Raw genomic sequence first — 54,868 nt, 5'->3', positions numbered from 1 at the left:
GAAGTCATGGGCATCGACCCCGACCTCGGCCTCGCCTTCGCGAAGAGCCAGATGGCCGCCGGCGGCACCTTGCCGACCAAGGGCAACGTCTTCATCAGCGTGAAGGAAGCCGACAAGCAAAACGTCGCCCGCATCGCCAAAGGCTACGCCGACCTCGGCTTCACCCTGTATGCCACCCCCGGCACCGGCCAAGTCATCACCGACGCCGGCATCCCCGTGAACATCCTCCCCAAACTCGCCAGCGGCCAACGCCCCAACGTCATCGACCTCATGAAAAACAAGGACATGGCGATGGTCATCAACACCCCTAGCGGCAAAAACACCCGCGAGGATGAAGTAAAGATCCGCACTGCGACGATGCAAAACCGCATCCCCATCATGACCACGCTCCGTGGTGCTGACGCGGCCTTGAAGGCGATCAAGTCACTGCAAGGCAGCGAAGTGCAGGTGCGGGCTTTGCAGGAGTATCATTCGTAGCATTTGCTAAATTCCGAACACCAAGCTCGTTTCACGGCGGAGTATGAAAGCGATCAAATTTTCATGTCCCAACTGCGGGCAACATATTTCAGTCACCGAGCGGAAGTTCGGAATGGCGGGACAGTGTCCAACATGCCAACAAGACATGGTTATCCCTAGTTTGCGCAAATCTCGCAGAGCCGTGATCGGCATTGCCATACCCGCACTTGCGCTGCTGCTTGTCGCCGCTGGAATTTCTGTGACGATGAGCTCTGCTAGTGCGGGTGCTGAGATTCGCCCTTTGGTCGGAACTGGCAAACCTTTCAGGCCAAAAGCATCTGGTATAGGTATCGTGCAATTGAATGGGAGGGGCATGACATGGCAGGATATGGTCACCGAGAGTTCACTGGATGAAATTGTCGGGGTGATAGAATCCAGAGGGAACCTTGTGGAACGTCAAATCTATGCAGGCATGTCGCCTTGGGTAGCTACTCTGGATCGACTTGCGACGACTCGCTGTGTTGCTGGAGGAGTTATTGTGGCAAAACGTGCTGCATCTTGGAACCTTGATAGTGCCTTTCATCGTTTGTCAGCGCCCAAGCTAGACCCTGCATGGGAGTTGCTAACCGAGCCGATCTCGGAAAGCGAACTCATTCCTGACGGGACATTTTCTGACCGCAGATCGTCACTTGCTACGATGACTGTTATTGCGCGTGTGCCCGATTCATTGCCAACAGGCAGTGTCTTGTTGTCTCTCGCTTGTGAGCCGGTGGGGGTGAAAAGAAAACCAGATTTCATCTCCCCTCCAAGTTTTCAACTTGTTATTGAGGATGCGCCTCATCCAGATAGAGAGACGCTCCTTTCGTTTTTTGGATGTGTGATATTGGAGCCAGCAATGACGAAAAAAGATGGGGAGTCATTCCCAGATCAACATCGTTTGAGAGAGGGCAAGATAGCGTTGCAAGCGGCTATTTTATTGCCCCGATTAAATAAAGAAATGGATGGTGGTCTCCAAACTCTAGGCCGTGAAATTCTCAACCACCCTGCTTACAAAGATGCTGTTATTTTTCTCCAAAAACGCGAGGCAAGACTCAGTGGCCATACAGACCGAAAGAAAAGCGAATGATTCACCCGCCATGAAAGCTTTGTCATGTCCTATTCCGATAAGTAAACGTGCTTTTCTATCTTCATTTACGTCGATTGCGAGATTTGGCGTTCTTTGCAGTCTGCTTTCCATTGCAAGACTGTCAGCTCAATCTGTCCAAGGGGGATCAACTTTACCTATTCCAAGTGGAACTTCCGTGAGTGTCGCTGAATGGTCACGCGATGGGCGTTACCTCGCAACGGCGCTCAAACCGGAAGCCAGTGTCATAGTTTGGTCCATTCAGTCGAGTGTAGAAGCGTCTGGCAAGGTCGCGACAAAAGTGGAACAACGTTTTCGTTGGGGGCCGATGAAAGAGGCACCCAGTGCATTGGCTTTTTCGCCTGATGGCACAAAGTTGGCCATGTGCCTGTTCACTGGGCATCTCGTGATACTGGATGCCACTTTCAAAACAAGCAGCGCACTGTCCAGCACGGCTACTGGAGTGGAGAATGTGAGGTTTATTGAGTTTTCTCACGACGGCAATCTGCTCGTCGTCGGTGGATCGAAAACCGTGTTCTTCAACACCAAAGACAACTCGGTTGCACATCAAATTGCGTCCCAAGTCTCAACCGGCTGTTTTTCTCAAGCTGACGGCATTTTTCTAGCAGTCCCCGATTCGTTCAAAAGGGAGGGTCTTGTCTCATGCCGATTCCCGTCGCTGGAAAGCAAGATTCTACCGGTTCAAGACATAAGCAGCACTTCCTCGGTGGCTATTTCGCCGAATGGAAGCCAGGCGGTGTGCGATGATATATTTGGCAACCTTCAATTTTCCAATTTAGGCAAAACTGCTTTTCAGAAACTCACAGTCGCAAACGGCCAAGGCACCCCTTTCTATAGTCCTGAATGGTTTGATGACGTGTCTGTTCTATGTGTCAGCTACAACCGTAGTCCGAACACTGTCGGTTTTGGTTTATGGCATGTGCAACTGGCCGAAAAAAACATTTCTCGGTTCACAACTCTCTTTTCTTCGGTGCCGACAACTGGGCGCTTTCCGAGTATTTCATGCAAAATAACTGTGCAGCCTGGCAAGGGTGACCGCCTGTTGTTTGCCACGGCTTACTCGGCGGGCCTTGCAGATAAGCATCTGCTGTTTCACACGTTCTTACTTCAAGACTATTCAGAGATGCTAAAGCGGTTCAAGCTCAGCCCAATCGGCAAATAGCTTCCCAGCGAAAACAGGTGAAAAGAAATTGGAAATTGGAACATTAATCCCGCCAATCCTTCGCATCTCCCCTTTTACCACCAAATCCCCGCAAAGTAGAAGCAGCAAAATAAACTGTTTGTCCGTGTTTGTCCCTTTATCAGCATGAACAGTTCATCAGACAAATGAAATTCAGGCATATCATGATTCATGAGGTTTTACCCGTGTTGTTCGGGGTCATCGTTATTTCTTTCGCTGTGTTGATGGCTGGCAAGAAACTTGACAAACCTCAGCGGGCAACCAGGCCGCCTCTAGCCGAGGATGGTCAGACAACGCGTGCAGGTTCTGCTCCATCCAAGAATCCGATTTCTCCGCCTCCTGAAAATCAACCATCCAAGCCGATGGAGGAACGGCCAATTCAATCGAACGTGGGAACCAAAGCTGCCACCTCACCGCCTGTCCCTGGTTTGAATCCTTTAAACTTTAGACAGGTAAGCTTAGAGGATGCTTTATCCCAAGACCTTATAACAATGACCTGTCGTGGGGCGGGACTTCAAAAGTTATCGTTGATTCTCGCTCTTCAAACAGCGGAGCCGTTGGTTGTGGTGATCGCCGCAGGGAGCATCTTTGAGTCCAAAGACCCGCAGACTCAAAACATGCTCGTTCCCTCTGAGAATCGCCTTCCTCTAATAGAAAAGGGAAATAGTCGAATAGAAAGGGGAGATAGTCGGTCCTTTCTTGTGGATGCGCGGTGCATGAACATGGCACTTGATACCCCAGGCTATAGTAATGAATTCAGTGTCAAAAAAACTCGTGTTTCTGGTGATTTGGATAGGCTAATCCGATCGGCGGAGTTCACCAAATTGAGTCCAAGAGTTGAACAGTTCGCCATCTGGACGATTACAGATAATCCGAACCCGGGCGGTTACACTCCAATAATAGAAAATCGAGGCACGAACACAACCGGTATACCCCTTCCGCCACTAGCAAGTGGCGCTGGGCGGCGGCAAGGCACGGGCACGGGGCCTGATGAAGACGAGATTTTCGAGATTCGGCGCGTGTTCTCAAGCTGTGGTATTGAAGTGCAAAGATACCGAGCTCTTCAATCCGAGGTAAAAGCGATTATTCCAATGAACACATGGGCGATTATTCCAATGCGCACATGGACCGATCGGAGCGGCCGCAAGCTGGAGGCGGAACTGCTTGAAATATCGCCTAAAGTTGATGAAAAGGAGCGCTATCGAGGGATTTTTCGCCGTCCTGATGGAACAACTTTCATCTATGCTATTGGAGACCTCATTGAATCGGATGTCCAGCTTGTGAAGGGTGCCTTGGATAAAAATCCCTCGCTGCTACCAAAAACTGGCAAGTAGGGGTGAAGGAGAAACGAGTGGAAACGGGGCGAGGGTGAAAAAATCGACGACCCACCTCCTCGTCACCTTCCGCTTCGCCGATTCGCTGCCGCGTGAACTCCTCGTGCAAACGGGGTCAGGCAAAAAATTGACAAAACACCCGCTTCGTCACCTTCCGCCTCGCCGATTCGCTGCCGCGTGAACTCCTCGATGACTGGCTTCGCGTTCATCCTTCGCTGAAGCATTGTTGCCCAAGCCCGCGAGGCCTTCCTCGCCGCGAATCCGCCGCCTTGGGACGACATCACCCAAGCCTGCCACCACGCCCCGTTCTCCGACAAGCTCGACGAACCACTCGACGCCGCGCACGGCTCCTGCGCCTTGCGTGATCTACGCATCGCCCGGCACTCAATCGTTCCGATACTGAGCCGTGTAGTTGCCCTTCTTGTCGATGATGCCGAACTCCACGAGATCACGTTTGATCTTCGCAGGCGTCTCACGCTCCATCATGGCCATCGCATACCGGAACCACTCATCGGTAATATAACCGGGATACGGCGTAGATGGCCTCTTGGGCAGCGCCTGATGAGCCGCTACCGAAGTGCGTTTGCGAAGTGGTTTGGTCGCAGGCATGGCTAATGGGTCCAACGGGGTTTGAAGTAGCCCAAGATGCACGAGGGATCGCGCACGGCAATCTGGATGTGGGACTTTTCCCGGATGTCGGAGCCTTCAAAGACGGGCGTCCCCTCCTGAAAGACGCCACGAACGGTTTGGAACTCGATGCCGAACAACTTCGTCAGCCACGGCAGGCCGTAATTGATCACATCGCAATCCAGCCTGTGCATGAACCTCTCATTGGCGGGGAAGGGCTTGGGTGCGACACAGACATAGTTGCGATGAGCCGCCTGAAGCATGGCCGTGCAGCGTGTGTCCAGCAGATCAAAGCAGTTTCCCAACTGAATGACGGCTCCGAGCACGGACGGCTTCTTGATCCGCTTCCTCTTTTTCAATTCATTGGCCCAGGCAATGGCGCGATCTGGCCCAAACTCCCAGAAGTAGATGCCTGTGCCCAGCCAGTCGTAGTCATTCTCACTGGGCTCCAAGGTTTCGCCCGTCTTCAACACTCGATTCACCAACGATTCATCGCAGCCGTGGTAGGCGATGATGGTGCGTTGGTAGTCAAGATGTCGCATGACTTGGATTCTGGCGAGTGATGTCAATTTGCCAAGCGCGGATCAGCGTGAGCTCCAGAAGCATTCCCCGCAAGGCAGAAACAGCAGGGACACCCTCAGCAGGTCCAGGCTGTGGCAGTGGAGTGCTTGGGCTTCGCAGGCTTGCTCAGAAGTGCGTATGCTCCGTAAGGCTTGTCCGAAGGAGTGCCTGGTGGAGTTCATCCGCCTCGTGGAGCGCGGGGTAAATGCGCTCATTATCACGGGTGCCGAATCTCTGGATCGCCCTCGCGATGCAGGTGTTGGAAGTCGGAGAGATTCAGCGTGAGGAGAAAATCGGCCTTGCCCTTCCTTGCCGCGACAAGGTGCATGTAATCATAGACGGCACCGCCACGAACACCGTGGGCACGGGCCTTGTCGAGCGCATCAGTGACTTCCTCTGCATTGAGGACGACCATGGCTGCACGGGCGACGATTTGTTCCCGGATCAAACGAGCGGCAAGATCCGCATCCACCCGGAAGCCAAGCGCCCCTCCCGTGAGCGTGGCAAAGGTCTCGCTCAACGCATGAACATGAACCACCATCGTATCGGTCCCGTTCAGCACCGCTGCGCTGGCCGCGTGGTGATCCTCACTCGGCAGCAGAGCCGCGATGAGCACGGAGGAGTCGCACAACACTCTCATCAGCGGCTGAGCTTGGCGATCCGGTCTTGACGGTCTGACTTGATGGCCGCGACGATTTTTTCTGCTGAAGGCGGCTTCACACCCGCAGGGAACAGCAGCGTTCCATCCGGCGACAGTTCGGTGATCACGGGGACATCGATTTCCTGGTCATTGAGCAACTCAATACGCCCTGGAGTCACTTCCACCTTCATCTCAACGCCCGGTTGCATGCCCAGCACGCGAAGAATCTGTGCGGGCAGAAGGAGCCTCCCCGCATTGTCTAATGTCAGTGTCGCAGTCATGGGACGGATTTTGCCATCCAGAGCCGCCAACTGCAAGCCCGCCCTCCAAGTCCTCGAAAGCCCGTCCGCATTCGCTGGCGACAACGGCAACCCAAACTTGATGGGCTTACGGCACTAAAGATCCCAGGGTGCAGGCTCGTATGGCAATGAATGCCGCGTTCTCGGCCACCGATGAAATTTCCACGCATGTCTCTCTCCCGGATCCTCGCTCTGCCTGTCTTGTTTCTTGTCTCCACGGTTTCTGCCCAAAATGGAGGCTCAGGGGTGGAGGTGCCGCCTTCGCTGGTGCCGGCGGAGCTGGTGCCTGACACGCGGCCTTTGTCACCTGAGGAGGAATTGAAAAGCTTCCAGGTGGCACCGGGCTACCGGGTGGAACTGGCGGCGAGTGAGCCGCTGGTGGGCGATCCGATCTTGGTGCAGTTTGGTCCGGATGGTCGGCTGTGGGTGGTGGAGATGCGGGGTTACATGCCGGACATTCACGGCAACCGCGAGGATGAGCCGGTGGGCCGGATCGTGATCCTCACCGACACCGACGGCGACGGGCGGTTTGATCAAAGCAAGGTCTTCCTCGATCAACTGATCATGCCCCGCACGGTCCTGCCAATCGGCGATGGCGCGCTGGTGGGCGCGCCGCCGATGCTGTGGTATTGCCCGGACAAAAATGGCGATGGCAAGGCGGATGAAAAGATCGTGGTGGCGCAGGATGCGGGTGCCCAAACCATCCCAGGCCGCCCCGAACTGGCGAACCCGGAACATGGTGCGAACTCGCCGCTCTGGGGCCTGGACAACTGGATCTACTTTGCGGAATACGCGGCGCGTTTTCGCTGGCGTGGCGCGGGCAATTTCGACCGCAGCATCTCCTCCATGCGCGGTCAGTATGGGCTCAGCCAGGATGACTTCGGCCGTCTCTATTACAACTTCAACTCAGGCCACCTGCAGGGCGACATGTGGCCCTCCCATTACCGTCTGCGCAATCCGCACTTTGCGAAGTCGGGAGGCCGCATCAGCCCGCCGGTGAACCAGGCCGTGTGGCCGATCCGTGTGACGCCCGGCACGAACCGCGCCTACATCCCGGAGAACATGGCGGGTCACAAGATCAAGAATTTCACCGCCGCGTGCTCACCGTGGATTTATCGAGGCGATCTCTTCCCGGCAGATGCTCTGGGCAATGCCTTCGCCTGCGAGCCGGCGCTGCATCTCGTGAAGCGGGACATTCTCACCCTCGAAAAAGGCAAGCTCGTGGCGCGTGAGGCCTACCAGCAGCGTGAGTTTCTTGCCTCCACGGATGAGCGCTTCCGTCCGGTCGGCATGACCACGGGACCCGATGGGGCGCTTTACGTCGTCGATTTTTACCGGGGCATCATCCAGCACCGCATCTCCCTCAGTCCCTACCTGGAAAAGTACATCGAGGAGCACGATCTGGTGGATCCACGCGGCCTGGGCCGAATCTGGCGCATCGTGCCTGAAAAGGCGACGACACGTCCCGCACCGAATCTGACGAAGCTTGGCAGTGCCAAACTCGTCCCCATCCTCGCTCACGCCAACTCCTGGCACCGTGAAATCGCCCAGCGCCTGCTCGTTGAACGTGCAGAGGCAGCGGTCGTCCCCGCGCTGGAAGCTCTTACTCGTGGAGATGTCGCGCTTGGACGCCTGCATGCCTTGTGGACGCTCGATGGCATGGGCAAGAGCACTTGGCCGGTGATCGAGAAAGCGCTCGCGGATGCTGATGCCCGCGTGCGCAACAGTGCGGTGCGCATCGCTGAAGGTTTCTTTGCTGGCGAAGGACGCAACGCTGCGATGACGAGGCTCATCGCCCTCTCCGCCACGGAAGCGGACTCGCAGGTGCAGACTCAAATCGCCCTCACGCTGGGCGAGTGCAACGACTCGGCGGCCGATCAGGCGATTGCGGCGATGGCCAGCCGCGTGCCCGATCATCCCTATTTGCCCGAGGCCATCCTCAGCGGGGTCAAAGGCCGCGAACTGGAACTGCTGGAGCATTGCCTTGCCACGGGAAGCGGCAAGACGCTAATCCCCAGCCTGGCGGGCTGTGTGGCCAGCGAACGCGATCCAAACCGTGTCGCACGGTTCCTGGCACTCGCGGAAAAGGCCGGTGCCACGCCTCGCAAAACGCTGCTCGCCGGCTTCACCGCCAATGCGGCGGATTTCACACGCCGGAAGGTGAAGCTCGATGCCAGACCTGCTTTTCTCGACACTCCCGGCACTGAAAAGGTGGCGGACATGCTGACCTGGCCGGGCAAGCCAGCGCCCGCAGGCTTCAAGCCGCCGCGCCCGCTGACGGCTGAGGAGCAGAGCCGTTTTGACATGGGCAAGGCGCTGTACTCCGGCATCTGCGCGGGCTGCCATCAGCCCAGTGGTTCAGGCCTTGAGGGCATCGCCCCGCCGCTGATTGATTCCGAATGGGTCACAGGCTCGCCCGAACGCCTGAGCCGCATCGTCCTCCACGGCGTGCGCGGCTACATCACGGTCAAAAAGCGGCGTTACCAGCTCGACATGCCTCCGCTGGGCGCCTTGGGCGATGAACCTCTGGCGGCCATTCTCACTTATCTCCGGCGTGAGTGGGAGCATGGCGCGGAGCCCATCTCACAGGACTTTCTCAAAGCGGTCCGCGAAAAGGAAGCACGACGCACCGATTCATGGACAGAACAGGAGCTACTCAAGATTCCGTGATCGAGCGTCTCGCCGCCATCCACCTTTCGGCGTTCTCAAAACAACAGGCCTCGTAGCCACATCAAGCGACTCCGAGGCCGTGACTTGCTGACAGGAGCAAGGCACGCTCACGCCAGCGCCTCTTTGCAATACTGCACGCACTTTGCCACTTCCTTCACGGCGTCGGAGCCTTCGGGGATTTTGTATTCCAGCTCGATCTCGGCGGGGAAGGTCCACTTCTCCTTTTTCATCAACTGCAGCACTTCCTTGATCGGTGTCTGGCCCTGGCCCCAAGGCACGTTGCCGCCGTCGGCGGTGCGGTCCTTGAGGTGCAGGTTCGTGATGCGCGCGTGATACTTCTCCAGCACGGGGATCGGCGACTTGCCCTGCGTGCCGGCGACGTAGTGGCCGATGTCGAGGTTGAAGCCGATGTATTGGCCGAGATCCAGGATGGAATCGAACTTGTCCATCTCCGGCAGGTTGTTCGTGTGGTTGTGGAAGCCGACCCAGATCTGGTGCTTGTCCGCAAACGGCGCGACACGCGCGGCGAGGACGGCATTGCGCTCCGTGGTCACAGCCGCGCAGCCGAGCGCTTTCGCCACGAGGAAATTGAACTCGATCTCCTCGTTCGACTGCCCGAAGCCCATCTTGTGGATGTGAATGTTCACGCCCGCGTCGTTGAACATCTTCCGCATCTCCACGCACTTGGCGATCTGCTGCTCACGCTCCGCATCGGTAATTTTGCCGCTCTTGATGCCTGCGAAAAGCTGCGTCGGTCCGCCCATGAGCTCGGTTTCGCTGATGCCGCAGTCGAGCAACGCCTTCAGCGTTTCCTCCGCCGTCTTCGCCATGCTGCGATAGCTATACGTGATGCAGCCAATGCGCACACCGTTGAACACCGAGTTCGGTTTCTCCGCGGCCAAGCCGGGACGTGGAAGCGAAAAACCCGTGGCAGCAGCGAGCGTGGTGCCGAGAAAATGGCGACGAGAGAGCGAGTGAGTAGTCATGCGCAGGTGGAACGCCAAAGCGCGGCGTCTTTTGCCGGAATCGCTGAGAAATCATCGGCGTTGAGGCGGAATGCATTTTGAGGTTGAAACGTGAGGGCCTCGCCCCACGATTTCTGCACTCCAAACATCCTCACCATGGCCACCTACGTTTACGAAACCATCCCCGCGAACCCGGAAGAGCAGCCGCGCCGCTTCGAGGTGCAGCAGAAGATGAGTGATCCGGCATTGAAGACCGATCCGCAGACCGGCGAACCCGTCCGGCGCATCATTACGGGCGGCAGCGGCCTCGTGACTCACGGTGCGAGCATCCTGTCGATGAAGACGCGGGGACGGTGAGGCAGTTCTTTTCAGCGTGCGTGCTCGACAGGCGGCCTTCCAGCGGCCAAATCGTCTCTCCTTCGAGATGAACGAACATCCTCTGCCCAAGCTTCGCAACCAGCTCCTCAGCCTGCACAAGATCCTCATGCTCGCGGAGCGCGCGATGTATGAAAAGGAGGGCAACGTCATCCAGTCGCCGAATCACTTGCTGCAACTGCTGATGACCGATGAGCGCTTCGCATGGCTGCGTGAGCTGTCACAGCTCATCGTGGTGATTGATGAGGCGATGGAAGAAAAACCGCCCATGACCCGCGAGCGCGCCGATGCGCTGGTGCAAGAGGCAAAGCTGCTGCTGCAAGGCGGGCAGAAGGAGGGCAGTTTCGCCACGCGCTACGCCGCCCTGATGCAGCGCGTGCCCCCCATCGCCACAGCGAATGCGGAGATCTGCAAAAACTTCGCGTCGGCATCCTGAGCAGACAGTCGGTCGGTTGGGGCACGATGTTCGCAAGAGATGGCGATTGATCGGTTACGGTCTCAAGCTAACGAACGCCCATGACCCTCACGCTTCCCAAGTGGTTCGATCTTCACACGCACTTCCGCCAAGGCCCGGCGATGGCCTCGTATGTCAAAGCCCACCTCGACATGGGTTGCGCAGGCGCTCTGGCGATGCCGAACACGCAGCCACCAGTGTCACGCGTGAATGGTCCAGCGCAAAGCGATGGCTGGAGCATCGAAAGCTACTCGGCGGAGCTGCGAGCGGCAGGCGCGGACGCATTCGAGCAGCTCATCGTTCCTCTTTACCTCACGCGACAGACCACGGCGGAGATGATCCGTGATGGCGCGGCCTCCGGAGGGCTGCGGGCCTGCAAATACTACCCCCCGCATGGCACCACGAATGCCGAGCACGGACTGCCGATGATCGATCTCATCGGCGGTGAGGTGCTGCGGGCGATGGAGGAGTGCGGCGTGGTGCTCTGCATCCATGGCGAGCAGCATGCGCTGAGCGGTCCGGACTACTTGGACGCGCATCAGAATGCGGAGACGCACTTTTACCGCGAACGCATGCCACGCCTGCTCGCCGCGCATCCGCGTCTGCGCATCGTGTGCGAGCACATCACCACGCGCACGGCGGCGGAGTTCGTCGCAGCCGCGCCGGGGCATGTGGGCGCTACGATCACGCCGCAGCACCTGCTCTACACCATCGGACATCTGATCCAGGGGCTGAAATACCATCTCTACTGCCTGCCAGTGGTGAAATTCGAGGACGACCGCATGGCCCTGAGACAGGCGGCGATGGAGGAAGGCCAGCGCAAATTCTTCGCAGGCACGGACAGCGCCCCCCACACGACCAAGGCCACCACCTGCGGTTGCGCGGCCGGTTGCTTCACCGGTGGCTGCGCCCCGCAGCTTTACGCGATGGCTTTTGAGCAGGCGGGCATCGATCTGGCCTCTGCAGACGGCCAGGAGGCCTTCAAACGTTTTCTCTGCCTCAACGGACCTGAGTTCTACGGTTTCCCGGCCTCGCAACAGCAGTTCCAGATGGAGAAATCATCGTCGCAGGCCGCCGTGCTCGAAACACCAGCCGGTCCGGTCACTCCCCTGCCCGTCGGTTTGAACCTGGAGCTGATATGGCGGATCGCCGGCTGAAAACCACGCGGTCTCATTTTTCCGGCGATGCGGTCAGCTTTACGGCGCGCAGCTTCATCCACGCGCCCGACTCAGCCTGCCCCACGGGGTCGATCCGCAGACGAAGCATGCCGCCACGATACTTCGGATGCGCGCCGAGATGAATGACATGCCGGTGAAACTCGCCATCTCCCACGATGGGGAACGCGATCAGGCCTTCGCCTGAAAAGCCCCGCCCTTCATGCGGCTGCCACATGATCGTGGCCTGTTTTTGCATCGTGTGAAAAGCGGCTTCGATCACGAGATACGGCGCAGCCTCGGCCTGCCAGAAGGCTTGCGGGCTCACGAGCTGCGGATCGTCCTGCTCGAATCGCGGGTGCAGGTGATCCTTCACCGGCCAGCCGCTGTCTGTGACGTTTTGGTAGTGCCAGCCCTGCCGATCCTGCTCAAAACGCCACACGGGCGGATGCGTCGGCTTCCAATGAGCGGCCCTCGCACGGATCTCATCGAGCGATCCCAGCACGAGCTCGTAACGAAACTCATAGGCGATGTTGTGGTCGAGAATCTCCTGCCCCTGCCCGGCGAGATAGCCCGTGCTGTTGCCATGCGTGTCATTCGGCCCAGGCTGACCCGCAAATCCGCCGCTGAAATGCACACGACCAGGCGTGATCAGGCCCAGCCCGTAGTCTTTCTCATCCACCAACGCCGCCCAGCCTTCCGTTCCTGGCCAGAACGACCACGGGTGTTTTCCCTGTGGCTTCGGCACCGGAGTCACCGCATCATTCGAGAAAGGTTTCGCGCCCTGATAGCTCACCACGCGATGAAACGACGCGTTCGCATACACTGCGGGCAGTTCCTGCAGACGCGCTGGATACTGCGTGTGATCGGAACGTGTGTTCGTGATACGCGCACGCGCCTTCACCACAGGGCCATCGAGCTCCAGCCAGGAATCAAAGGTGCATTCACCCGGCACGTTGTTGAGCGGCCACTGCAACGGGATGCAGGCCACGTGCAGTAGCTTGCCATCGTTCTCATGCGCAATGATTCGGCTGGCGTTCTTGAAATCATCGCCTGTCTGAATCGGATTCCAGCCAATGTGCCTCCAATGCTCCGCCGGCTTCTGCCCGTTCGCTTCAAACGGCACCGGGCCGGAGAAAAACGAGAGCTGCACCTGCCGGCCGAGGTCGAAGTTGTTGATCACATTCGCGCCATCCTTTTTTTCCGCGAGAAAGGTGATCGCACCACCGAGATCGAGATCGACGCCGAGCTTGATGCGGTCGTTCTCCAGCCAGCTCATGCGCTCCGCATGCAGCAGATTCGAACACAGGCTCAGGGCGAGAAATGGGAGGACAAGACGCATCGCTGGATGATGCAATCGAGCCACCCATCCACGCAAACGCTTTCGCCTGCGGACGATCACGCGCTTGCCGCGATGCGACGTCCATCGTAGTTGCCGCATGCCCGACATCCAGCCCATCGCCACGTTGCGCACCTGCTACACCGACAAATTCGGAGTGCCGCGCCAGTCGGGCCTTGTTCCGGCGGCATGGGGCGTGATCGAGTTCGAGCCCGCCTTCCGACGCGTGGAAGCGGTGCGCGGCATTGAGGAATTCAGCCACCTGTGGCTCATCACCCGCTTTCACCTGGTCGAGCAGGAGCCGGTGTCGCTCACGGTGCGGCCGCCGAAGCTCGGCGGAAATGAAAAGCGCGGTGTGTATGCCACGCGCTCGCCCTTTCGGCCGAACCGGCTGACTTTGAGTGTGGTGAAGCTGGATCGCGTGGAACTCGAAGGCGACCAATCTCCGCGCCTCTTCGTTTCCGGTGTCGATCTGGTCGATGGCACGCCCGTTTTCGACATCAAGCCTTACGTGCGCTACGCCGATTCGGTGCCAGACGCCCGCAGCAGCTTCGCCCACGTGCCGCCGCCGCCGGTTCCGGTGGTGTGGGAATGTGAAGGCGCTGTTCCTGACGACGTGAAGCTCATCATCGACCAATCGCTGGCCCAGCAGCCGCAACCGGCCTATCACGACGAATCCGACCGTCTCTACGCGACCGAAATCGCCGGCTGGCGCGTGAAATGGATCGCTCGTGAGGATGGCGCGCGTGTGCGGAGTTGCGAACTCGTCGGGTAACGGCCATCTCGGCGCATGCACACCACTGAACTCGCCATCCGCGCCGCCCGTGAAACCGCGCTCGCGCACGGCATCACGCCAGACCGCTGCGACATTCTGCAAAACGGCAGCACGCTCGTGTTGCGGCTCACTGACACGCTCGTCGCGCGAGTCGTGCAGGATCGCGATGGCCCACGACAGGGCACGGATTGGTTTGCGCGTGAAAACGCCATCGCGCTGCATCTCACGCAAAACGGCGCGCCGGTCATTCCGCTGCATTCCGGCCTCCCGCCCGGTCCACACGAGCATCTCGGCTATCCGATCAATTTTTGGGAATTCGTCACGCGCATCGATTTGGAGCCAGATCCTCGCGAAATCGGCCTCACACTGCGAAAATGCCACGAAGTGATGAAAACCTTCCCGCAGCCGCTTCCGCGGCTCGCGATCATTTCGGAGAGCGTGGCCATTTTGAACGATCGCAGCCTGTTTGAGGCCTCCACGCAGGAAATGCTGCGCCAACACCTGCAAACCTCGCTCGAAGTGCTCGCCGCGTATCCGCAGCAGCCGCTGCATGGCGATGCGCATGCCGGAAACCTCATGAACACGACGCGTGGGCTGCTTTGGACCGATTGGGAGGACACTTTTGCAGGGCCGGTGGAGTGGGATGTGGCCTCGATCATCTGGAACGCGCTGATCCTCGATGAAGACCACGCCACCGTGTCCGCGATCCGCGAGGCTTACGGCCCCGTGGATGAAATCGCGCTGCAACAGTGCCTCGTGGCCCGCGCAGCCGTCATCACAGCCTGGTATCCGTTTTTGTATCCGAATCCGAACGCGGATCGGCAGGACAAACTGCGCCGACGCATCGAATGGCTCGCTGCGCGCTGATTCAAGCCGCGATCAACGGATGCGTGCGCTTCACGAGCGGGAATTCGACGCGTTTGCCTTCGATTCCGGCCTGAAACACGCCATGCGCCATCTCGATGGCTTTCATCGCGCGTTCGCCGGAGCCCAGCGGCTCGCGATTCTCTGCAATCGCCTGCAACCAATCGCGCACGACACGTCGATGGGAAGCATCGTAGCCGCTGAGGCCTTCAAAGGTGACTTCATTTTCACCACCCCAGTCCTGCCAGTTTTCCACGCGCGTGGTGGCGCTTCGATTCGGCTCCTTCAGCAACGAAATGCCGGGCGCGAAGCCCGAATTCAGCCGCACGATGCCTTTCGTGCCGATGATCTCCATCCCGAACGGCCCCGCGGCCTTTTCCAAGCCCACGCGACTGCGAAAGGTGACGTTCACGCCCGATTCCATCGCGAAATGAGCGAAGATGTCGTCACCAACGACCGGCCCGACTTTGTCGGAAGGCGATTCCTTCGCCGCAGCAAGCGTCGCGGGCTTTCCTTGGTGCTGTATGCACGCCTGACACCACTTCACATCGCCCGCGAAGAGCCGCGCGAGGTCAAAGACATGCAAACCGAGCACCATCATGTCCTGACCGCCGGCGCGGTCGCCCATTTTGCCGACGGTGTGGATTTCGAGGAGGTCGCCGATGAGTCCCTCACGCAGCGCTTTCTCCAATCGCCGCACTGCGGGAGCCATGCGTGTGACATGCGCCACGGCGACGCGCAGATGGTTCTTCTTCGCGAGGCCCACGATGTCATCCGCCTCCGCCAAGGTGATGGTGAAGGGCTTTTCGAGATACAAATGCGCATCAGACTCCAGCGCGGCCATCGCCATCGCATGATGTTCCGTGGCCCAGCGCGGCCCGATGGCCACGAGCTCCGGTTTTTCCTTCGCCAGCATCTCGCGATAGTCCGCATAGCCCTTCGCGGCACCACTCGCGGCCTGCGCTTTCGCGCGTCCGCCTTCATGCGGGTCTGCCACCGCTGCGACGCTGACATCGCTCATGTTTTGAAACACGCGCTCGATGCCGTGGCCGTAATCGCCCGCGCCGGTGTGGCCGATGATGGCGGCTTTACGCGTTGATGCGGCCTGCGCGGCATGTGTGACAGCAAATCCGGCACTGGTGAGCAACAAACGCCGACGCGTGAGGAGGGAAGGATTCATGGCGATGAATCCATACGCGTCAGGCCTCACGATTCCTGCCTCTGCCGCAGCGTGCGCAGATACGCGTTGTTGGGCACCGGCTTCACGGGGCGCTCGGGGGTGGCGATCATGGTGCGGACGCGCGTTTCGCTGCTGGCGATGAGGTCGTGGATGATTTCGGCCTCGGGGAGGTTTTTCCAGTATTTCATCGGCATCTCGGATTGCATGGCCTGCACTTTGAGTCGCGCGGGATTGAAGATGCTGCGGTAGTAGGTGCGCCAGAGGTCGTCGTGGGCATCGGCGGCGGGGGCGTCGTGGCGACTCATGCCGGGGATGAAGGTGAGTTTTTCGCCATCCCAGCTCACGCACTCGTCCGGGGTCAAAATCGACCAGTCCATGCTGGCGAAGCGTTTTTCGAAAAACGGCGCGGCGAGCCGTGTGATGCGATACTCGGGCTCAAACCACGCGACGAACTGCTCGCGGCCGTTTTGTTCGTTCACGCCGACGAGGCGGAAGCGCACGAAGGCGTGCATCTTGTGAATGTCGCGGCTAACGGCCTTCGCCCACGCGTTGCACGGATGCATGTCGCGGTCGGATGGCATGCCGAGGAGGTGTTTTTCACCGCCGAGCGTCAAACGATGCAAAAGGCGATACAGGATGGCAAAACGGCGCTCATCGGTGTGAGCGCAAACATTGGCGGCGAGCCGCAAAAAGTCGGCGGGGACCTTCACGGCGCTGTTTGGAGCGGTTTGATACGCTGAAGGCTCTTCGGCCAGCAAACTGGCGGTTTGCGAGGCGTCCACCCAATCGACGTTTTCCGGTGCCACGCCATGCCGCAGCAGCTCTCGAGCCTTGGAGCGCCAGGCTTCGAAGGTGGGGTGGATTTGGGCGGTGTGGGTCATGCGGGACCTCTTGAGTGATTCACGCAGAAGATTTCATGCCTCGCATGGCTTGCTCCTCGGAATCCAGAATGACCTCCCACAGATTCAGGGAGGCCCACAGATTGAATTATGAAGATAATCTGCTGGCCTTCCTGAATCTGTGGGAGATCACGGTTCATGATGATGGTTTGCATGTGTCAAATCTGACCGCTGAGTGCCATCGCGGCATCCGCAGGCGTCGTCGGAGGTGGAGCGTTGAAGTTGAGTTCGAGCTGGCGGGGGCCGGGGAGGAAGTGTTGGCGGAGGTTGGTGCTTTCGAGCAGGGCGATGCGCGGGCGGTGATCGGCGGCGAGGATGAAGGGCATGACCTTTTTGAGGTTCACGCGCATGCGCTGGAGATCGGCGAGGGTGAGGCGTGACCAGCGTCGCGCGGCGAGGATGCGGGCGACATTCACGGTGCCGAGGCCGGGGATGCGCCAGAGCAGCTCTTGTGGGGCGCGATTGATGTCCACGGGGAAGACGGCGCGGTTTCGCAAGGCCCAGGCGAGTTTCGGATCGAGGTCGAGATCGAGGTTCGGCTCTTCTTTGGGCAGCAACTCGCCGACATCGAAGCCGTAGAAGCGCAGGAGCCAGTCGGCCTGATACAAACGATGCTCGCGCACGAGCGGCGGCGGCTTGATGGGCAGCAGCACGCTGGGCTCCGGGATGGGGCTGAAGCCGCTGTAGTAAACGCGACGCAAGCGCACATCGCGATACAGTTCATCGGCGCGATGCAGCACGAGCGCGTCGCTGCTGTCGTCCGCGCCGACGATCATCTGCGTGCTCTGGCCGGTGGCAAAGGGGGGCGCTTTGACGCGTGGGCGGTTCACGATTTGTCGCGCGGCTTTTTTGGCCTCCACGCTTTCGTCGATGCGCTGGCGGATGCCATGCATGGCCTGCTTCGTGTTCGTGAGATTCTTTTCCGGCGCGAGGCGGTCGAGGCTCTGCTGCGAGGGCAGCTCGATGTTGATGCTGATGCGGTCGGCGTAGCGTCCGGCCTTGTCGATGAGCGCCTGCGAGGCCTCGGGGATGGTTTTGAGATGGATGTAGCCGCGGAAGTGATGCACCTCGCGGAGCTGCCGCGCGACCTCGATGACCTGCTCCATGGTGTGGTCCGCGCTGCGCACGATGCCGCTGCTGAGGAAGAGGCCCTCGATGTAGTTGCGCTTGTAGAAGTCGAGCGTGAGCTGCACGACCTCCTCGGGTGTGAAGCGTGCCCGCTGCACATTGCTGGAGCGGCGGTTGATGCAGTAATGGCAGTCGTAGAGGCAGGCGTTGGTGAGCAGCACCTTCAGCAGCGACACGCAGCGCCCGTCCGGCGTGTAGCTGTGGCAGATGCCCATGCCGCCCGTGGAGCCGATGCCCTTCCCATCTCGCGAGTCCTTCCGTGCCGCGCCGGAGCTGGCGCAGGACGCGTCATACTTCGCCGCGTCGGCCAGGATTTCGAGTTTGCGCGTCAGGCCCATGAGTTCGTCCGAACAGTGCCTGAAATACGCCGTTCGTCATGCCTGGAGCGCAGGTTTTTCCCTCACTTCGCGGCGGTCAGTCCGGGCACGAGCTTCGGATCATACTTCGCACCCTTCGACACCTGGATCAGCGTCATTCGCACCTTCGTCGGGAAGAACTTCTCGGGATCGGGTCGCTTGTGGGCGTGGAGATTTTTGTCGTCTTTGAGGACGAGGTGCATCTCCTTGATGCCCTGATTCCAGAGGATGTCGTTGGTCTGCCAGAACGTCGTCATGTCGAGATCCTTCTCGATCACGCCTGTCTTTGAATATGGCCCCGTGCCGATGCAGCCGTAGCCGTGGTTTTGGCCTTTGTAGGGGATGTAGCACACGCTCCACGACGTGGGCTGGTCGCCCGCCGGTTTTTCGAGCACTTCGAGGCGCAGATGCACCGTGCCATTGCGGTAATCGACCGGCGCCGTCCAATCCTTCGGACGCTGCGGATTCAGGCGGTCGTCTTTGAGGTAGTAGTGCGACTGGCTGGGCTTCGAGTTCAGCGCGTCCTCCTGCGTGAAGGTGAATGTCACATCAAAGAGCACAAACTGCTCCGCGTGCGCGGCGGTGGTGATCAAAGCAAGCGCGAGGAAGGAGAGGAAACGGTGGAGCATGGGTGGGCAGGTTGAGTTAAAGCGTTGATTGAAGGTGGAATGGTCAGACAGGCTGGCGAGTGACACGGATACTTTGAAGACGCAGTTCCTGGACATCAAATGTCTGAAGAGCCTCGCTTTGCTCCTCTCCAGTCGTCGGATGCAAAATCATGAGCCGGCTTGTTCTGCCCGCGTGGAGCTTTTGCGCGAGCTGGCCGTAGCAGATGAGCTGGCGCAGGTCATCAATGCGCGGCCAGTTTTGCGCATCGGGGAGTTTGTATTTCGCATCGCCGACCCAGAGGTCGTTTTGATCCAGCCAGAAAAAGTCGGCGTCTTGGGCGATGCGCCTCTCGGGTGCCACGAGCAGCGTGCCGAGGCGTTTCTGCGGATCGATGCGCTGCTGGAAGGTCTTTTCGAGCCAGCGCAGGCAGTAGTCCTCAAACAACCGGTTCATGTTGATGAGGAAAACGAAGCTGCCGCTGCTGCCAGCGTGGATCTCACGGCCCTGGCCGGTCAAAACGGCCAGCGCGAGGTCATGACATGGCCGCCAGCGCATGTTCAGCCGCGACCAACGGATGCCTGACGCGGCTGCGACGGCCTGGAAAGGCTGCACGGACTCGACTTCATCCAGCATCGCGAGTGCGTCGCGCAGGTCCGCAGCGGCACCGCGGAGGCGCACGCGCTCCAAGAGCACCTCGGTGGCACAGCGCAGCAGGCGGGCAAGCGAGGTGTCCGGCGTGAACTCATCCCATGAGCACGCGATCACATCCGGACGGCCAAAATGAACCGTGGACTGACGTGCAAAGTCGATGCGACCGCGCACCAGGCGCAAATCATCGCTCATCCCGATGTATTCCTGCGGCAGACCGAGACTGAGCTGATCACGCAGTCGCCACGCAAAGAGCCACGCCAGCAAATCGCAGATGGAGTCGGGTGAATCCTCCACCCCGGCCTCGCCAGCGTCAATGAGGCCTTCGTGGCCGGACTCTTCGAGCAGCCACAGCAGGTTTTTCATCACCGTGCCTGCGCGTTGATCCGTCACCTGCGCATCCTTCACGAGTCCGGCATCGAGTTTCGGATAAATCTCCACGCAGACTCCGCCGGCCTCGATCACGCCTACATGCTGCTGCGCCTGCAAGATGCAGCCATCCGCGCCTTCGAAGCTCAAAGGCGGCTGCGGCAGCCCATGCGCCTCCTGCCAGGCCGTGGCAGCATCCAGCACCGCCTGCCGCGTGTCGTGACTCCAGCGCACGCTCACACGTTGATGCTCACAAAGGCGCAAAGGCTCGGAAGTCACGATTCAGTGAGATTGGCTTTCAAAACGGCCCAGCAGTCCAACTTGGGTGTTCCTGGTGGTTCTTCATCCGTGAACCAGCGCCAGCGGTTCCGCTGGTATTTGGACTCCACCGTTGCCTTCAGTTCCCTCAAGAAGCCTTGGTTGTCGTTTCGTTTCTCCTCACCGAGCACGAAGCGTGCGCCGTCGATGTCATTGAAAAAGTACTCTTGGAGCAGCGGCACCACTTTCCGGCGAAACACCCGGTTAAAGCCTTCCGCATCCTTCACGCTCATGAAGAAGGCATGGCCGATGCGGTGATCCCGATCCTTTCGCAGCTCGATCCGCTCATTCAGGCGGTTGAGCACGGCTTTCATCTCATCCGACAGACCGCCACAAACGCTGAAATCCGGTGCCAGCTCCTCAAAATCAAAACGCCGCCGCAGCGCCACATCCAGCAGAGCCAGTGATTTGTCCGCCGTGTTCATGGTGCCGAGGATGTAAAGATTCGGCGGCACCGCGAAAAGCTCACGCGAGGATGGCAAAGTCACCCGCAGCGCATTCTCCGCACCCTCTCGCTTGTCCTCCTCGATGAGCGTGATCAGCTCCCCAAAGATTCGGCTGATGTTCCCGCGATTGATCTCGTCGATGATGAGGACGTGGGATTCGTGCTTTGGATTGCCTTCCGTTGAAGCTGCCTTTGCATAAGGATCGTCTTGTGCTGCATCTTTTGGCATCCCTTGAGCTTTACGCCAATCGCCAGCCTGCCTTCCTGCTGTATTTGGGTTTATACCTGCCAAGACGGCTTCTTTAACAATTTCCTTCCATAACGGCACTCGTCCGAGACTCGCTAAAAGGTTATCAGCGATCTTCCATACCCTTCCCGTTTCAGAGTCATCGCTTTTTGGTCTTCGCAGGTATTCATCCTCTGAGGGCGCAACACCCGCTCCTTGATTGAATGGTGAACACGCAAGACGAGCATCAAGTGCAATTTCTTTGAAAACGCCGTCTCGCACCTCAAACTTGGCCTGTCCATCTTCACCCATCACCGGCCTGATTCCCTCGATAAAATCCTCGTAGCTGAACGACTGATGAAAAGTCGCGAAGCGGATGCGTCCCTCTGCACAAGCTTTGTCATAAGTGGCTTTGGCCTCCTTCATATTTTCGATTTTTCGTCCCACAATGATTTCGGCAGCACGGCGGATGACCTCGTAGGTCTTGCCAGTGCCGGGTGGGCCGTAGAGGATTTGGTTCAGGGGTGGGAGCATGAGATCGGTGGCGGGCGGCTGAGGTGCTGACTCTACTGCTTGTGAGATAGTATTCGTGGCTCTGGGTGTTTTTGTTTTCTCCGGGTCGCATTCACTGCACCAAACGGGACTTGGGCATCCTGGGTGGAAGGGGCGGTTGGCTTTCACCCATTCGATCAATGGTTCCAACTCTTGGTCGCACAGTTTCCAATAAGAAGCGGTCAGATTGGGTTTAGGAAGCCACCAGTTTAGTGTGGGGCACGTTCCACGGTGAAACTTCAGCAGGTCGCTGGCCTTCCGGGTTTGAGAGGGGACATTGATAATATAGCCATCTGGGTTCTGCCGAACCCATTCCCGGTAACCATCGTCGTCATTTTGAAAGAGGTGCATGTGCTATCCTCATAAAACACGTTCCACACCGCTTTCGAGCGGGTTTTTCACCGCCGCCCGTGATTGAAATCGACTGGCTTCTTGACGGTCTTCGCGCCGAGGTTGCCTTCGATGGTGCCGCGGGCGCAGGTGGGATCGACGACGATGGTGGCGGGCTTGTTTTGGAAGGTGTTGCCGGTGAAGACGAGGTCGTGGCCGTTCGGGGCGAAGGTGACGGCTTCCTCGGGGCAGTGGTCGCCGAGTTGGAAAATGTTGTCCTTCACGATGATGGGGCCGTAGGTCGCGTCAGGCTCGTAAAGGGTGAAGTAAAGCTCGGGGAACTGGCCGGGCTGCCCGGTGCGGTAGGCGATGCGGCCGAGGCGCGGGTTGGGATCGTTCTTGGTGGTGTTGTTGATGAAGACGTTGCCTGTCATGATGAAGTTCACCGGCTGGTTGATCCACGCGCCGCGTCCGCCGTTGCGGAAGGTGTTGCCGGTCATGGTGACATCCGTGCAGCTCTTCTCGACGCTGATGACTCGGCTACCGTTGGTGCCATCGACGAGATTGCCGGTGATGGTGGCGTTTTGGCAGAACTCGGCCAAAAAGAACGCGCCCATGCGGCTGCCGAGGATGTGATTGTTCGCGAAGACGATGTTTTTGCAGCGCTGGATGTGCATCGTGTCGCCAATGGCGCTGAGCTGGCAGCCGATGACGCGCACATCGCGAGCGCCGACGATATCAAAGGCTCCTTTGCCCGGTCCGCTGCCGGTGGGGGCATAGGCGCCGAGGTAGGCGGCATTGACGAGAAACACGAGCGCTCCTCCGCCTTCGTTTTCGAACTTGATCGGTGGACCCGCGAGCGTGTCCGCGATGCGGATGTAGCCCGGGGTGGATTCGATCACAAAGTATTGCCGACCACGGACGACGTTCCTGGGCAGGTCCTTCCCCATGAAGGTGATGGTGTCCTTCGGGTCGTCCGTCTGGCTGACTGCCAGCGGCCGGTTGGTGTTGTCAAAGCTCACTTTGTCTCCGTTGAAGGTCACGTCGCGCATCAAGTCGGTGCGGAAGTACTTCCTCGCGCGCTCGACCTCCCAAGGCTCGTAATGCTCCGGAAAGGTCATGATCTGCCACAGGTAGCCGTAATCCCACATGAACTTTCCGCTGCGCAGCAGCGTGCAGCTTTCGACGGCGACACGCTCAGCGTAGTGCTCGACATCGCTCTCGCTCTTCTTGCCGTATTTGCCATGCACGCCAATCACTGCCGCAGCCATGCCATTCGACTTCACGTCGCGGAAAAGCAGGTCGTGCGTGCCGCCCACGACCGTCGTGGTGATCTCGATGCCCTTTGTGTTCACGTTCGGCTCCCAGGTGTTGTCCTTCTGCGCCGGATCAAACACATGCCCAATGAACTCCCCGCCATGCCACGCGAAGTGCGCGATGTTTTCCCCGGCAAAAAGCACGATGCGAGCCTGATCCGGCAAGGTCTTCGGCAAAATGAAGCGTGCGCCATGGGCCATGACGGTCGTGTTTGACTTCAACGGAATCGGCTTTGAGCCATCCAGATGATAGTCACCGGCTGGGATCGTCACGACGCCTTCTTTGGCGAGCAGCGTGGAGAGTTTCGCCGAGTCATCGGCGATGGCCGGGGTGGACAGGAGTAGAAGAGCGGTCAGGAGCTTCATGAGCCGATCATAACGGCTTCGTGGTGCCCAACTCCACGACAAAGTCTGTGCGAATGGCGACGCACCGCTCTTTTCACGCCAGCACGCCCTTCACGATCTCGCCATGGATGTCCGTCAGGCGATAGTCGCGGCCTTGGAAGCGGTAGGTGAGGCGGGTGTGGTCGAGGCCGAGGAGATGAAGGGCGGTGGCGTTGAGGTCGTGGATGTGCACGGGGTCTTTGACGATGTTGTAGCTAAAGTCATCGGTCTCGCCATGGACGTGGCCGCCTTTCACACCGGCTCCAGCCATCCAGACGCTGTAGCAGCGCGGATGATGATCGCGGCCGTGATTGTCGCGGGTGAGCACGCCCTGCGAATACACGGTGCGCCCAAACTCGCCGCCCCAGATGACGAGCGTGTCATCGAGCATGCCGCGCTCTTTCAGTTCGGCCAAAAGCGCCGCGGTGGGCTGGTCGGTGTCGTGGCACTGGCTCTTGATGCCGCTGGGCAGGTTGTTGTGTTGGTCCCAGCCGCGATGGTAGAGCTGGATGAAGCGCACGCCGCGCTCGGCGAGCCGGCGGGCAAGAATGCAGTTCGCGGCATACGTTCCCGGCTTCTTCGATTCAGGACCGTAGCGCTCGTAGATGTCGGCGGGCTCTTTGGAGAGATCGGCGAGATCAGGCACGGCAGACTGCATGCGGAAGGCCATCTCGTATTGGTCGATGCGGGCCTGCGTTTCGGGATCGTGGTAATCGGCGAGCTTGAGTCGGTTCAGCGCGGCGACATCGTCGAGCATGGCGCGGCGTCGCTCCGTGGTGATGCCGGGCGGATTGGAAAGGAAGAGCACGGGGTCCTTGCCGGAGCTCATGCGCACGCCCTGATACTTCGACGGCAAAAAACCGCTGCCCCACATGCGTTCGTGCAGCGGCTGCGCATTCGTGGGACCGCTGGGACGCGAGATGAGTGCCACAAACGCAGGCAAGTCCGCGTTGTCCGAGCCGAGACCATACGACACCCACGCGCCAAACGCAGGCCGCCCGCCAATTTGATGCCCGGTTTGCAGCAACGTCATCGCCGGATCGTGATTGATGGCCTCCGTGTGCAGCGAGCGGATGAGGCAGATCTCATCGGCGAACTTCGACGTGTGCGGCAGCAACTCGCTCAGCCACATGCCGCTCTGGCCATGCTGCGCAAACTTGAACACCGACGGCGCGATGGGGAAACGCTTCTGCCCCGCTGTCATGCCTGTGAGGCGCTGCTCACCACGCACCGAGTTCGGCAAATCCTTGTCAAACTGCGAGGCGAGCCCCGGCTTGTAATCAAACAGATCGAGCTGCGACGGCGCACCCGCCTGCGTGAGCCAGATGATGCGCTTCGCCCTCGGCGCAAAGTGAGCCGCAGGCGCGCCGAAGAGCTTTGGATTCGCGAGCGATGCCAGCGCGAGGCTCTTGAGCCAGTTGCGACGCGAGAAGGGTGCGAGGGAGGATTCGGTGCTCACGAGCGGAGAAATGAGGAATTGAAAGGCGTGGCGATGTCGGTCATGATGTCGGACATGAAGACCGCATCCAAGAAAGCCGCCAAAAAAGTCCGTGTGCGCAGCCAGAAGCCGCTGCGGCGTGAATTCACCGTCCGTGACATGAACCGCAGCGGTGCGGAATTGCTGGAGGCGGCGCGGAAGCTGGGACGGGTGACAGTGAAAAGCCGGAGCGGGGAGGTGTTTGAAGTGCGTGCCGTGACGGACTCGCCGACAGCCAATGTGCTCGCGGATGCCGTGCTGAAACGCATGCGCCAGCATCGTGAGCGACTTGCAGAGGTCGGATACAAAGAACCGAGCCCGGAGGGTTGGGAGGTCATCAGCCAAGCGATCTCAGGTGAACGATGAAGCCCTACGCTGACACGAATTTTTTGACCGCCTTTTACAGTGGCGGCATTCACGCCACTCAGGCAGAACGGTTGATTCAACAGAAGGCTACAGAGGGTGGCGGCCCGATAGCAGTGACATTTCTGACCCGCATGGAGGTCATCAATTCGTTTCAGCAACAGGTTTACTTCACCCGGAATGGTGTTCCTGGAGTCCATGCCAGCCCTGAGGCAGCGATGCTGGAGGAGGCTTTGTTTTTGGACGATTTGCGGGACGGGACCTTCGTCCACCTGATGCGAATCGAAGACGAAACACTGGCGACTGTGTTTGAGGAATTGGTGCATCGGCACACGATCAAACACGGCTTCAGAGCCTACGACAGCATGCACGTCGCCTCCGCGCTCATTTTGGGCTGCGATACCTTTTGGAGCTTTGACACCAAGGCTCGGAAGCTGGCGGAGCTGGAAGGGCTGAAGGTGAACTAAAGGCATCGCGATCACTCCTTGGTGATGGTTTCGTCGAGATTGATGAGCGTGCTGGCCACCGTGGTGTAGGCGGCGAGTTCATCGGGGCTCAGTTTGTCGTCCGTTTTGGCTTCGCCGAAGGTGAGGAGCTGTTTGGCAGCTTCTGCGTCTTTCGTGAAGTCCTTGATGGATCGCTCCACGGCGGCGGTGAGGACTTGGAGTTCTTGTTGGCTCGGATTTCGTCCGAGAAGCAGGTGAAAGCCATGTGCGAGGCGGGATTCGATGCTCGTGCCGCCTTCCTTAATCATGCGCTGAGCCAGAAACCGAGCCGCTTCGACATACGTCGGATCGTTCATCAAATTGAGCGCCTGCAGTGGCGTGTTCGAGCGCGAGCGGCGAAGAGCGCAGGTCTCGCGGAAAGGCGCGTCAAAGAGCAGCATGCCCGGATGCGGCACGCTGCGCTTCCAGTAGGTGTAAAGGCTGCGTCGATGCAGATCATCGCCGCTGCCTTGCTGGTAGGTGGCCTTGGGATTGTCGCGCTGCGCCACGACCTGCTCATAAAGCCCCGGCGGGTGATACGGCTTCACACTCGGACCGCCGATCTTCTCCACGAGCAATCCGCTGGCCGCCAAAGCTTGATCACGAATCACCTCCGCACTCAAACGATGCCGCGGCCCGCGTGAGAGCCAGGTATTCATCGGATCCAACTGAGAACTGCGAACCGAGAACTGTGAACTTTGTTGGTAGGTCTCACTCGTGACGATCAGCTTCACGAGCTTCTTCACATCCCAGCCGCTTTCTTGAAACGTCACCGCGAGCCAGTCAAGCAGCTCAGGATGGCTCGGCGGCTCGCCTTGAGAGCCAAAATCCTCGCTCGTGCGCACCAGCCCAGTGCCGAAGAAATGCTGCCAGAAGCGGTTCACGATCACACGGGCCGTGAGCGGGTTCTCACGGCTCACGAGCCACTTGGCGAGCCCCAGTCGATTGCGCGGCAAATCGGCAGCGAGAGCCGGCAAAACGGCTGGCGTGGCCGCTTCGACCTTCTCACCCGGCTTGTCATAAGCCCCGCGCATCAGGATGAAGGTGGGGCGCATCTCCTTCTGCTCCTCCATGACCAGCGTGGTCGGAATCTCAGCCTCCGCCGCGGCAATCTGCTTCTTCAAAGCAGCCTCCTCTTCACTCAAGCGACGGTGCTCAGGCATCTGCGCCATGCGAAAGCTCGCGAGCTGCTTGCGCTCCGCCGCGGTGCGTTTGGCGGCCTCTTTTAACGCGATCGTCACGATGCTCGCGGGCGCGATCAGTTCCGTCGCATTCGTCGCGGCAAACAAACGCCACTGCGAAGGCCCGCCGGCATTCTCGACACCGATCGAGATCGCCACCTCGGCGTCTTCGAGAGGCTTTTCGAGCTCAAACAGCGCCTGCACCGGCTTGTCGGGTGCCACCGAGAGCACCGATTTGGTTTTACGGTCGTTGTCGAGCACGTTGGCATGCGTGGCGTCGATGGCGTGCAGCTTCGATTTGCCGACTTTGAGCTCGCTCCATTGAAAACTGGCCGAAGGAGCCGTCGTCGAGCATTCGAGACGTATTGCCGTGATTTTGCCCGCTGGCAGCTTCGCCCGGATCACGATGTTGTTGGCCCGCGTTTCCTGTGGGCCGACCAAAACGGCCTTGTCGGCGATTTGAGGCGGATTGTCGCCGCCAGTGGCTTTTTGCGGCTCCAGCGGCTGCCAGTCGATCTTCGTCGTAGCGAGCTTTTTCGCCCAAGGCTCGAGATCACCGGCTGCGAGGCCTTTGAGCTGATCTTCGACCGGTTTGAGCTTCGCATTCAGCGCGGTGATTTTCGCCTCCAGCTCCGGCGCAGGTAGTTTGACGAAAGGCGGCGCGTTTGTGCGCACCGGGTTGCTGTAAATGCCCACGCCGCGCTCCGGCACATTGTGGAAGAAGGCCTTCATCGCGTAAAAGTCGTGCTGCGTGAAGGGATCGAACTTGTGATCGTGACAGCGGGCGCAGTTGAAGGTCTGCCCCATCCAGACGGCGGCAGTCGTCTCCACGCGGTCGGCCGTGTATTCGGCCAAAAACTCCTCCGCGATGATGCCGCCCTCCTCATTGAGCATGTGATTACGATGAAACCCCGTGGCGATCTTTTGATCCAGCGTGGCCCCCGGCAGCAAATCCCCCGCGATTTGCTCGATGGTGAACTGATCGAAAGGCATGTTCGCATTGAACGCCTTGATCACCCAGTCCCGCCAAGGCCACAGCTCGCGATCACGATCCACCTGGTAGCCGTTCGTATCCGCGAACCTCGCCGCATCCAGCCACCCGACCGCCATGTGCTCGCCGTAGTGCGGTGAATCGAGGAGAGCGTCCACCTGCTGTTCGTAGGAAGACAATGAGTCAGGCTCTTTCCCCGTCTCCTTGTCTGATTGTCTCCTTGTCTGATTGTCCTGCATCGGCGGCAGCCCGGTGAGATCCAAAGCCAGCCTCCTCATCAAAGTTTCCCTCGAAGCCTTCGGCGCAGGCTGAAGCCCATGCTTCTTCAACTCCGCCCGAATGAAATCATCAATCGAGTTACCCGACTTCGGCTTCGCCGGCGGCACGAAGGCCCAATGCGGCTCATACTTCGCTCCTTCGGCGATCCACTGCTTCAGCGTGTCTTTTTGCTTCGCCGAGAGCTTCTTGTGCGACTCCGCTGGCGGCATCAGATCATCCGCATCAGTCGTGGTGATGCGTTCGATCAGCGTCTGCGTTCCCAACTTGATCAGTTCCTCGCGCACATCGAGCCGCAGATCGCCCTTGCGGTTGTTTTTGTCCGGTCCGTGGCAGTAAAAGCAGTTGTCACTGAGGATCGGGCGGATGTCGCGATTGAACGACAGCTTTTCAGCGTGACCGGAAACAGCTGTGAAGACGGAGAAGAGAAAAACCCGGACGACGATCATGGCCCCATCATACGGCCCCGCACGGTCATTTCCTGCCGGGAGCGACGCCCCGCTGGCTTAGGGAACAGGTTGATTCCGGCGAAACCAGTCGATCAGATTACGCTTCTTCGGCGTGGGCGCAGTTTGCTCCGCAGGCTGGGCCGTAGGCGGCAGCGGTGCTGGCAGGTGGTCGTTGAGACGCTCGTGGATGTGCTGGCCGACGGCCATGGTCTCCAGGCCGTTGACTTGGTTGTCCTTCAGCATCTGCTGTGAGGCATCCGCGCCACCTTCCCTTGGGTCGATGAGCTGGGGATTGATCATGAGCACGAGCTCCTCGCGGGACTTGGTGTCGTCCACACGGCGGAAGAGCGTGCCGATTAGCGGGATATTGCCGAGGATGGGCACTTGTGAGCGGGTGTCGGTGAAATGGGTGTCAATGAGGCCGCCGATGACGACGGGTACCTGGTGCCTCGCCACGACGGTGCCGCTGACGGTGCGGGATTGCACGGTATCAACGCTCTGACGCTGGAAGCCGTTGTTGTTCGGCACCAGCACGGACGCGCCGTTGGTGGTGATGTTGGAGTTTTCCTGGAGCAGACGGAGAGTGACCGTTTTGTCAGCGTTGATGTTCGGCGTGATGAGCAGGGTGGTGCCGACGGGACGGAATTCGATGTCGGTGCTGCCCTGGGTGACGACGTTGTTGATCGCACCGGGAATGACCGCGCCGCCGTTGAAGCTGCGGTTCAGCGGACGCTCCTCGCCGATGAAGAGGCGGCTGACTTCGTTGTTGGCGATGAGCAGGGTAGGGGTGGAGACGACGCGCACCTGGCCCTTCTGCTCCAGCACCTGGATGCGGGCGCTGAAGTTGTTGCTGGCAAAGCGGAAGCTCAAATCGCCTGCCTGCACTGGGTTGGCTCCAAAGCCGGCCTGGAAGCGACCATTGTCGAAAAGGTAATCGACGGCGCTGCGGTAGCCCTGATCCATGCGGACACGCAGGATTTTGACTTCGAGAAGGACAGTCTGTGTCGGCACATCGACGCTTGTGATGAGTTCCTTGATCTGCGCCATGGCCCGGCTGTCGCCCGTGCGGACGATGACCTTGTTCAGCCTTTGAATGACGGTGACAAAGATGTTCACGCGGTCGTCGAGCATTTTCTCAGCGTTCTCGGCACGGTCTTCGAGCGTTTGAATCTCCTCCGCAGTGAGGTTTTCGATGCGCTGCGGCTCGGGAATCGTTTGGAATGAAGTCGTGTTGAAACCCGATCCGAATCCGCCGGCACCAAAGCCACCAGCACCAAGGCCGTTTCGCCCAACTGAGACGCGACCGCCAGCCATGCCTCCGGCACCCGTCATCTGTGCCGCACTATTCACTGAATTGTTGCCTGTCTGCCCGCTGACACCCAAATTCTGGCTGCGCCCGTCCACGATGTCGAAGCGTTGGAAGCGTTGCTGGAGTTCCATGGTGGCCTGGAAGTCCTGCATGAAGTTGCTCTGGTTCATGCGCACTCGCGGGCCGTAAAGATCCTGGATGGCGCGGCCCACGTCGTTCGCGTTCGGGAAACGCAGGTCGAAGACCTCGGTGAGCTCTTCCTGAAAGCTGCCGAGGTCACGCTTATACTCCTCCGGGGTGTGAATGCGGATGATGCCGCTTTTTTCATCCTCGCGGAACCACAGGTTGTGGGAGCGGCAGAGAGCCTCCACGGCATCGCGGGCCTGCACTTGCGTCAGATAGAGGCTCACGATCGTTTTTCCGGCCTCGACCGAACTGACGACATTCAGCCCGCCAGCCTCGGAAAGAATGCGCGCGGCATCGGACAGCGGCACCTGGCGCAGATCGATGACCTCCATGCGGCCGGTCTGGGCCTGCGCATGCATGGCGAGGAGGAAGAAGAGAAGTGAAAGGAGTCGGTTCATTGCAGGCGGAGGGTTTGTTTGAGCGGCAGGATCTCGATGGTGGCGCTTTCCTTGTTCAGCTCGGTGAGCTGGAGGCTGAGATGGCTGAATTCGCCGGAAAGGCTCAGCGTGCCGCCCTGCTTGAGAGCGAGGATCTGCTTGTTCACCTCGATGATGATTAGCCCCTGGCCGGTTTGATTGATGATCTTGCCGCGCATGAGGATGGCGGGCATGCTTTGCTCACTGGCCTTGTTTTGAACGGTGGCCATGAGGAGCTTCTGCAGGGCGGCGTCAGGCACGGTGGGATCGACTGGCGGTTTGGGCGGCTCCGGCGGTGTCTGCGCGGCGGCATTTAGCGCCAGCAGCAGGAGGAGGGTGAGCAGGTGTTTCATAGGCATGGAAAAGGTTCAGCGAATGTTGTTGCCGGGGCCGGTGGCGGCGAAGAGGGCCATGAAAAACGAGAGGTACACATACCCCACGACGCTTCCGACGATGATGATGACCGCGGGCTCGACCAGCGCGGTGAGGCGGCGGATGTGGCGCTCGAGCTGCGCCTCGTGAAATCGCGCCACCTCGTCCAAAACATTGTCCAGCGTGCCGGAGGACTCGCCCACGGTGATCATGCGCGGCAGCATGGGCATGAAGCCATGCGCCTGTTCCAGATGGCGTCCGAGTGGCTCGCCTTGCAGCACTCGCTCGCGTGCCGCGCCGATGATGGCGGAGAGGCGTCGGTTGCCGATGAGGTTCTCACACACGCGGAGACCTTCTAGGATGGTGACGCCGCTGGTCAGCAGCACGGAAAAGCTGCTGGCGAAGAGAGCGGTGCCGCCGGTGCGCAGCGCCTTGCCCAGCAGCGGCAGGCGCAGCGCGGCACGGTCGATGAAGGCACGTCCCGGCGGCCAGAAAAACACCAGCAGCAGGGCAAAAAGCAGGGCGACGAGGCCAATAAGCGAGCTGAGGCCGTGCATCTGCGTCCACTCGCCGAGATCGACGAGGCGCTGCGTCATGGGCGGGAGTTTTTTACCCAGCGCACGCAGAAAGACCTGCATCTTCGGCAGCACGCCGACGATCATGAAGACGGCGAGGCCCATGGCCACGAGGAACACGATGACAGGATACATCAGCGTCGTGATCAGCCCGGCACGCAGCGTGCGCTTCTTTTCCAAAGCGGCCGCGGCACGTTCCAGGACGGGCGCGAGGTGACCGGTCTGCTCGCCCACACTGACGAGCTGCACCACGATGCGGCTGAAGCAGGCATGACGGGCGATGGCATCGGCCAGCGACGCGCCGTTTTCGATGTCGATGATGACCTGCTCCCACACGCGGCGCAGGCGGCCGCGCTCGGACTGCTCGGCGATCAGGCGCAGGGCGCTCAGCAGTGTCAAACCACTGCGCAGCAGCGTGGCGAGCTGGTAGAGGCTGACCTCGACATCGAGCGAGCGAATCCACAACCAGGTCGAGGGACTCAGCGAGAAGTCTGCGCCACCGCTCCGGCTCGTGTTTTCTTCAATACCGAGCACCAGCCAGCCGCGTGTGCGCAGTTCCGCGGCGGCGGCGGAGCTGGACGAGGACTCCAGCTCGCCCTGAAGACGGGCGCCGGAGGCATCGCGGGCGGTGTAGGTGAAGGCGGGCATGATTCAAAAAAGCGAGTTACCAGACCGTCACCGCGCCACGCACGTCCTCCAGTGTGACCACCCCGGCGCTGAGTTTCTCCGCCGCGTCCTGCACGAGCAGCGGCAGGCCGCGCAGACGCATGTGCTCGACCATTTCAGCCTCACCGGCGCCTTCCGTGATGAGGCGCGACCATTCCTCATCCATGGGCAGCATCTCAAACAAACCCACGCGGCCCGCATAACCACGTCCGGCGCAGTAAAGACAGCCCTGAGGGCGGAAATGCGATGTGCCGGCGAGCTGCGGTGCGGCGAGGAAAGCGATGTCCTCCGGTCGCAAAGGCTCCGGCGTGATGCAGCGGGAGCAGCACTTCCGCACCAGCCGCTGCGCCACCGCGAGGCGCAGCGTGGAGGCGATGAGGAAGCGCTCCACGCCCATCTCCGCCAGACGCACGACGGCCCCAGCAGCGGAATTCGTGTGTAGCGTGGAAAAGACCAGATGACCGGTCAAAGCAGCCTTGATGGCGATGTCCGCCGTCTCGCGGTCGCGGATTTCGCCGATCATCACGACATCGGGGTCATGCCGCAACAAGCTGCGCAAAGCGCTGGAGAAGCTGACCTTGTCCGCGCTGTCCACCTCGACTTGCACGATGCCGGGAATCTCGTTTTCGACCGGGTCTTCGACGGTGATGACATTCAGCGCCTCGGCGGCGATCAGCTCGCGGATGGCCGCATAAAGCGTGGTCGTTTTGCCGGAACCCGTGGGGCCGGTGAGCAGAATGAGGCCGTGCGGCTTGCTGATGGCGGTGCTGAACATGCCGTGGTGCGTCGGGCTCATGCCGAGTGCCCCGAGGGAGAAGCGGCTGCTGTCCACGGCCATGAGGCGCAGCGTCATGCGCTCGCCATGACGTGCGGGCAGCGTGGCCACGCGCACATCCACCACCTGGCCGCGAGCGCCACCCTCGCTGTGACGGAAGGAACCGTCCTGCGGCGAGCGCTTTTCGGCGATATTGAGGCCCGCGATGATCTTGAAGCGGTTCAGCAGCGCCGCGTGCAGGCTCATCGGCAGTCGGAAGGCATCTTCGAGAGCACCATCGACACGCAGACGCACGCGCAGCTCCTTTTCACCTGGATCAAAATGAATGTCCGAGGCCTGGCGCAGCATCGCCGCACGCAGGATGTCATTGGCGAGCTGGCGTGCATCGGCCTCCACCTCGTCACCGCTCGTCGCCGCAGCGTTTTGGCCGCGTTCGGTGTAGCGGGCCAGCGTTCCAGCGCCGCCGGTGGAGGCTTCACGATACTGGCGGTCCAGCGCCCGACTGAGCGATGCAGGTTCCGCCTGCACGGCACGAATCGGATGATCAAAGTAGCGCTGCAAGGTGCGCAGCGAGGCTTCATCCTCCGCGATCTGGCAGGCCAGCCACACGCAGCCCTCATGCACCGCGAAGGGCAGCAGCCGGCGACGCAGCGCGATGGAGGACGGCAGCCGCAGAGCCTGCACGGCATCAATGCGCACGGCATCGAGATCCAGCAGCGTGGCGGCTGGAGCAGCGGCAGGTCTGGCGGGCGCGGCGATCATGATTTCACCGGGCTGGCGGCACGCTGGCGGAGACGTGCGGCACGTTCAAAGACCTGGCCGGGCTGGCGTGAGAGCGCGTTCACGCTCTGCTCGCTGATTTCGCCGCGAACAAAAAGCTCCGCGAGGCTCTGCTCCATCGTTTGCATGCCCTGCTGGCCGCCGGACTCCATGGCGGAGTAGATGAGATTGCTCTTCCCGCTGGCGACGAGATTCGCCACCGCGCCAGTCACAGTCAGCACCTCTGCCGCGAGCACGCGTCGTCCGCGTGTGGTGATGCCATCGGCCTGCTGGCGTGCCACGGGGCCGTCCGCCACGAGCAAGTGCTGCGCCACCACGGCGCGAAGCACGAGCGCGAGCTGCCTGCGGATGCCATCCTGCTCCGCCGCGGGAAACACGGCCACCATGCGCTCGATCGCCCCCACGCAATCGCCCGCATGCACGGTGGTGAAGACGAGGTGCCCTGTCTCGGCGGCGGTGATCGCTGTGCGGATGGTGTTCAGGTCACGGATTTCCCCCACGAGGATCACATCCGGGTCCTGCCGCATGGCGGAGACGAGCGCATCATTGAAGCTCGGTGTGTCGATGCCGAGCTGGCGCTGGTTCACGAGAGCCAGCTTGGACACATGCACATACTCGACCGGATCTTCGATGGTGATGATGTGGCAGCGGCGCTGGCGGTTGATTTGATCCAGCAGCGTGGCCAGCGTCGTCGTCTTGCCGGAGCCGGTGGGACCGGCGATGACCACCAGACCGTGCTGCTGGCGGCAGAGCTGGTGCAGTGATTCCGGCAGCCCGAGTTCCTTCAGCGGGCGAAATTGATCATCCAGGCGTCGCAGCGCGATGTTGAGCAAGCCTTGCCGCTGATACACATTCAAACGGAAGCGCACACCACGCTCGCTGGTCAGGGCACCGTCGTAGGAGCCGCAGTCACGGACGAGCGGCGCATTCACTGCCGCGCCGGTGATCTCGCGCACCCAGGCCGTGACCTGCTCATGGGTGATGGGCAGGAATTCCGCATCCGCCTCCAGCACGCCCTGCACGCGAAAATACGGCGGTTCCCCGCTGGCGATGTGCAGATCCGACGCGCCGAGATCGAGACAACGCGAAAGCAAGGTCTCCAACGGCAGGTTCGGATCAGGCGCGGCGTTCATGAGCTGGGTCAAAGGCGGAGGTGAAGCGTCCATTCGTGGATCGAATGGCCCTGCTCGGACTCCTGCATGGACAGGCCGAGCGGGAAGCAGGTGAGATTGGCCATTCCAGGCATGGCTTGCAGCGTGGCCTGCACACCCGGCCAGGTGCCAAGGAAACGAATGGCCCACACCTGGCCGATGCTGGTGGCTGGAGACGCTCCACGACGACCAGCAGAAGCATTCGCGACACTTGAACCCGCCGGTCCCTCCTCGACGACGACGAGGCCGTGCTTGCGCAGCAGATCACCCACCTGGGTGACGGACTCGGCACGTTGCAGCGCATCGCCGCCTTTCTTCAGCGCATCGGACTCACGCTGCACTTTTTCCAAATCCTGCTTCAGGCGGCTGAGATCGGCGGAAAGCGCCGCAGTGCTCGCCACGCCGCTGCCCGCTTGCTTCCGCGCCTGCTCAAGCTGCGTTCTCGCCTTGGACAAGGCGGAGTTGTGGCCGGGATTGATGAACACGGCGTAAATCATGAGCACCAGCGCTCCTGGGAAGACGAGGAGCAGCAATCGCTCACGAGCGGTGAGAGGAGGACGTTTCGCGGGCTTCATGGTTGGGTGGCCGTGGGCGTGGTTTCCATCCGCAGGTGAATCTCAAAGCTCCACACCGGCGTGCTTCCGGCGAGTTGTGCCTGCGTGCGGGCGGGCTGCACGGTCCAGCCGAGCGGTTGCAGCCTTTCGCCGACCTTTTGTGAAAACAGCGCGGCCAGATTTTCCTCCGAGCACCAGCCGGTGACGGTGGTTTCCATCGCAGGCGGCTGGTTCGGCGCGGGCTGGGAGATCGCGGCAGGAGCGTTCAGGGCACGCACCAGCACACCGCCCGGCTTTTCCATCGCCAGCGCCTCCAGCATGGCCCCAAAAGCCCGCAGCGCCTGGCTGTGCCGCTTCATGTCCGTCTCATGCTCGGCGCGGGCTTTCTGCAACTCTTGCGAAGCCTTTTGCACCTCACTTCGCAGGTTGCCGACCTCGGAAAGCTTCTTCACCTCGGTTTGTGCGGTGGTGAGCTGGAGCTGTGTCCACCACCAGTTTCCAGCGCAGAAGGCCAGCGCCAATGCGGTCGCGAAAGCACACAGAAGCACACGGCGGGCGGTGCTCATCGGACGTGCCGGCGGATGCAGTACCGGCAGCGGCTCTGGCGACTGGTCCAAAGCGCTCAACCAGCCGCTGAACCAGCCTTGCAGCGTTTCCGCATCGTGCAGACTGCGCAACGTGGCCGAGTCGCTGCTCAGATTGCCGCGGGTCGTCCAGACCTCGCGCCTATTTGGCTCCGCCTCGGCCTCCGCGGCCGGAAAACGTGCCAGCAATGGGTCCAGACCTCCGGAAAGCTCTGCTGGCAAAATGTCCAGCATGGCCGCACCGCGATGCCGCTGCCGCAAAAACAGCAAATCGTCCCAAACCTCCAGCGACTCGGCCGAAGAGGCTTTTTCACTCATCAAAACCATGCCTCCGGGATGCGCCAGGCCCGCGAGCGGTGCCCCGTGCCGCATCAACTCCGCCTCGACCTCCTGGCGCAGCCTCTCGCTCACCTGCGTGACCCACCACGTCTCCGCCACGCCATCGCCGCCCAGTCGGCGGGCCACCGTCAAACTGCTGCCCGCAGGCACGCCCGTCAGCGCCTCGGCCTCAAAAGCCAGCGCGGTGAAGCGCTCCTGCTCGCTGAGGCCTTGCAGACGGTTCGCCGAGACCTCGACGATGGCCGTGACCGCCGCCGTGGAAAGCACCCACACCTTCCGCGCCTTCGCTTTCACCAATCCCAACGCCGCCAACGTCAAAGACCCCGCATCCACCGCCCCCGGCGGTGCCACCGCCTTCCCCAACGCCACCAAGCGCCCCCGCGCGTCAAAATCGCCTCGAGCCACGAAACCTGGAGTGATGAGCAGCAGGGTGCGGGTCATGGGTTGTTGATGATCACGAGCGTGATGGTGTTAGGGCTGTCTGGCCGCACCTTCAGATACACCGGAGCACTCTTGAGGACACCAGCGGTGGTGGGTCTGGTTGGATCAGCATTCTTGAGCGCGTAGGCCCGAATAACCCGAATGCCTGGAGTCGTCGAAACGGGAGAAAAAGTCAGGAGATCGCTGTTGTGCTCGTGATATGAATCAAAAGGATCTCCCATGGCTCCCACTGGGCCAACAGCCGCTTTCGCTGCAATCGTTCCGGTTGAGGTGTTTGGTTCAAAAAGACGAACGAATACGCGTGTGATGTCAGAGCTGTTGAGAACAGTTCCTGCTGAGTTTTGAATCTCGACCTGAGGCAATACGGTCGCCTCCACCAGTTCAGAAAAGTTCACTGGATTCACTTCGAGATCAGCATCATACGCGTCCGCCCCACCAGGCACCCCATCGCGACCATAGCTGACGATTTGATCAATCGGATCTCCCGCAGCGACGGGCAAGATGCCGTTCAGAAGGCAATTGTTGGGAAAGCCGGGAACGACACCAACAGGCGTCACCAATTGCGCTCCCCAGCCATCGCGAGGCAGTAGATTGCCAGGAGTCAGGCGCAAGTATGGCCCACGCCAGCCAACGCCGAGCCGCACAGTGTCGGAACTGAGGTCAAGGTCGAGATCATCGGCTTCTGCCGAAGGCGTGCAATTGGATGTGATCGCTGGAATCACGTCGTAAGCCGCCATACCAGCAGGTTGCTCAACGAGTTCCGCCAACGTCAAAACCGTGCCTCCATCCACCACCTCGGCCACCGCTCTCGGCAGCCTTCCCGTGTCGGCCACAAAGCCGGTGTAAAGCAGCGTGCCGTCGTTGTCGCGGAGGTTGTCGGGGCCGAGGACGGCGTCGCGGATGTTTTCCAGCGTGCGCTGCGTGGCCTCGTAGCGGGCCTGATCGGCGATTCCGCTGCTGGAGGTCAGCGCCACGGTGGACAGCACAGCGAGGATCGAGAGCACGACAAGCAGCTCCAGCAGCGTGAGGCCGCTGCGGGGGATGAACGGGCGATGAAGAGTAGCTTTCATGAACGCGTGTCGGCGGTTCGCAAGAAAAGCACGAGGTCGTCCCCGCAGGCGGCGAGCGTGGGCATCGCGGTGGCGGGCGGTGTTTCGAGAATGCCGTCGGCTCCGGCGGAGACGAGACGGATGGTGAGCGCGGTGGGCGTCTGGATGACGATGGGGCGGCCCCAGCCGTCGAGAATGGCCGGATCATTGGCACCATCGCGTGCGCCGCTGTCCATGACATACGGTCCGCGCCAGCCGAGGCGTGTGTTCGGGTCAAAATTAGGCCATCCGGCCCTCCGGATAAAGAGCTCGGCAATGTCCTGCGGCAGGTCCGCCTCACGCTCGCCCAGATCGCTCCACAGGCCCTTTTTTCCATCCGGGCCGAGGATGGCCGCCCGCACCTCCATGAGCGTCTTCTCCGTGGCGATCTCCGATGCGGTTTTCCGATCTCCATCGAAGCCGAAGCGCAAATCGGTCAAATTCGGGACCACAATCCCAGCCACGGCGATGAGTACCATGAGCACGACCAGCAGCTCGATCAACGTCAGCCCTGAGGCAAAACGGTGACCGGCGCGGCGATGGTGAATGCGCGGGTGGATGAGCATGGAATTGGGGTTCTCTGGAGTTCGTTGCCAAAACCGTCTGCGTTCGGATTGCTCTGTCCCCATTCCCTTGTCATGACAGCCAAGGACAGAGGAATGGGGACAGGGGAATGGATGAAGCGCTGTGACGGGCCGGTTTTCGGCTCTCGTTTTGAAATGACCCCGCCCGGACAATCCGGGCGGGGCGAAAAGCAGCCCCTGTGAGGCCGCAAGAGGCATCAGGCGATGCCGTGCGGATTAAAGCTCGGAGTTGGTTTCAAAGAATTCCGAAACGTGACCGCTGGCATTGGCAAGACCGTCATCGTGAGCTGCGAGAACACCGATGAAGATCGCTTTGTTCAGAGCGGTGCCGTCGTTGGCCACTTTATAGACGGCCAGATAACGTGCGTAGTTGGTATCTGGACCAGATCCAGCCCCGTCACCAAAGTGATAAGGAGCCTCATTGGTCGTGCGCCCAATGAGTTCGCTACGCTGACCAATGCCAAAGGCAACGTAAGCATCGTTGTCATTGATGAGGCTGTCTGGACGGAGCAGCGTTTCGGCAGTTGCTTCGGGGACGAAGGCAACAACGGTAGCGTCGGCCACGGCTACGTTGACACCCGAGTAGGGATTGAATGTTGGCTCAGCAGGAGATGCAGCGAGAGGCGCCACAGTCGTGATGCCAGCGGCGGTCAATGCATCCGCGCTACCTGCCACCGTGCTGAGGGCAGCAGGGTTAAGATAAGTGGTTTCGTCACCGGGCAGGTATGTCACCAGAGTGGTGCCATTAGTGAGGTTATCAAAACCCGCAGGCTGCTTGAAGTAGATCTGCTCAAACTCCTGAATGCGCTTGTTGGCTTCCGGGATGTTGGTGGATGCGGCAGCTGTGTGGGCACGCGTCAGCATGTTCGGCAACTGCGGGATGAGAATGCCCGCCAGCGCGATGAGGATGAGCAGCACGACCAGCAGTTCGATGAGCGTGAGGCCTTTGTTGTTGATGCGACGCGCGAGGCGTGTCGCGAGAGTGTTGGATACCTTCATATGTGTGTGTGGTTTGGTTGTGTTTTGAAGGGCTCCGGGTTCAAGGACCTCCGGCCTCGGGCTTTTTTCCGGCGGTGAGGTCTTCACCACCTGAAACTGGGCGCCTCAGCCCGCCCCGGTGGGCGGATCAGGGCAAAAATGGACACGAAACAGCTCCTTGCTGCGCGGGCAGCGGATCTCGATGCAATCGCCCCGGCGGACGAACAGCAGCTTCCCCGCTGAAGACCGGAACTCGCCCTCCGCCAGCGGCGTGCGCAGCCCGTCCGCCCGCTCGACGACGAGCGCGGCGTAAGGCGCGGCAGGAGTGGCTTCAGAAGGATTTTCACGAGTAGAGTTCAAGCTCGACAAGGTGGTTTGAGGTGAGGAGCTGGCAGCACTTTGCAATAGTGCTGGCCCCGTGTAATGCAAGTCTTTTGCATTAAATAACTGCGAGGTGCGCGGCTTCATTGCTGTTCTCCGCGCAGTTCGGGCACACGCCGAAGAACTCCAGCTCATGGCGCACGGCCTTCCAGCCGGTCTTCCGCGCCAGATTTTCCTCCAGCACGCGCACTTCCAGCGGTGTCTCCACCTGCTCCAGGCCGCCGCAGCTCGTGCAGACAAGGTAATCCGGGGCCGGACCAGAAGGCAGAAGCTGAAAGCACTGCGCCCGCTCCCCGAGGTTCACCCGGCGCACCACGCCGGCCTGCTCCAGCTTCAGCATCAGCCGGTAGAGGGTCACCCCATTGCGCTCCTGAAGGCTCGGGCATTCGCCCCACTCCGCCAGCGTGCGAGGTCGCGGATCGGCAGCCATCTCCCGCAGCAGGCAGACGAGGGCATGGGTGCGCTTGAAGCCCCGCTCCAGCAAGGACGCCAAAATCCCAGCCGCAGCGTCTTGCGCCTGGGAGGATGATGGAGCGGAGGCTATCGAGTTCATCATCAGCTCAGCAAAGATGGGAAAGAAGGAGTGGCCTGCTCACGGCTTGGCCGGAAGGTTCTGGCACGCGGAGCGTCTGGTCCTTGCGTGGCAAGGAGACGCAGCCAGCGCTCCGCCTCGGACGCGGGCAGCCATCTCTGGCCCTTGGGCAGGCTGGCGAGCATATTCCGGCACTCCGCGCGGTAGCCCGGCCCCATCTGCCGCCTCACCCAGGCCTCGTAACCCGCCAGCCAACCGGCAAAGAGCCGTGCGGCCGCCATGGCGTCGGCGGTGTGGTTTTGCAGCGCCTCGATCTGGTAGCGCCCCGGCACCACCGGCTCATGCAGGCGGTGCGTGGTGCAGCGCCCCTTGGTGCGGACAAAGAGGAATCCCGGACGCTGACTGCCCACCTGCGGATACCATCCGGCGCAGGCACCATGCAGTTCGATCACGCCATCCTCGTGCGTCAGGCGGTAGCAGCTCGTGCCCTTGAGGCCTGGGGAGGGCAGCTTCTCAAAACCATGCCTCAGCAGCAGGTTCCCGCCGCTCATCACATCCCTTCCCCAGAAAAACATCTGCTGCCGCAGCGCGGCGGCGAAGTCGGCCAGCAGCACCCGCTGCCTGGAGAGCGGGACTCCAGACAGAGCAGCCATGCCCGGCAATTGGAAGGCCTGTCGCGAAGGAGTCAGCGTCATTTGAGGCTTTGCTTTCATGCAATCTACTTGCAATAGAATACAAGCACATTAAATGCAATCTTTTTGCATAAACAAAACTTCTTCCCAGGCATGCGCCTCACCGTCATCTCCGGCTTTCTCGGCTCTGGCAAAACCACGCTGCTGCGCCGACTGCTGCGCATGAGCGGGGAGCTGCGCCTGGGGGTGATCGTCAATGACATGAGCGAACTCGAGGTGGACGGCGATCTCCTGCGCGATCCTGAGAATCTGAACGAGGCGCGTGGAAACTTTGCCAGCATCCAGGCGGGCAGCATCAGCGGAACCCAGCGCCCGGCCTTCGCCGCCGTGCTGGATGCCTGGCAGGGGCGGGATGACCTCGATCACATCGTCATCGAAACCTCCGGCAGCACGCATCCCTGGCCGCTGGTGGAGGAGATCAGCCAGCGCCCGGGCCTCACGCTCGACACCTTCGCCACCCTCATCGACGCGAAGGCCTTCATGGAGGATTTTGGCGGCGGTCGCCTCATCCGCGAGCTTTCGCACCCGCAGGCGCCGCTGATGCTGGCGCAGATCCAGCTCGCCGGAGTCATTCTCCTCACCAAGACCGAGCAACTGCCGCCGCCGAGCCTCCAGCTCATCGCCACGCATCTCAGTGCTCTGAATCCTCAGGCTTCGTTGTATGCGGTGAACTACGGTCGCATCTCCCCGGAGAAGCTCCTGGGCACCCGCAGCTTTGACCTTGAAAAAGCACGTCAGATCGCCGCTCAGTGGCCTGCCTTGACCGAAAATGCCGCGCAAGCAGGCGAACTCGGCAGCACCGTGATCGACGATCCACGCCCGCTGTACCCGCGCAGGCTGTGGACCTTGTTTCGCGAGCGTCTCGGCACCGGCATCCATCGCAGCAAGGGCTTCATCTGGCTCGCCTCGCGCGACCGCGATGTCCTGCTGTGGAATCAAGCCGCAGGCAGCGTCGGCATGGAGCTGACCGCTTACTGGAAAGCCGCGCTCGTCACCAATCCCGACGGCAAACTGGTCCCCGAGGAGATCGCCCTGCTCCAGGAGCAGCTCCAAGGTGCTCATCCCGTCTTCGGCGACCGCCGCTGCGAACTTACCGTCATCGGCCCGGAGCGCGACCGCGCCGTGTTCGTCCCGGAACTTCAGGAATGCTTCTGCACCGACGAAGAAATCGCCCACTGGCGCTCCGGCGGCTCCTTTGACGACCCCTGGCCGAAATCACTCCTGCGCGTCTGAGCCAACAACCCTTTCCCCATGAATACGAAAACCTCCAAACTCCCCGTCACCGTGCTTTCCGGCTTCCTCGGCGCTGGAAAGACCACGCTGCTCAATCACATCCTGCGCAATCGCGAAGGCCGAAAGGTCGCCGTGATCGTGAATGACATGAGCGAGGTCAATGTCGATGCCCAGCTCGTCAAAAGTGGCGATGCGAAGCTCTCACGCACCGAGGAAAAGATGGTCGAGATGAGCAACGGCTGCATCTGCTGCACGCTGCGCGAGGATTTGATGCAGGAAGTCGCCACGCTCGCGAAAGAAGGCCGCTTTGACTCGATCCTGATCGAATCCACCGGCGTCTCCGAACCCATGCCTGTCGCCGAGACTTTCACCTTCACCGACGACTCCGGCCGCAGCCTCAACGACCTCGCGCAGCTCGACACCATGGTCACCGTGGTCGATGCGCGGAACTTCCTCGATGACTATCACAGCACCGATGACCTCCAGGACCGCGAGATGGGCGTCACCGGCGAAGACGCCCGCACTATCGCGAATCTGCTCACCGATCAAATCGAGTTCGCCAACGTCATCCTCATCAACAAGACCGATGCCGTCAGCGCCGACGAACTCGACGAGATCCAGGGCATCGTCCGCGCTTTGAATCCGAAGGCGAAGGTCCACCTCACGCAGCGCAGCGAGGTGCCGCTCGATCGCGTGCTCGACACCGGCCTCTTCGCCATGGCGGAGGCCGAGCAATCGAAAGGCTGGCTCGACAGCCTCGGCGGCCACACGCCGGAGACGGAGGAGTATGGCATCAGCAGCTTCGTCTATCGGGCGCGGCGTCCGTTTCATCCGCAGCGCTTCCACGGCCTGCTCGGCCTGCATTGGGATGGCGTCATCCGCGCCAAAGGCATGTTCTGGCTCGCCACGCGGCATGAGATCGCCGGTTACCTCTCGCAAGCCGGCGTCTTGCGCGACACCCGCGCCATGGGCTTCTTCTGGAGCGCCGTCAGCGAATCCGAATGGCCGCAGGATGAGCAAAGCCAGGCCGAAATCCGCTCCCACATCCAAGGCGAGCACGGCGACCGCCGCACCGAACTCGTCATCATCGGCCGCGACATGGACAAAGCCACGCTCACCGCGAAATTCGACGACGCCCTCCTCACCGATGCCGAATTCGCCACCGGCCCCGAATCCTGGCGCAAGCTGCCTGATCCCTTCCCGCAGTGGCTGCCGGACGAGCCTCAGACACCGGCGCAATAAAGGTGAGACAGACACTCTTGTCTGTCCGCAGTCAGCGTGCGTGTGCCCAGTGACGCTCGTGCAGACAGGAGTGTCTATATCACACCGCGGCGACTTCCGCGCCCGCGTCTGCCTCACGCATCCTGAGTGCGCCCGGCGCTGTGCTTCTTCATCCACCGCTTCGCACACTCGCTCTGCTCGCGCGTTTCCAGGCAGCACTTCCTTCGAGCACGAATCCACTGCACCGGATCAGCGTTTGACGGGATGAAGCCCGCTTTCGCACACCACGCGACGATGAACTGCCCCGTGCGGCCGCAGCCTGCCACGCAATGCACGACCACCGGCTCGCGTGCCGCGTGATGCCGGTCCATCAAGCTCACAAACTGCTCAATTTGAGCATCCGTCGGCACGCCGTAGTCCGGCACATTGATGTGATGATACACAAACTGCTCCGGCACATCGCGCCGGTTGTCGAACTCGCAGCAGTTCACGACCGCCCGGATGTTCTGCTCCTCATAAATCTCAAACACATACGGATCAGGCCACCACGACGCCGCGATGACACCCTCCACGATCCAGGTGAAGGGCTCGGTGCGTTCAGGCTGACCTCGTTCAGGCCAGTACCAGGGGCGGATGGGTGAAGGCATGGGTTTGTCGCTCTGTTGGATTCGGTGTCGGATTTCGAGTTTCAGGTTTCAGGATCTCCTTCGTTCAGGTCCCGCAGAAGGTCTGATAGCCTTCCGTGTTGTCCGCAGGCTGGCTGAACTCCGGCGAGTCCTGCGTGTGATCAAAGGGAGATGCCAGCACGGTGAGGAGGCGGTGCATCGGATTGAGATCGCCGTGGTGCGACGCGGCGGCCAGCGCCTCCTCGACCTTGTGATTGCGGGGAATGAAGGCGGGATTGCTCCGCCTCATCAATGTGACGGCTTCATCGGTGGACTGCGGCTGCCGCTGGAGCCTTTCACGCCATCGCGCGTGCCATTCCGGTGATCCGCCGAGGCCACGGGTGAGATCGCGGAAGGTGTTGGTGAAGTCCGCCTTCGTCTCGTTCATCCAGTCGAGCAGGGACTCGATCAGAGCCGCGTCGTCGTCCTCGTCGGTGCAGAGCCCCAGCTTCGCCCGCATTCCAGCGAGCCAGTGGTGCTTGAAACGGCCCTCGAACGTCTCGATCAGCCCGTTCGCGATCTCCACCGCCTTCTTCTCATCCTCGTGAAACAGCGGCAGCGTGGCCTCCGCCAGCCGGGCGAGGTTCCACTGTGCGATGCGGGGCTGGTTCCCGTAGGCGTAGCGGCCGTGGCGGTCGATGGAGCTGAAGACCGTGGCCGGATCGTAGGCATCCATGAATGCGCAGGGGCCATAATCGATCGTTTCACCGCTGAGGGCCATGTTGTCCGTGTTCATCACGCCGTGAATGAAGCCGACATGCATCCACTGCGCGATCAGCCGGGCCTGCCGCTCCATCACGGCTTCAAAGAACTCGGTGTGGCCGCCCTCCAGCTCCGGGTCATGCCGCTGCCGTGTGTGATCGGCCAGCGCCCGCAGCGCTTCTTTGTCCCCACGGGCTGCCGCATACTCAAAGGTGCCCACACGGATGTGGCTGGCCGCCACCCGGGTCAGCACCGCGCCGGGCAGGCCGCCATCCTGCCGCCAGACGGTCTCACCCGTCGTGGCCACGGCCAGACTGCGTGTGGTCGGGATGCCGAGCGCGTGCATCGCCTCGCTGATGATGTGTTCCCGCAGCATCGGCCCCAGCGCCGCGCGGCCATCCCCACGACGCGAAAACGGCGTCGGCCCCGGGCCTTTGAGCTGGATGTCGAAGCGGTCGCCCTGCGGGGTGATCTGCTCCCCCAGGAGGATCGCCCGCCCATCCCCCAGCATGGTGAAATGCACGTATTGATGGCCCGCGTAGGCCTGCGCCAGCGGCTCCGCTCCAGGTGGCAGCGAATTGCCGGCAAACAGGGCCGCGTCATTCAGCAAGCTGGCGTCGAGGCCCAGGGATTCCGCCAGAGGCGCGTTGAGCACCACCATCCGCGGCTCACGCACAGGCGTGGGCATGAGGCTCACATGAAATGCCTGCGGCAGCCGCGCATAGGAGTGCTCCAGACGCCATCCGGCGGGTGAGGTGGGAAGGTCTGCGGAATCAGGCATGACGATGCTGTAGCGCGGGATTTCCATTTCGCGAAATCGGACTCATCCAGCCTGGCCGCACCGCCTTTCAGTGCGAAGCTGCCGCCGCATGGCCGCCAGACGCACTTCTAAACCCCAACGCACCGCCCGCCCGACGGCGATGACGGACGCTCCAGCCGATCTGAGGCAGATCCAGGACGTCCTGGGCAAGGTGCAGATCGCGATCGCGGACTACCTGAAATCAGGCGCACCTCTCCAGATCACGCTGAACCCGGTCGAGATTCTCTCGGCCATCGAGGCGGCGATACGCGAGGCTGACGGGCAGCCCAGCCCGTGGCCGGATGGTGCTGACGCGCGCACATTTTTCATCCACGGTCTGTACGACGATCTCGTCCAGCAGCCGAGCAACATCTTTGAGACCAAGCTCTTTCCCGACGGCACGGAACGCTACATCCCGATCAGCCGGGCCACGTGGAAGGCCTGCCTCGAACGGCTGAAGGCGACGGTCGTCGAGGGCGGGCGCAAAATCGGTGCCAGGAAGGCCAGGTAGCCCGTCTCTGGCCGCTACGACCACATCTTCCGGTCCAAGGTGCGGTAGCTGATGGCCTCGAGAACGTGATCGGCGATGATGTTTTCCATCCCGGCGAGATCGGCGAGCGTGCGGGCGACCTTCAGGATGCGGTCATGAGCGCGGGCGCTGAAATTCATCTCCGCCATCGCGTGTTCGAGGCAGCCGGCGGCCTCGGAGTCGAGTTCGCAGTGCTTTTTGATCAGACGCGGGGTCATGCTGCTGTTGGTGTGAACGCCAACGTGTTTCGCAAAACGCTCCTGCTGCACCTGCCGGGCCGTTTCGACGCGTTGACGCACGTGTTGGGATGATTCGCCGCCATCGTGACTGGCGAGCGCCTTGTAATCCACGAGCGGGACTTCCACATGCAGATCGATGCGATCCAGAAGCGGGCCGCTGATGCGCTGGCGGTAACGTTGGATCACCGGCGGGCCGCAACGGCACTCGCGTTTGAGATCGCCGTAATAACCGCACGGGCATGGATTCATGGCGGCCACGAGCATGAACTGCGCGGGAAAGGTGACGCTGCCCACGGCGCGTGAAATGGTGACCTTGCCGTCTTCCAAAGGCTGGCGCAGCACCTCCAGCGTGCTGCGGCGGAATTCCGGCAGTTCATCAAGAAACAGAACGCCGTTGTGCGCCAGCGAGACCTCGCCAGGCCCCGGATTGGAGCCGCCGCCGAGCAAACCGGCATCGCTGATGGTGTGATGGGGCGAACGGAACGGCCGCGTGGCGACGAAGGCGTTCGTTTCGGTCAGCAGGCCGCCTGCGCTGTGTATTTTGGTCGTTTCGATCGCCTCCTCCTCACTCATGCCCGGCATGATGGTGGCGATGCGCTTGGCGATCATCGATTTGCCCGTTCCAGGCGGCCCGATCATCAAAATGTTGTGACCGCCGGCCACGGCGACCTCGATGGCGCGTTTCGCATCCGACTGGCCCTTCACATCGGAGAAGTCGATGTCGTAATGCGACGCGGCGGAGAAGAATTCCGTGGCACGGCAGGGCTCCGGGGCGATTTCGATGTCGCTTTTGAGGTAATCGACGGCCTCACGCAGGTTGGCGACGCCGATGATGTCGATGCCTGCGACGACGCTGGCCTCCACGGCGGCCCGTTTGGGCACCAGCAGCCGTTTGCGGCCACGGGCGCGTGCCTCCAACGCGATGGCCAGCAAACCGCGCACGGGCCGAAGCTCGCCATTGAGGGCGAGTTCGCCCGTCATGGCCGTTTCACTGAGCACGGCGATGGGAATGCGCGCACGATGAGCGATGAGGGAGATGGCGATGGGCAGATCGAAGCCGGGGCCTTCTTTTTTGAGGTCGGCCGGGGCGAGGTTCACGGTGGTGACGCCGTCGTTCATCAAAAAGCCGCTGCTGCTGATGGCGGCGGTGACGCGTTCGCGGCTTTCCTTCACGCTGGCATCCGGGAGGCCGACGATGATCATCCGGGGATTGCCGCCGCCATCGTGTGACTCGACCTCGATCTCGACGGCGTTGACGCCAACCAAGGTGGCAGAGTATGTGCGGGCGACCATTGCGCGCCATTATTCAAAAGCGCCCGGGTGCTGCAAGCAGGGTTTTTCACGCGGACGCCGGCTGGCACGGCTCAGCGATTTCCCTCAGACCAGCGGATGGCGAAGTAGGCCAGCTCGCCGGGGTCGGTCATGCCGAGCTTTGAGCGGATGTTCATCTTGTGAACGTCCACGGTCTTGGTGCTGATCTTGAGCGCCTCGGCGATGTGGGCGGTGTTCCGCCCCTGGCCGATGAGCAGGAAGATCTCGAACTCGCGGTCGCTGAGATCGGAGATGCTGTCGTGCGTCTTCATCGGCGTGCCGGAGGAGAAGGCCTTGAGGATTTCCTCGGACATCTCATCGCTGACGGCGATGCCGCCGGCCACCACACGGTGCAGGGCCTGCTCCAGCGTCTTCTGCGGGGCGTTTTTCATGAGGTAGCCCCGTGCGCCAGCCTTCAACACGCGCTGGGCGTAGAGCTTCTCATCGTGCATGGAGATGGCCAGCATCGGCAGCTTCGGATAGAGCAGCCGCAGATCCTTGATCAGCTCGAGGCCGGAGCGGTCCGGCAGGGAGATGTCCACCATGAGCACATCCGGCGTGTCCTCCTCCGCCTTGCGGGTGGCCTCGGCGGCGGTGACGGCGGTCCAGGCGCAGGTCATCTCCGGGTGATGCTGGAGAAACAGGCGCACGCCTTCCCGCATCATGGTGTGGTCATCGACGACAGCCACGCGGATTTTCGCCGGTTGAGTATCTGGCTTCATCAGGCCATCAAGGTTCGGGATCAAAACGGCGTCAACCGTGGATGTGCGAGGGCATCAGGAATTGTGCCGGCGGATGCGCACGATGCTGATGACGAAGCCGGATTCCTCCGTGCGTTCCAAGGTGGCGCGGAGGGCGTGCAGACGCTGCCGCATCAGCACCAGGCCCATGCCTGCCTCACGACCGGCGGGCGGTTCCTGGAAGGGTGTGCCATCGTGAATGACGGTGAGGACGACATCGCCATTTTCCAAAGATGAGTTGATGCTCATGGATGTGGGCCTGGAATGCTTGCAGGCGTTCACGACGAGCTCCTGCGTCACACGGAAGAGGAGTTCGCGTTCGGAGACGCCGAGCACCTCCTCCACCCTTTCATCGACCTCGACCGCGCAGGGCACCTGAAACGAGGTGCGGGTGAACTGCGACAGCTTCGCCAGCGCGTGAGACAGGCCGAGAGAGTCGAGCCCCGTCGGCGAAAGGCCGTGCGCCATGGCCCGGGCGGCGGTGACCGCCTCCTGGAGCTCGCTGACGACTTCGCGCGCGAGTTCCGCGGCCTCGGCCCCGCCGCGTGCGGCGAGATTGAGCATCACCTCCGTCTTCATCTTCGTGGCGGAAAGGCGCTGGCAGAGGTCGTCGTGCAGATCACCGCCGATCCGGCGGCGTTCCTGCTCCGCGGCATTGAGCGCGAGTTTTTCCGCGGCCGTGAGGCGCTGGATCGCGCCGTCGAACTCCCGCGAGATCACCGAGAGCTCGTCCTTGCCGCGGAGGGGCAGTCCTTCGCGTCCGCTGGTGCCCACAGCTCCCACCTGGCGCACGAGTTCACGCACACGCCGTCCGACGACCTCGTCGAGCGCGAACCACAGCAGCAGCGTCAAGGCGAGCAGGAAACACGCGTGGCGCACGGACTCATGCCAGGCCTCGTCCCGGACCTGCATGAAGAGCAAGGCCGGATCGTAGCGCAGCAGGACGACCGCCCTGCCGCTCGTGTCGTAGCCTTCGAAAAACGGAGCGGCGACGATGTATTTGGTCTTGTCCTCGTTCCAGGTGAGCACGGTGGTCATGCGCTCCATCGCATCGAGCGCCCGGCGCCATTCCACGGCCAGCGGAGTGTCAGAAACCGACAGCCCCCGCCATTGCAACTGGGTGGAGCAGCGGATGAGGCCGTCCCGGCCGCAAACCACCCCGATCTCGACATCCTTCGACAACGAGGCGTAGGCCATTTCAAGTTCAGCGGCCCGCTCCTGCTGGCGACGCGACAGATGCTGAAGGACGCCGGAAAGACGGCTGCCCGTGTCGGCGGCCTCCTCCTCCAGACGGGCCAGCCTCTGGTCCGCGAGCCATTTCTGGGTCCGTGCGTGATTGAGCAGGATCGTCAGGCAGCCGAAAAGCAGCACGATGCCGGAAATCTTCTTCTGGATCGACTGCGGAACTCTCATGGCAGCACCTCCTCAAGGAACGTCGGGTCGATCCACTCCTGATCGGGCGGCCGGGCCTGCAGCAATCCCATCCGCAGCATCTGATCGCACAGCTTTTCAGCCATCACGCCGAGCCTCGGTGTGTCTCCTGTGAGCAGATCGCGATTGGCCGCCGGATCGACCGGTGTCCACAGTTTGAGCGCGTCATAAAAAGCGGCGGCACCGGTCTTTTCGCGACGCAGGACCAGCTCCAGGCCGGAAAACCGGCTGCCGCTCCTCACGACCGGCACCATCTCGATCTGTGCTTTTAACAGGGCCGCAAGCTGGCCGCCCGCATGATCGCAGGCGTCTTGAGAAGCAACCATCACCCGCATCACAGGCAGCGGCAGTTGCCGCGAGTCAAAGATGGCGCGCATGCCATTGCTGCGGAGCCGGCCCGCCAAGGGTTCGGAAGCGACCACGGCATCGACCAGGCCGTCGGCGAATGCCTGCTCCATCTCCGGATGAGTGAGCGGCACCGCCCGCACATCATTCATGGTCATGCCCGCGCCTTCCAGGGCGCTCATCAGGATCCACGCACCCACCCCGCGGATGTCCACGCCCACACGCCTTCCCTGCAAGGCCTTCACCGTCGCGATGTCCTCCCGCGCCAGGATGGCATCCGCTCCAGTCGATTCGTCCAGCACCATCAAGACACGCAAATCCTGGCCTGCCTCCCGCATGCGCAGCACGGCATCGAGCGTCACCACGGCCACATCGGCGGCTCCGTTCCCCAGGGCACGCATGGCGGCGGACGACCAGGGCAGCTCGATGAATTGAAACTCCGCCGCCGGCAGCATGCCACGCGCATGGGCCACCACGATCGCCTCAGCGCCCGGCCACAAACCGGGGGAAACCCTCAAGCGCCGCCCCTTGTCCTGCCTGGGCAGCCAGAAGGCGGTCAACACCAGCGCCAGCGCCCCTGACAGAACCACGAGACGTTTCACGAAGTGTTCGGCGAGTTTCATCAGAGATGTCGATGGTTTCAACGAGCTCCCCGAAGAGGCTCATGCGGCCGCTGCAAGGAACTGACTGGACTACGGACACAAAACCCCGCCGCGGCGGAAAACTCACCGCCGCTTCTTCTTCCGGCCGGTCATGATGCCGCGTGCCTTGTCTTCCTCGTCGAGCACGGTGGTGTACTTGTAGTTGAAGCCTTCGAGCTTCTTGCGCGGGATCTTCTGGCTGATGAGACGCTCGATGGAGGCCACATTCATGATCTCGTCGGCAGCGAAGAGCGTGAAGGCATCGCCTTCCTTCTGCGCACGGCCGGTGCGGCCGATGCGGTGGACGTAGTCCTCGCTGTGCTCCGGAACCATGTAGTTGATGACGTGGGTGACGCCGCTGACATCGAGGCCGCGCGCTGCGAGGTCGGTGGCGACGATGATCTCAAACTCGCCGCTGCGGAAGCCTTGCAGGGCCTTTTCACGATCCTTCTGGCCGATGTCGCTGTGCATGACGGCGACTTTGTATTCACCGGTCTGCTGGATGGCACTGAAGAGCTTGTCCGCCTGCACCTTGGTGCGGGTGAAGATCATCATGCTGTCGAAGTGCGTCTGCTTGAGGATGGCGAGGAGCAACTCCTCACGCTGATCGCCGGCGACCGGATACATGTAGTGGCTGACGGTCTCCGCAGCGGAGAAGCGGATGCCCACCTCGACGCTTTCGGGGTCCTTCAGCGCGAAATCCGCGAGGCTCTTGATCTGCGGCGGCATGGTGGCGCTGAAAAACAGCGTCTGGCGCGCACTTGGCGTCTTTTCGACGATGCGGCGCACGTCCGGCAGGAAGCCCATGTCGAGCATGCGGTCCACTTCATCGAGAATCAGCACCTCGACGTCACGCAGATCCGCGATGCCTTCCTGCATGAAGTCGAGCAGCCGGCCCGGAGTGGCCACCACGACGTCAACGCCCTGCTGCAGGCCCTTGCGCTGCTTTTCGTAGCCGACACCGCCGTGCACGAGCAAAACGCGCAGACCCGTGTGCTTGCCATACTTCTCAAACTGCTCGACGACCTGGGCCGCAAGCTCCCGCACGGGCTCCAGCACGAGGCAGCGGAACTTCCCGGGCGGCCCCAGGCGGGTGATGGTCGGCAGCGCGAAGGCGGCCGTCTTCCCGGTGCCGGTTTGGGAGGCACCGACGACGTCCCTGCCGGTCAAAATGATCGGGATGGACTTTTCCTGGATGGTGGTCGGCTTTTCATAGCCCGTCTCACGCACCGCGGCCAGAACGGCCGGTGAGAGGCCCAGCACTTCCCAGTTCGGCGGATACGGGCCTTCTGGCACAGGCGGCGGAGGAGGAGGCGCCACCGGGGCATGATTTTCACGGACGGGTTTGGCCTTTTCCTCGCGCGGGCCGCGGTCACGGCGTTCGCCGCGGTCACGTCCGCCACGTGGCGGGCGGTCTCCACGGTCCCTGCGTTCTCCACGTGGGCGGTCTTCGCGCTTTTCGGGGCGGTCACCACGCGGCTTGTGCTCGCCACGGTGCGGTTCGTGCGGCCGCTTGTGGGCGTGCATCGTGGCCGGATGGTCGTGGGCGTGCTCCTTGGCGGCCGGTTTTTTCCCCTTGTCGAGACGCAGCACCTTTTTGAGGCCGGATTTGAGACGGCTGAGCAGCGAAGGCTTTTTCGGGGCGTGGTCGGAGCGGCGGTGGGTGGTCACAAGCGTGTCGGGAGAATGAGGGCGAGCCTATCGGCCAGTTTGCCAGACAATGCAAACCCGCATCCGGCCGCCCCCTGGGCGGTGTTTGAAAACCTGTTTGGAAGTCGCGGAGCGACGAACGTGCCGTAGCCCGGCCTTTCAAGGCAGGGGACAGCAAACGGCCCCCCAAGGCATCCGGTGTCGCAGAGCGACACGCGAACCTGGCGCGTCGAGAGGAACGGGTTCGGGCGTCGCGCTGCGACGCCGGTCATGGCTCAACACGATCACCCGCATCTCTCCCGGCCTTCAAAGGCCGGGCTACGAGACGGCTGCCGCTCTGCGGCAGAAGTTTTCAATCACGGCCTCAGAGCCGCATGGCGTAATGCACCTGCCGGCCCACCTCCTCGAACCCGCAGCTCGGGTAAAGGTGCTGGCCGATCGCGTTGGAGGCCATCGTCTCGATCTGTGCCAGCTTCATGCCCTGGGCGCGCATGTAATCCACCGCATGGTTGATCAAACGCCGCCCCAGGCCCAGGCCGCGGGCCTCCTCCACCACGGCCAGGTTCGGGATGCGGCCCTTGCCGTTCACCCGGTCGAGCCGGATTGTGATGTATCCCAGGATCTCGCCACCGCGTTCGGCCACAAAGCAGCCCTCCGCTCCCTGGGCCACGTCGTCATCAATGTGATCCGCCTTCCGCGCCTTCCAGTCCCGCCCGTTCCACACCCCGAATTTGTGCTCCAGCATCTGCTCCAGAGCCACGCTGCCAAACGATTCCACGGTGATGCGGCGGAGATCCGGCAAGTCGGTGGCGCGGAAGGGGCGGATGAGGATCGGAGAGTCTTCCATGAGGTCAGATCGGGCTTCGGTTGGGCGGCATTGTGTGTCCCCTGCTCCCAGAGGCAAGGAATTCAATGATTTGAGTGGCACGCGTCTTGCGAAAGTTACAGAGGACGGGTATTTTGAGACCGGACGACAATAATTCACTGTTGCGAATATCTTGGTTTGTATCATTCTTCTGAAGCATGTTGTTTTTTGACTGGACTCCCGAATCACGTGCCTGCACCCGCCTGTTGAAGGTCGCGGTCGCCGTCATGCTCGCCGGCAGTCTCTGCCAGTGCACCTCTTCCAAACCGAAGGGTGATGTGGTCGTCAGCGTCAAGGACCAGAAGCTGGGCATCTACGGCACCGATGGCAAGCTGGCCAAAAAGTACGTCATTTCGACCTCCAAGTTCGGTCTGGGCGACCAGCGCGGCAGCAACCGCACCCCCCTCGGCACCCATGAGATCGTCGCCAAAATCGGCCACGGCCTGCCTGCGGGTGCCGTGCTCAAGAGCCGCCGCTGGAATGGCGAGGTGCTCAAACCCAATGCCCCGGGCCGCGATCCGATCGTCTCCCGCATCCTCTGGCTGAAAGGCACGGAAAAAACCAACCAGAACGCCTTCAACCGCTTCATCTACATCCACGGCACGCCCGAGGAAAACCGCCTCGGCCAGCCTGCCAGCTACGGCTGCGTGCGCATGGGCATGAAGGACGTCGTCGATCTCTTCAACACCGTGGACGTCGGAGCCAAGGTCGTCATCACCAAGGACCACCTGCCACGGGGCGCCCCCGACAAGGCAGACGACGGCTCTCCCGCCACGGTCGCACCGGACGCCAGCGCCTCCGGCCAGCCCATTGAAATCGCCAGGATCCTGCCGTCCGAAGGCGAAAAGAAGCGCGCCGAGGAAAACGCTGCCAAATCCAAGACCAGCGACAAGGCCGGACCCGAAAAACCCGCCCCCGCCTCCAGGAAGACCAAGGCGGATGCCAAGGTCGCTGGAAAAACCTCCTCAAGGACCAAAGGCCGGGCCTGATCTCAGTCCCGCAGGATTTCAAACGACGGCAGATCGCCCAAGTGGGACGGATTCGTCTCCTGCTTCATCCGGCGCATCACCTCCAGCGCACGCGGATCGATCACCACCCGCTGCTTGTGAACGCCCGCCGTCTGGACGTCCCCCTCAATCCAGCGCGGTGAATCGCGAAACGCCGCCTGCGACGGGAAATAGACCGCCGTGCGGCCCACATTCTCATCGATCAGGTCAACGAGGACGTGCACGCCTGCTTTGACGGGCGGCGATTCGTCCCAGGTGGATAGGTTGG

52 protein-coding genes and 1 pseudogene are annotated in these 54,868 nt (G+C 61.2%); 16 read left to right on the top strand and 37 right to left on the bottom strand.

Going from position 1 to position 54,868, the window contains the following annotated elements; genetic code table 11:
* The 4 genes and pseudogenes from carB to IAE77_RS25135 all read left to right on the top strand — a co-directional run.
* Positions 1-477 (top strand): annotated as a pseudogene (gene carB, locus IAE77_RS25150) (carbamoyl phosphate synthase large subunit); the annotation flags it as partial.
* Between the two features lie 43 nt (positions 478-520).
* Entirely contained in the window at positions 521-1,582 is a 1,062-nt protein-coding gene (locus IAE77_RS25145; protein ID WP_294232624.1) for a hypothetical protein, read from the top strand.
* A 10-nt stretch (positions 1,583-1,592) separates the two neighbouring features.
* A complete protein-coding gene (locus tag IAE77_RS25140) occupies positions 1,593-2,762 on the top strand; it encodes a WD40 repeat domain-containing protein (RefSeq protein ID WP_294232622.1) in 1,170 nt (389 codons plus the stop codon).
* 182 nt (positions 2,763-2,944) lie between these two features.
* Positions 2,945-4,114: a hypothetical protein gene (locus IAE77_RS25135; protein WP_294232620.1), complete on the top strand. Its 1,170-nt coding sequence runs from the start codon at positions 2,945-2,947 to the stop codon at positions 4,112-4,114.
* Positions 4,115-4,498: 384 nt separating this feature from the next.
* Here IAE77_RS25135 and IAE77_RS25130 read toward each other — a convergent pair whose 3' ends face one another.
* The 4 genes from IAE77_RS25130 to IAE77_RS25115 form a co-directional block, all read right to left on the bottom strand.
* Positions 4,499-4,723, bottom strand: coding sequence for a hypothetical protein (locus IAE77_RS25130; RefSeq protein WP_294232619.1), 225 nt, complete (start codon positions 4,721-4,723; stop codon positions 4,499-4,501).
* Positions 4,724-4,725: 2 nt separating this feature from the next.
* Positions 4,726-5,283 carry a hypothetical protein gene (locus IAE77_RS25125; protein WP_294232617.1) on the bottom strand — a complete coding sequence of 186 codons (558 nt, stop codon included), beginning with the start codon at positions 5,281-5,283 and terminating at the stop codon, positions 4,726-4,728.
* Positions 5,284-5,519: 236 nt separating this feature from the next.
* Positions 5,520-5,942, bottom strand: a complete 423-nt coding sequence (locus tag IAE77_RS25120) for a PIN domain-containing protein (protein ID WP_294232615.1) — start codon at positions 5,940-5,942, stop codon at positions 5,520-5,522.
* Complete coding sequence (locus tag IAE77_RS25115; RefSeq protein WP_294232612.1) at positions 5,942-6,223, bottom strand: AbrB/MazE/SpoVT family DNA-binding domain-containing protein; 282 nt, start codon at positions 6,221-6,223, stop codon at positions 5,942-5,944. The genes IAE77_RS25120 and IAE77_RS25115 overlap by 1 nt, the downstream gene beginning before the upstream one ends.
* A gap of 186 nt (positions 6,224-6,409) precedes the next feature.
* On the opposite strand from IAE77_RS25115, the gene IAE77_RS25110 reads away from it, so the two are divergent.
* A complete protein-coding gene (locus IAE77_RS25110) occupies positions 6,410-8,911 on the top strand; it encodes a c-type cytochrome (RefSeq protein WP_294232610.1) in 2,502 nt (833 codons plus the stop codon).
* A 107-nt stretch (positions 8,912-9,018) separates the two neighbouring features.
* Here IAE77_RS25110 and IAE77_RS25105 read toward each other — a convergent pair whose 3' ends face one another.
* Positions 9,019-9,897, bottom strand: a complete 879-nt coding sequence (locus IAE77_RS25105) for a sugar phosphate isomerase/epimerase (RefSeq protein WP_294232609.1) — start codon at positions 9,895-9,897, stop codon at positions 9,019-9,021.
* A gap of 135 nt (positions 9,898-10,032) precedes the next feature.
* Between IAE77_RS25105 and IAE77_RS25100 the strand changes: the two genes are divergently transcribed.
* The 3 genes from IAE77_RS25100 to IAE77_RS25090 all read left to right on the top strand — a co-directional run bounded on the left by IAE77_RS25100 (position 10,033) and on the right by IAE77_RS25090 (position 11,862).
* The gene (locus IAE77_RS25100) at positions 10,033-10,233 is read left to right on the top strand and encodes a zinc ribbon domain-containing protein (protein ID WP_294232607.1); all 201 of its coding nucleotides are present in this window, start codon (positions 10,033-10,035) and stop codon (positions 10,231-10,233) included.
* A 67-nt stretch (positions 10,234-10,300) separates the two neighbouring features.
* Positions 10,301-10,687 (top strand): hypothetical protein, encoded by a 387-nt coding sequence (locus IAE77_RS25095; RefSeq protein ID WP_294232605.1) that lies wholly within the window; start codon positions 10,301-10,303, stop codon positions 10,685-10,687.
* Between the two features lie 80 nt (positions 10,688-10,767).
* Positions 10,768-11,862 carry an amidohydrolase family protein gene (locus IAE77_RS25090; protein WP_294232603.1) on the top strand — a complete coding sequence of 365 codons (1,095 nt, stop codon included), beginning with the start codon at positions 10,768-10,770 and terminating at the stop codon, positions 11,860-11,862.
* Positions 11,863-11,875: 13 nt separating this feature from the next.
* Here the strand turns inward: IAE77_RS25090 and IAE77_RS25085 are convergent, their stop codons facing one another.
* The gene (locus tag IAE77_RS25085; protein ID WP_294232601.1) at positions 11,876-13,201 is read right to left on the bottom strand and encodes a hypothetical protein; all 1,326 of its coding nucleotides are present in this window, start codon (positions 13,199-13,201) and stop codon (positions 11,876-11,878) included.
* 97 nt (positions 13,202-13,298) lie between these two features.
* Between IAE77_RS25085 and tsaA the strand changes: the two genes are divergently transcribed.
* Together tsaA and IAE77_RS25075 are read left to right on the top strand one after the other, a co-directional pair.
* The gene (tsaA, locus tag IAE77_RS25080) at positions 13,299-13,973 is read left to right on the top strand and encodes a tRNA (N6-threonylcarbamoyladenosine(37)-N6)-methyltransferase TrmO (RefSeq protein WP_294232599.1); all 675 of its coding nucleotides are present in this window, start codon (positions 13,299-13,301) and stop codon (positions 13,971-13,973) included.
* Between the two features lie 15 nt (positions 13,974-13,988).
* On the top strand, positions 13,989-14,840 hold the full coding sequence (locus IAE77_RS25075) for a phosphotransferase (protein WP_294232597.1): 852 nt from the start codon (positions 13,989-13,991) through the stop codon (positions 14,838-14,840).
* A gap of 1 nt (position 14,841) precedes the next feature.
* Here the strand turns inward: IAE77_RS25075 and IAE77_RS25070 are convergent, their stop codons facing one another.
* The 8 genes from IAE77_RS25070 to IAE77_RS25035 all read right to left on the bottom strand — a co-directional run bounded on the left by IAE77_RS25070 (position 14,842) and on the right by IAE77_RS25035 (position 24,996).
* On the bottom strand, positions 14,842-16,017 hold the full coding sequence (locus tag IAE77_RS25070; protein ID WP_294232595.1) for a Gfo/Idh/MocA family oxidoreductase: 1,176 nt from the start codon (positions 16,015-16,017) through the stop codon (positions 14,842-14,844).
* A 26-nt stretch (positions 16,018-16,043) separates the two neighbouring features.
* Positions 16,044-16,898 (bottom strand): TIGR03915 family putative DNA repair protein, encoded by an 855-nt coding sequence (locus IAE77_RS25065; RefSeq protein WP_294232593.1) that lies wholly within the window; start codon positions 16,896-16,898, stop codon positions 16,044-16,046.
* A gap of 176 nt (positions 16,899-17,074) precedes the next feature.
* Entirely contained in the window at positions 17,075-18,382 is a 1,308-nt protein-coding gene (locus tag IAE77_RS25060; RefSeq protein ID WP_294232590.1) for a putative DNA modification/repair radical SAM protein, read from the bottom strand.
* A 62-nt stretch (positions 18,383-18,444) separates the two neighbouring features.
* Positions 18,445-19,029, bottom strand: coding sequence for a hypothetical protein (locus tag IAE77_RS25055; protein ID WP_294232588.1), 585 nt, complete (start codon positions 19,027-19,029; stop codon positions 18,445-18,447).
* A gap of 43 nt (positions 19,030-19,072) precedes the next feature.
* Entirely contained in the window at positions 19,073-20,305 is a 1,233-nt protein-coding gene (locus tag IAE77_RS25050; RefSeq protein WP_294232568.1) for a hypothetical protein, read from the bottom strand.
* Complete coding sequence (locus IAE77_RS25045; RefSeq protein WP_294232567.1) at positions 20,302-21,918, bottom strand: AAA family ATPase; 1,617 nt, start codon at positions 21,916-21,918, stop codon at positions 20,302-20,304. The genes IAE77_RS25050 and IAE77_RS25045 overlap by 4 nt, the downstream gene beginning before the upstream one ends.
* Positions 21,919-21,965: 47 nt before the next feature.
* The gene (locus IAE77_RS25040) at positions 21,966-23,579 is read right to left on the bottom strand and encodes a right-handed parallel beta-helix repeat-containing protein (RefSeq protein ID WP_294232566.1); all 1,614 of its coding nucleotides are present in this window, start codon (positions 23,577-23,579) and stop codon (positions 21,966-21,968) included.
* A gap of 73 nt (positions 23,580-23,652) precedes the next feature.
* A complete protein-coding gene (locus tag IAE77_RS25035; protein WP_345781018.1) occupies positions 23,653-24,996 on the bottom strand; it encodes a DUF1501 domain-containing protein in 1,344 nt (447 codons plus the stop codon).
* Between the two features lie 114 nt (positions 24,997-25,110).
* On the opposite strand from IAE77_RS25035, the gene IAE77_RS25030 reads away from it, so the two are divergent.
* Entirely contained in the window at positions 25,111-25,440 is a 330-nt protein-coding gene (locus IAE77_RS25030) for a hypothetical protein (protein WP_294232564.1), read from the top strand.
* Complete coding sequence (locus tag IAE77_RS25025) at positions 25,437-25,904, top strand: type II toxin-antitoxin system VapC family toxin (protein ID WP_294232563.1); 468 nt, start codon at positions 25,437-25,439, stop codon at positions 25,902-25,904. The genes IAE77_RS25030 and IAE77_RS25025 overlap by 4 nt, the downstream gene beginning before the upstream one ends.
* Before the next feature lie 11 nt (positions 25,905-25,915).
* Here IAE77_RS25025 and IAE77_RS25020 read toward each other — a convergent pair whose 3' ends face one another.
* The 14 genes from IAE77_RS25020 to IAE77_RS24955 form a co-directional block, all read right to left on the bottom strand.
* Positions 25,916-28,819, bottom strand: coding sequence for a PSD1 and planctomycete cytochrome C domain-containing protein (locus IAE77_RS25020; protein WP_294232562.1), 2,904 nt, complete (start codon positions 28,817-28,819; stop codon positions 25,916-25,918).
* Between the two features lie 57 nt (positions 28,820-28,876).
* Positions 28,877-30,712 carry a secretin N-terminal domain-containing protein gene (locus IAE77_RS25015; protein ID WP_294232561.1) on the bottom strand — a complete coding sequence of 612 codons (1,836 nt, stop codon included), beginning with the start codon at positions 30,710-30,712 and terminating at the stop codon, positions 28,877-28,879.
* Positions 30,709-31,083, bottom strand: a complete 375-nt coding sequence (locus IAE77_RS25010) for a hypothetical protein (RefSeq protein WP_294232560.1) — start codon at positions 31,081-31,083, stop codon at positions 30,709-30,711. The genes IAE77_RS25015 and IAE77_RS25010 overlap by 4 nt, the downstream gene beginning before the upstream one ends.
* A gap of 15 nt (positions 31,084-31,098) precedes the next feature.
* The gene (locus IAE77_RS25005; RefSeq protein ID WP_294232559.1) at positions 31,099-32,325 is read right to left on the bottom strand and encodes a type II secretion system F family protein; all 1,227 of its coding nucleotides are present in this window, start codon (positions 32,323-32,325) and stop codon (positions 31,099-31,101) included.
* 16 nt (positions 32,326-32,341) lie between these two features.
* Positions 32,342-33,880, bottom strand: a complete 1,539-nt coding sequence (locus IAE77_RS25000) for a GspE/PulE family protein (RefSeq protein ID WP_294232558.1) — start codon at positions 33,878-33,880, stop codon at positions 32,342-32,344.
* Positions 33,877-35,031, bottom strand: coding sequence for a PilT/PilU family type 4a pilus ATPase (locus IAE77_RS24995; protein ID WP_294232557.1), 1,155 nt, complete (start codon positions 35,029-35,031; stop codon positions 33,877-33,879). The genes IAE77_RS25000 and IAE77_RS24995 overlap by 4 nt, the downstream gene beginning before the upstream one ends.
* A gap of 8 nt (positions 35,032-35,039) precedes the next feature.
* Positions 35,040-35,624 (bottom strand): hypothetical protein, encoded by a 585-nt coding sequence (locus IAE77_RS24990; RefSeq protein WP_294232556.1) that lies wholly within the window; start codon positions 35,622-35,624, stop codon positions 35,040-35,042.
* Positions 35,621-36,967, bottom strand: a complete 1,347-nt coding sequence (locus tag IAE77_RS24985) for a hypothetical protein (RefSeq protein WP_294232555.1) — start codon at positions 36,965-36,967, stop codon at positions 35,621-35,623. The genes IAE77_RS24990 and IAE77_RS24985 overlap by 4 nt, the downstream gene beginning before the upstream one ends.
* Positions 36,964-38,037, bottom strand: coding sequence for a prepilin-type N-terminal cleavage/methylation domain-containing protein (locus tag IAE77_RS24980; protein WP_294232554.1), 1,074 nt, complete (start codon positions 38,035-38,037; stop codon positions 36,964-36,966). Before IAE77_RS24980 ends, IAE77_RS24985 begins: the two co-directional genes overlap by 4 nt.
* Positions 38,034-38,621: a hypothetical protein gene (locus tag IAE77_RS24975; RefSeq protein ID WP_294232553.1), complete on the bottom strand. Its 588-nt coding sequence runs from the start codon at positions 38,619-38,621 to the stop codon at positions 38,034-38,036. The genes IAE77_RS24980 and IAE77_RS24975 overlap by 4 nt, the downstream gene beginning before the upstream one ends.
* Before the next feature lie 234 nt (positions 38,622-38,855).
* Positions 38,856-39,638, bottom strand: a complete 783-nt coding sequence (locus IAE77_RS24970) for a prepilin-type N-terminal cleavage/methylation domain-containing protein (RefSeq protein ID WP_294232552.1) — start codon at positions 39,636-39,638, stop codon at positions 38,856-38,858.
* Between the two features lie 105 nt (positions 39,639-39,743).
* Complete coding sequence (locus IAE77_RS24965) at positions 39,744-39,977, bottom strand: hypothetical protein (RefSeq protein WP_294232551.1); 234 nt, start codon at positions 39,975-39,977, stop codon at positions 39,744-39,746.
* 79 nt (positions 39,978-40,056) lie between these two features.
* Entirely contained in the window at positions 40,057-40,551 is a 495-nt protein-coding gene (locus IAE77_RS24960) for a transcriptional repressor (RefSeq protein ID WP_294232550.1), read from the bottom strand.
* Positions 40,552-40,553: 2 nt separating this feature from the next.
* Entirely contained in the window at positions 40,554-41,183 is a 630-nt protein-coding gene (locus IAE77_RS24955; protein WP_294232549.1) for a hypothetical protein, read from the bottom strand.
* Between the two features lie 132 nt (positions 41,184-41,315).
* On the opposite strand from IAE77_RS24955, the gene IAE77_RS24950 reads away from it, so the two are divergent.
* Positions 41,316-42,455 (top strand): GTP-binding protein, encoded by a 1,140-nt coding sequence (locus IAE77_RS24950; protein ID WP_294232548.1) that lies wholly within the window; start codon positions 41,316-41,318, stop codon positions 42,453-42,455.
* Between the two features lie 18 nt (positions 42,456-42,473).
* Positions 42,474-43,697, top strand: coding sequence for a zinc metallochaperone GTPase ZigA (zigA, locus tag IAE77_RS24945; protein WP_294232547.1), 1,224 nt, complete (start codon positions 42,474-42,476; stop codon positions 43,695-43,697).
* Between the two features lie 113 nt (positions 43,698-43,810).
* On the opposite strand, the gene IAE77_RS24940 is transcribed toward zigA, so the two are convergent.
* Together IAE77_RS24940 and IAE77_RS24935 are read right to left on the bottom strand one after the other, a co-directional pair.
* Positions 43,811-44,323: a protein-tyrosine phosphatase family protein gene (locus tag IAE77_RS24940; RefSeq protein WP_294232545.1), complete on the bottom strand. Its 513-nt coding sequence runs from the start codon at positions 44,321-44,323 to the stop codon at positions 43,811-43,813.
* 64 nt (positions 44,324-44,387) lie between these two features.
* On the bottom strand, positions 44,388-45,824 hold the full coding sequence (locus IAE77_RS24935) for a protein adenylyltransferase SelO (RefSeq protein ID WP_294232544.1): 1,437 nt from the start codon (positions 45,822-45,824) through the stop codon (positions 44,388-44,390).
* 88 nt (positions 45,825-45,912) lie between these two features.
* Here IAE77_RS24935 and IAE77_RS24930 point away from each other — a divergent pair, with 88 nt between their 5' ends.
* Positions 45,913-46,353, top strand: coding sequence for a hypothetical protein (locus IAE77_RS24930; RefSeq protein ID WP_294232542.1), 441 nt, complete (start codon positions 45,913-45,915; stop codon positions 46,351-46,353).
* 14 nt (positions 46,354-46,367) lie between these two features.
* On the opposite strand, the gene IAE77_RS24925 is transcribed toward IAE77_RS24930, so the two are convergent.
* From IAE77_RS24925 to IAE77_RS24900, 6 genes are all read right to left on the bottom strand, one after another.
* Positions 46,368-47,876 (bottom strand): YifB family Mg chelatase-like AAA ATPase, encoded by a 1,509-nt coding sequence (locus IAE77_RS24925; protein ID WP_294232540.1) that lies wholly within the window; start codon positions 47,874-47,876, stop codon positions 46,368-46,370.
* Positions 47,877-47,974: 98 nt separating this feature from the next.
* Complete coding sequence (locus IAE77_RS24920) at positions 47,975-48,643, bottom strand: response regulator transcription factor (RefSeq protein WP_294232538.1); 669 nt, start codon at positions 48,641-48,643, stop codon at positions 47,975-47,977.
* A gap of 54 nt (positions 48,644-48,697) precedes the next feature.
* Positions 48,698-50,074 carry a histidine kinase gene (locus IAE77_RS24915; protein ID WP_294232535.1) on the bottom strand — a complete coding sequence of 459 codons (1,377 nt, stop codon included), beginning with the start codon at positions 50,072-50,074 and terminating at the stop codon, positions 48,698-48,700.
* A complete protein-coding gene (locus IAE77_RS24910; protein WP_294232533.1) occupies positions 50,071-51,060 on the bottom strand; it encodes an ABC transporter substrate-binding protein in 990 nt (329 codons plus the stop codon). Before IAE77_RS24910 ends, IAE77_RS24915 begins: the two co-directional genes overlap by 4 nt.
* Before the next feature lie 102 nt (positions 51,061-51,162).
* Positions 51,163-52,749, bottom strand: a complete 1,587-nt coding sequence (locus tag IAE77_RS24905; protein ID WP_294232531.1) for a DEAD/DEAH box helicase — start codon at positions 52,747-52,749, stop codon at positions 51,163-51,165.
* Between the two features lie 343 nt (positions 52,750-53,092).
* A complete protein-coding gene (locus IAE77_RS24900; RefSeq protein ID WP_294232529.1) occupies positions 53,093-53,575 on the bottom strand; it encodes a GNAT family N-acetyltransferase in 483 nt (160 codons plus the stop codon).
* 176 nt (positions 53,576-53,751) lie between these two features.
* Here IAE77_RS24900 and IAE77_RS24895 point away from each other — a divergent pair, with 176 nt between their 5' ends.
* The gene (locus IAE77_RS24895) at positions 53,752-54,582 is read left to right on the top strand and encodes a L,D-transpeptidase (protein ID WP_294232527.1); all 831 of its coding nucleotides are present in this window, start codon (positions 53,752-53,754) and stop codon (positions 54,580-54,582) included.
* Positions 54,583-54,584: 2 nt separating this feature from the next.
* Here IAE77_RS24895 and IAE77_RS24890 read toward each other — a convergent pair.
* On the bottom strand, positions 54,585-54,868 hold a 284-nt coding region (locus IAE77_RS24890), incomplete at its 5' end, for a hypothetical protein (RefSeq protein WP_294232525.1).

The organism is Prosthecobacter sp. (genome assembly GCF_014879935.1).
Classification (GTDB): domain Bacteria; phylum Verrucomicrobiota; class Verrucomicrobiia; order Verrucomicrobiales; family Verrucomicrobiaceae; genus Prosthecobacter.
The sequence above is the reverse complement of the archived record's forward strand: the minus strand, read 5'-3'. Positions and strand labels throughout refer to the sequence as shown.

What these genes read in the sequence shown, in the direction of transcription:
- IAE77_RS25145 (WP_294232624.1), top strand. Translation starts at nt 521, where the DNA reads ATGAAAGCGATCAAATTTTCATGTCCCAACTGCGGGCAACATATTTCA.
- IAE77_RS25140 (WP_294232622.1), top strand. Translation starts at nt 1,593, where the DNA reads ATGAAAGCTTTGTCATGTCCTATTCCGATAAGTAAACGTGCTTTTCTA.
- IAE77_RS25135 (WP_294232620.1), top strand. Translation starts at nt 2,945, where the DNA reads ATGATTCATGAGGTTTTACCCGTGTTGTTCGGGGTCATCGTTATTTCT.
- IAE77_RS25130 (WP_294232619.1), bottom strand. Translation starts at nt 4,723, where the DNA reads ATGCCTGCGACCAAACCACTTCGCAAACGCACTTCGGTAGCGGCTCAT.
- IAE77_RS25125 (WP_294232617.1), bottom strand. Translation starts at nt 5,283, where the DNA reads ATGCGACATCTTGACTACCAACGCACCATCATCGCCTACCACGGCTGC.
- IAE77_RS25120 (WP_294232615.1), bottom strand. Translation starts at nt 5,942, where the DNA reads ATGAGAGTGTTGTGCGACTCCTCCGTGCTCATCGCGGCTCTGCTGCCG.
- IAE77_RS25115 (WP_294232612.1), bottom strand. Translation starts at nt 6,223, where the DNA reads ATGACTGCGACACTGACATTAGACAATGCGGGGAGGCTCCTTCTGCCC.
- IAE77_RS25110 (WP_294232610.1), top strand. Translation starts at nt 6,410, where the DNA reads ATGTCTCTCTCCCGGATCCTCGCTCTGCCTGTCTTGTTTCTTGTCTCC.
- IAE77_RS25105 (WP_294232609.1), bottom strand. Translation starts at nt 9,897, where the DNA reads ATGACTACTCACTCGCTCTCTCGTCGCCATTTTCTCGGCACCACGCTC.
- IAE77_RS25100 (WP_294232607.1), top strand. Translation starts at nt 10,033, where the DNA reads ATGGCCACCTACGTTTACGAAACCATCCCCGCGAACCCGGAAGAGCAG.
- IAE77_RS25095 (WP_294232605.1), top strand. Translation starts at nt 10,301, where the DNA reads ATGAACGAACATCCTCTGCCCAAGCTTCGCAACCAGCTCCTCAGCCTG.
- IAE77_RS25090 (WP_294232603.1), top strand. Translation starts at nt 10,768, where the DNA reads ATGACCCTCACGCTTCCCAAGTGGTTCGATCTTCACACGCACTTCCGC.
- IAE77_RS25085 (WP_294232601.1), bottom strand. Translation starts at nt 13,201, where the DNA reads ATGCGTCTTGTCCTCCCATTTCTCGCCCTGAGCCTGTGTTCGAATCTG.
- tsaA (WP_294232599.1), top strand. Translation starts at nt 13,299, where the DNA reads ATGCCCGACATCCAGCCCATCGCCACGTTGCGCACCTGCTACACCGAC.
- IAE77_RS25075 (WP_294232597.1), top strand. Translation starts at nt 13,989, where the DNA reads ATGCACACCACTGAACTCGCCATCCGCGCCGCCCGTGAAACCGCGCTC.
- IAE77_RS25070 (WP_294232595.1), bottom strand. Translation starts at nt 16,017, where the DNA reads ATGAATCCTTCCCTCCTCACGCGTCGGCGTTTGTTGCTCACCAGTGCC.
- IAE77_RS25065 (WP_294232593.1), bottom strand. Translation starts at nt 16,898, where the DNA reads ATGACCCACACCGCCCAAATCCACCCCACCTTCGAAGCCTGGCGCTCC.
- IAE77_RS25060 (WP_294232590.1), bottom strand. Translation starts at nt 18,382, where the DNA reads ATGGGCCTGACGCGCAAACTCGAAATCCTGGCCGACGCGGCGAAGTAT.
- IAE77_RS25055 (WP_294232588.1), bottom strand. Translation starts at nt 19,029, where the DNA reads ATGCTCCACCGTTTCCTCTCCTTCCTCGCGCTTGCTTTGATCACCACC.
- IAE77_RS25045 (WP_294232567.1), bottom strand. Translation starts at nt 21,918, where the DNA reads ATGCACCTCTTTCAAAATGACGACGATGGTTACCGGGAATGGGTTCGG.
- IAE77_RS25040 (WP_294232566.1), bottom strand. Translation starts at nt 23,579, where the DNA reads ATGAAGCTCCTGACCGCTCTTCTACTCCTGTCCACCCCGGCCATCGCC.
- IAE77_RS25030 (WP_294232564.1), top strand. Translation starts at nt 25,111, where the DNA reads ATGAAGACCGCATCCAAGAAAGCCGCCAAAAAAGTCCGTGTGCGCAGC.
- IAE77_RS25025 (WP_294232563.1), top strand. Translation starts at nt 25,437, where the DNA reads ATGAAGCCCTACGCTGACACGAATTTTTTGACCGCCTTTTACAGTGGC.
- IAE77_RS25020 (WP_294232562.1), bottom strand. Translation starts at nt 28,819, where the DNA reads ATGATCGTCGTCCGGGTTTTTCTCTTCTCCGTCTTCACAGCTGTTTCC.
- IAE77_RS25015 (WP_294232561.1), bottom strand. Translation starts at nt 30,712, where the DNA reads ATGAACCGACTCCTTTCACTTCTCTTCTTCCTCCTCGCCATGCATGCG.
- IAE77_RS25010 (WP_294232560.1), bottom strand. Translation starts at nt 31,083, where the DNA reads ATGAAACACCTGCTCACCCTCCTCCTGCTGCTGGCGCTAAATGCCGCC.
- IAE77_RS25005 (WP_294232559.1), bottom strand. Translation starts at nt 32,325, where the DNA reads ATGCCCGCCTTCACCTACACCGCCCGCGATGCCTCCGGCGCCCGTCTT.
- IAE77_RS25000 (WP_294232558.1), bottom strand. Translation starts at nt 33,880, where the DNA reads ATGATCGCCGCGCCCGCCAGACCTGCCGCTGCTCCAGCCGCCACGCTG.
- IAE77_RS24995 (WP_294232557.1), bottom strand. Translation starts at nt 35,031, where the DNA reads ATGAACGCCGCGCCTGATCCGAACCTGCCGTTGGAGACCTTGCTTTCG.
- IAE77_RS24990 (WP_294232556.1), bottom strand. Translation starts at nt 35,624, where the DNA reads ATGAAGCCCGCGAAACGTCCTCCTCTCACCGCTCGTGAGCGATTGCTG.
- IAE77_RS24985 (WP_294232555.1), bottom strand. Translation starts at nt 36,967, where the DNA reads ATGACCCGCACCCTGCTGCTCATCACTCCAGGTTTCGTGGCTCGAGGC.
- IAE77_RS24980 (WP_294232554.1), bottom strand. Translation starts at nt 38,037, where the DNA reads ATGAAAGCTACTCTTCATCGCCCGTTCATCCCCCGCAGCGGCCTCACG.
- IAE77_RS24975 (WP_294232553.1), bottom strand. Translation starts at nt 38,621, where the DNA reads ATGCTCATCCACCCGCGCATTCACCATCGCCGCGCCGGTCACCGTTTT.
- IAE77_RS24970 (WP_294232552.1), bottom strand. Translation starts at nt 39,638, where the DNA reads ATGAAGGTATCCAACACTCTCGCGACACGCCTCGCGCGTCGCATCAAC.
- IAE77_RS24960 (WP_294232550.1), bottom strand. Translation starts at nt 40,551, where the DNA reads ATGAACTCGATAGCCTCCGCTCCATCATCCTCCCAGGCGCAAGACGCT.
- IAE77_RS24955 (WP_294232549.1), bottom strand. Translation starts at nt 41,183, where the DNA reads ATGGCTGCTCTGTCTGGAGTCCCGCTCTCCAGGCAGCGGGTGCTGCTG.
- IAE77_RS24950 (WP_294232548.1), top strand. Translation starts at nt 41,316, where the DNA reads ATGCGCCTCACCGTCATCTCCGGCTTTCTCGGCTCTGGCAAAACCACG.
- zigA (WP_294232547.1), top strand. Translation starts at nt 42,474, where the DNA reads ATGAATACGAAAACCTCCAAACTCCCCGTCACCGTGCTTTCCGGCTTC.
- IAE77_RS24940 (WP_294232545.1), bottom strand. Translation starts at nt 44,323, where the DNA reads ATGCCTTCACCCATCCGCCCCTGGTACTGGCCTGAACGAGGTCAGCCT.
- IAE77_RS24935 (WP_294232544.1), bottom strand. Translation starts at nt 45,824, where the DNA reads ATGCCTGATTCCGCAGACCTTCCCACCTCACCCGCCGGATGGCGTCTG.
- IAE77_RS24930 (WP_294232542.1), top strand. Translation starts at nt 45,913, where the DNA reads ATGGCCGCCAGACGCACTTCTAAACCCCAACGCACCGCCCGCCCGACG.
- IAE77_RS24920 (WP_294232538.1), bottom strand. Translation starts at nt 48,643, where the DNA reads ATGAAGCCAGATACTCAACCGGCGAAAATCCGCGTGGCTGTCGTCGAT.
- IAE77_RS24915 (WP_294232535.1), bottom strand. Translation starts at nt 50,074, where the DNA reads ATGAGAGTTCCGCAGTCGATCCAGAAGAAGATTTCCGGCATCGTGCTG.
- IAE77_RS24910 (WP_294232533.1), bottom strand. Translation starts at nt 51,060, where the DNA reads ATGAAACTCGCCGAACACTTCGTGAAACGTCTCGTGGTTCTGTCAGGG.
- IAE77_RS24900 (WP_294232529.1), bottom strand. Translation starts at nt 53,575, where the DNA reads ATGGAAGACTCTCCGATCCTCATCCGCCCCTTCCGCGCCACCGACTTG.
- IAE77_RS24895 (WP_294232527.1), top strand. Translation starts at nt 53,752, where the DNA reads ATGTTGTTTTTTGACTGGACTCCCGAATCACGTGCCTGCACCCGCCTG.